This is a genomic window from Roseovarius roseus (assembly GCF_043355935.2).
GTDB lineage: Bacteria > Pseudomonadota > Alphaproteobacteria > Rhodobacterales > Rhodobacteraceae > Roseovarius > Roseovarius roseus.
In genome coordinates this window covers 56233-112483 of the sequence record NZ_JBHFPE020000007.1, presented here as the reverse complement: position 1 = coordinate 112483, position 56251 = coordinate 56233, and the positions used below count along the sequence as shown (strand labels likewise).

At 64.9% G+C, this 56251-nt stretch carries 54 protein-coding genes and 1 tRNA gene (2 of these 55 running past the window's edge); 23 read left to right on the top strand and 32 right to left on the bottom strand.

Annotation, left to right across the window (positions count from 1 at the left end; all coding sequences use genetic code 11):
- Positions 1-30: the 5' end (the start) of a pantoate--beta-alanine ligase gene (gene panC / locus ACEWPL_RS12645; RefSeq protein WP_393928908.1), read on the bottom strand. It extends 819 nt beyond the left edge of the window; only the first 30 of its 849 coding nucleotides appear in the window; its start codon is at positions 28-30; the stop codon falls past the left edge of the window.
- Entirely contained in the window at positions 27-854 is an 828-nt protein-coding gene (gene panB / locus ACEWPL_RS12640; RefSeq protein ID WP_393928906.1) for a 3-methyl-2-oxobutanoate hydroxymethyltransferase, read from the bottom strand. The genes panC and panB overlap by 4 nt, the downstream gene beginning before the upstream one ends.
- A gap of 203 nt (positions 855-1057) precedes the next feature.
- On the opposite strand from panB, the gene ACEWPL_RS12635 reads away from it, so the two are divergent.
- The 6 genes from ACEWPL_RS12635 to ACEWPL_RS12610 all read left to right on the top strand — a co-directional run bounded on the left by ACEWPL_RS12635 (position 1058) and on the right by ACEWPL_RS12610 (position 7267).
- Entirely contained in the window at positions 1058-1876 is an 819-nt protein-coding gene (locus ACEWPL_RS12635) for a hypothetical protein (RefSeq protein WP_393928904.1), read from the top strand.
- 3 nt (positions 1877-1879) lie between these two features.
- On the top strand, positions 1880-3043 hold the full coding sequence (locus ACEWPL_RS12630; RefSeq protein ID WP_393928902.1) for a winged helix-turn-helix domain-containing protein: 1164 nt from the start codon (positions 1880-1882) through the stop codon (positions 3041-3043).
- Between the two features lie 389 nt (positions 3044-3432).
- On the top strand, positions 3433-4524 hold the full coding sequence (locus tag ACEWPL_RS12625) for an MBOAT family O-acyltransferase (RefSeq protein WP_393928900.1): 1092 nt from the start codon (positions 3433-3435) through the stop codon (positions 4522-4524).
- 15 nt (positions 4525-4539) lie between these two features.
- The gene (locus ACEWPL_RS12620; protein ID WP_393928898.1) at positions 4540-5619 is read left to right on the top strand and encodes an alginate O-acetyltransferase AlgX-related protein; all 1080 of its coding nucleotides are present in this window, start codon (positions 4540-4542) and stop codon (positions 5617-5619) included.
- 81 nt (positions 5620-5700) lie between these two features.
- Positions 5701-6432 (top strand): glycosyltransferase family 25 protein, encoded by a 732-nt coding sequence (locus ACEWPL_RS12615; RefSeq protein ID WP_393928896.1) that lies wholly within the window; start codon positions 5701-5703, stop codon positions 6430-6432.
- On the top strand, positions 6425-7267 hold the full coding sequence (locus ACEWPL_RS12610; RefSeq protein WP_393928894.1) for a glycosyltransferase family 2 protein: 843 nt from the start codon (positions 6425-6427) through the stop codon (positions 7265-7267). Before ACEWPL_RS12615 ends, ACEWPL_RS12610 begins: the two co-directional genes overlap by 8 nt.
- An 18-nt stretch (positions 7268-7285) precedes the next feature.
- Here ACEWPL_RS12610 and ACEWPL_RS12605 read toward each other — a convergent pair whose 3' ends face one another.
- The 4 genes from ACEWPL_RS12605 to dsbD all read right to left on the bottom strand — a co-directional run bounded on the left by ACEWPL_RS12605 (position 7286) and on the right by dsbD (position 11365).
- Entirely contained in the window at positions 7286-7984 is a 699-nt protein-coding gene (locus ACEWPL_RS12605; RefSeq protein ID WP_393928892.1) for a L,D-transpeptidase, read from the bottom strand.
- 36 nt (positions 7985-8020) lie between these two features.
- Positions 8021-8653 carry a DsbA family protein gene (locus ACEWPL_RS12600; protein WP_393928890.1) on the bottom strand — a complete coding sequence of 211 codons (633 nt, stop codon included), beginning with the start codon at positions 8651-8653 and terminating at the stop codon, positions 8021-8023.
- A 67-nt stretch (positions 8654-8720) separates the two neighbouring features.
- Positions 8721-9557: a prolipoprotein diacylglyceryl transferase family protein gene (locus tag ACEWPL_RS12595; RefSeq protein WP_393928888.1), complete on the bottom strand. Its 837-nt coding sequence runs from the start codon at positions 9555-9557 to the stop codon at positions 8721-8723.
- Positions 9554-11365, bottom strand: a complete 1812-nt coding sequence (dsbD, locus tag ACEWPL_RS12590) for a protein-disulfide reductase DsbD (protein WP_393928886.1) — start codon at positions 11363-11365, stop codon at positions 9554-9556. The genes ACEWPL_RS12595 and dsbD overlap by 4 nt, the downstream gene beginning before the upstream one ends.
- 83 nt (positions 11366-11448) lie before the next feature.
- On the opposite strand from dsbD, the gene ACEWPL_RS12585 reads away from it, so the two are divergent.
- The gene (locus tag ACEWPL_RS12585; RefSeq protein ID WP_393928884.1) at positions 11449-12114 is read left to right on the top strand and encodes a response regulator; all 666 of its coding nucleotides are present in this window, start codon (positions 11449-11451) and stop codon (positions 12112-12114) included.
- The gene (locus ACEWPL_RS12580) at positions 12111-13451 is read left to right on the top strand and encodes an ATP-binding protein (protein ID WP_393928882.1); all 1341 of its coding nucleotides are present in this window, start codon (positions 12111-12113) and stop codon (positions 13449-13451) included. Before ACEWPL_RS12585 ends, ACEWPL_RS12580 begins: the two co-directional genes overlap by 4 nt.
- A 146-nt stretch (positions 13452-13597) precedes the next feature.
- Here the strand turns inward: ACEWPL_RS12580 and ACEWPL_RS12575 are convergent, their stop codons facing one another.
- Positions 13598-15226, bottom strand: a complete 1629-nt coding sequence (locus tag ACEWPL_RS12575; protein WP_393928880.1) for a tetratricopeptide repeat protein — start codon at positions 15224-15226, stop codon at positions 13598-13600.
- A gap of 169 nt (positions 15227-15395) precedes the next feature.
- Here ACEWPL_RS12575 and ACEWPL_RS12570 point away from each other — a divergent pair, with 169 nt between their 5' ends.
- The gene (locus tag ACEWPL_RS12570; protein ID WP_420744349.1) at positions 15396-15704 is read left to right on the top strand and encodes a hypothetical protein; all 309 of its coding nucleotides are present in this window, start codon (positions 15396-15398) and stop codon (positions 15702-15704) included.
- 99 nt (positions 15705-15803) lie between these two features.
- Entirely contained in the window at positions 15804-16598 is a 795-nt protein-coding gene (locus ACEWPL_RS12565; protein WP_393929622.1) for a Crp/Fnr family transcriptional regulator, read from the top strand.
- A gap of 7 nt (positions 16599-16605) precedes the next feature.
- Here the strand turns inward: ACEWPL_RS12565 and ACEWPL_RS12560 are convergent, their stop codons facing one another.
- The 17 genes from ACEWPL_RS12560 to ACEWPL_RS12480 all read right to left on the bottom strand — a co-directional run bounded on the left by ACEWPL_RS12560 (position 16606) and on the right by ACEWPL_RS12480 (position 33811).
- On the bottom strand, positions 16606-17538 hold the full coding sequence (locus ACEWPL_RS12560; RefSeq protein ID WP_393929624.1) for a F0F1 ATP synthase subunit gamma: 933 nt from the start codon (positions 17536-17538) through the stop codon (positions 16606-16608).
- Complete coding sequence (locus tag ACEWPL_RS12555) at positions 17522-19060, bottom strand: F0F1 ATP synthase subunit alpha (protein WP_393929626.1); 1539 nt, start codon at positions 19058-19060, stop codon at positions 17522-17524. The genes ACEWPL_RS12560 and ACEWPL_RS12555 overlap by 17 nt, the downstream gene beginning before the upstream one ends.
- The gene (locus ACEWPL_RS12550; protein WP_393929628.1) at positions 19053-19823 is read right to left on the bottom strand and encodes a F0F1 ATP synthase subunit delta; all 771 of its coding nucleotides are present in this window, start codon (positions 19821-19823) and stop codon (positions 19053-19055) included. Before ACEWPL_RS12550 ends, ACEWPL_RS12555 begins: the two co-directional genes overlap by 8 nt.
- 3 nt (positions 19824-19826) lie before the next feature.
- Positions 19827-20117: a F0F1 ATP synthase subunit C gene (locus tag ACEWPL_RS12545; protein ID WP_393929630.1), complete on the bottom strand. Its 291-nt coding sequence runs from the start codon at positions 20115-20117 to the stop codon at positions 19827-19829.
- Positions 20114-20809, bottom strand: coding sequence for a F0F1 ATP synthase subunit A (locus ACEWPL_RS12540; protein ID WP_393929632.1), 696 nt, complete (start codon positions 20807-20809; stop codon positions 20114-20116). Before ACEWPL_RS12540 ends, ACEWPL_RS12545 begins: the two co-directional genes overlap by 4 nt.
- The gene (locus tag ACEWPL_RS12535; RefSeq protein WP_393929634.1) at positions 20806-21105 is read right to left on the bottom strand and encodes an N-ATPase subunit AtpR; all 300 of its coding nucleotides are present in this window, start codon (positions 21103-21105) and stop codon (positions 20806-20808) included. The genes ACEWPL_RS12540 and ACEWPL_RS12535 overlap by 4 nt, the downstream gene beginning before the upstream one ends.
- Complete coding sequence (locus ACEWPL_RS12530; RefSeq protein ID WP_393929636.1) at positions 21092-21388, bottom strand: AtpZ/AtpI family protein; 297 nt, start codon at positions 21386-21388, stop codon at positions 21092-21094. Before ACEWPL_RS12530 ends, ACEWPL_RS12535 begins: the two co-directional genes overlap by 14 nt.
- Positions 21385-21795 (bottom strand): ATPase, encoded by a 411-nt coding sequence (locus ACEWPL_RS12525; RefSeq protein ID WP_393929638.1) that lies wholly within the window; start codon positions 21793-21795, stop codon positions 21385-21387. The genes ACEWPL_RS12530 and ACEWPL_RS12525 overlap by 4 nt, the downstream gene beginning before the upstream one ends.
- Positions 21792-23189: a F0F1 ATP synthase subunit beta gene (gene atpD / locus ACEWPL_RS12520; protein ID WP_393929641.1), complete on the bottom strand. Its 1398-nt coding sequence runs from the start codon at positions 23187-23189 to the stop codon at positions 21792-21794. The genes ACEWPL_RS12525 and atpD overlap by 4 nt, the downstream gene beginning before the upstream one ends.
- A 9-nt stretch (positions 23190-23198) precedes the next feature.
- Complete coding sequence (gene arcC, locus ACEWPL_RS12515; RefSeq protein WP_393929643.1) at positions 23199-24110, bottom strand: carbamate kinase; 912 nt, start codon at positions 24108-24110, stop codon at positions 23199-23201.
- Position 24111: 1 nt separating this feature from the next.
- A complete protein-coding gene (gene argF / locus ACEWPL_RS12510) occupies positions 24112-25113 on the bottom strand; it encodes an ornithine carbamoyltransferase (RefSeq protein ID WP_393929645.1) in 1002 nt (333 codons plus the stop codon).
- Positions 25114-25126: 13 nt separating this feature from the next.
- Positions 25127-26149 carry an Acg family FMN-binding oxidoreductase gene (locus ACEWPL_RS12505; protein ID WP_393929647.1) on the bottom strand — a complete coding sequence of 341 codons (1023 nt, stop codon included), beginning with the start codon at positions 26147-26149 and terminating at the stop codon, positions 25127-25129.
- A 15-nt stretch (positions 26150-26164) separates the two neighbouring features.
- Entirely contained in the window at positions 26165-27394 is a 1230-nt protein-coding gene (locus ACEWPL_RS12500) for an arginine deiminase (RefSeq protein WP_393929649.1), read from the bottom strand.
- A gap of 12 nt (positions 27395-27406) precedes the next feature.
- Entirely contained in the window at positions 27407-28852 is a 1446-nt protein-coding gene (locus tag ACEWPL_RS12495) for a YfcC family protein (protein ID WP_393929651.1), read from the bottom strand.
- Positions 28853-28990: 138 nt separating this feature from the next.
- Positions 28991-30118, bottom strand: coding sequence for an ABC transporter permease (locus ACEWPL_RS12490; RefSeq protein WP_393929653.1), 1128 nt, complete (start codon positions 30116-30118; stop codon positions 28991-28993).
- A gap of 1 nt (position 30119) precedes the next feature.
- Positions 30120-32837: a ribosome-associated ATPase/putative transporter RbbA gene (gene rbbA, locus ACEWPL_RS12485; protein ID WP_393929655.1), complete on the bottom strand. Its 2718-nt coding sequence runs from the start codon at positions 32835-32837 to the stop codon at positions 30120-30122.
- Positions 32834-33811 carry an HlyD family secretion protein gene (locus ACEWPL_RS12480; protein WP_393929657.1) on the bottom strand — a complete coding sequence of 326 codons (978 nt, stop codon included), beginning with the start codon at positions 33809-33811 and terminating at the stop codon, positions 32834-32836. The genes rbbA and ACEWPL_RS12480 overlap by 4 nt, the downstream gene beginning before the upstream one ends.
- Before the next feature lie 153 nt (positions 33812-33964).
- Between ACEWPL_RS12480 and ACEWPL_RS12475 the strand changes: the two genes are divergently transcribed.
- The 6 genes from ACEWPL_RS12475 to ACEWPL_RS12450 all read left to right on the top strand — a co-directional run bounded on the left by ACEWPL_RS12475 (position 33965) and on the right by ACEWPL_RS12450 (position 40660).
- Entirely contained in the window at positions 33965-35806 is a 1842-nt protein-coding gene (locus ACEWPL_RS12475) for a PHA/PHB synthase family protein (protein WP_393929659.1), read from the top strand.
- A gap of 19 nt (positions 35807-35825) precedes the next feature.
- Positions 35826-36584 carry an enoyl-ACP reductase FabI gene (gene fabI / locus ACEWPL_RS12470; RefSeq protein WP_393929803.1) on the top strand — a complete coding sequence of 253 codons (759 nt, stop codon included), beginning with the start codon at positions 35826-35828 and terminating at the stop codon, positions 36582-36584.
- 48 nt (positions 36585-36632) lie between these two features.
- Positions 36633-38030, top strand: a complete 1398-nt coding sequence (locus ACEWPL_RS12465) for a bifunctional enoyl-CoA hydratase/phosphate acetyltransferase (protein WP_393929661.1) — start codon at positions 36633-36635, stop codon at positions 38028-38030.
- Positions 38027-39223, top strand: a complete 1197-nt coding sequence (locus tag ACEWPL_RS12460) for an acetate/propionate family kinase (protein ID WP_393929663.1) — start codon at positions 38027-38029, stop codon at positions 39221-39223. The genes ACEWPL_RS12465 and ACEWPL_RS12460 overlap by 4 nt, the downstream gene beginning before the upstream one ends.
- A gap of 87 nt (positions 39224-39310) precedes the next feature.
- Positions 39311-39676: a phasin family protein gene (locus ACEWPL_RS12455; protein ID WP_393929665.1), complete on the top strand. Its 366-nt coding sequence runs from the start codon at positions 39311-39313 to the stop codon at positions 39674-39676.
- A 129-nt stretch (positions 39677-39805) separates the two neighbouring features.
- Positions 39806-40660, top strand: coding sequence for a universal stress protein (locus tag ACEWPL_RS12450; protein WP_393929667.1), 855 nt, complete (start codon positions 39806-39808; stop codon positions 40658-40660).
- Between the two features lie 91 nt (positions 40661-40751).
- Here ACEWPL_RS12450 and ACEWPL_RS12445 read toward each other — a convergent pair whose 3' ends face one another.
- The 3 genes from ACEWPL_RS12445 to ACEWPL_RS12435 form a co-directional block, all read right to left on the bottom strand.
- Positions 40752-41327 (bottom strand): hypothetical protein, encoded by a 576-nt coding sequence (locus ACEWPL_RS12445; protein ID WP_393929669.1) that lies wholly within the window; start codon positions 41325-41327, stop codon positions 40752-40754.
- Positions 41328-41410: 83 nt separating this feature from the next.
- A complete protein-coding gene (locus ACEWPL_RS12440; RefSeq protein ID WP_393929671.1) occupies positions 41411-41755 on the bottom strand; it encodes a chaperone modulator CbpM in 345 nt (114 codons plus the stop codon).
- Between the two features lie 3 nt (positions 41756-41758).
- Positions 41759-42718 (bottom strand): DnaJ C-terminal domain-containing protein, encoded by a 960-nt coding sequence (locus ACEWPL_RS12435; RefSeq protein ID WP_393929673.1) that lies wholly within the window; start codon positions 42716-42718, stop codon positions 41759-41761.
- Between the two features lie 186 nt (positions 42719-42904).
- On the opposite strand from ACEWPL_RS12435, the gene ACEWPL_RS12430 reads away from it, so the two are divergent.
- Positions 42905-45421, top strand: a complete 2517-nt coding sequence (locus ACEWPL_RS12430; protein WP_393929675.1) for a cation:proton antiporter — start codon at positions 42905-42907, stop codon at positions 45419-45421.
- A 129-nt stretch (positions 45422-45550) separates the two neighbouring features.
- Positions 45551-46795, top strand: a complete 1245-nt coding sequence (locus tag ACEWPL_RS12425; protein ID WP_393929677.1) for a DUF3422 family protein — start codon at positions 45551-45553, stop codon at positions 46793-46795.
- Between the two features lie 18 nt (positions 46796-46813).
- Here the strand turns inward: ACEWPL_RS12425 and ACEWPL_RS12420 are convergent.
- From ACEWPL_RS12420 to ACEWPL_RS12410, 3 genes are all read right to left on the bottom strand, one after another.
- Positions 46814-46900: transfer RNA gene (locus ACEWPL_RS12420), tRNA-Leu, on the bottom strand.
- 54 nt (positions 46901-46954) lie between these two features.
- Positions 46955-47503 carry a tetratricopeptide repeat protein gene (locus ACEWPL_RS12415; protein ID WP_393929679.1) on the bottom strand — a complete coding sequence of 183 codons (549 nt, stop codon included), beginning with the start codon at positions 47501-47503 and terminating at the stop codon, positions 46955-46957.
- The gene (locus tag ACEWPL_RS12410; RefSeq protein ID WP_393929681.1) at positions 47500-47967 is read right to left on the bottom strand and encodes an Lrp/AsnC family transcriptional regulator; all 468 of its coding nucleotides are present in this window, start codon (positions 47965-47967) and stop codon (positions 47500-47502) included. Before ACEWPL_RS12410 ends, ACEWPL_RS12415 begins: the two co-directional genes overlap by 4 nt.
- 130 nt (positions 47968-48097) lie before the next feature.
- Here ACEWPL_RS12410 and putA point away from each other — a divergent pair, with 130 nt between their 5' ends.
- The 3 genes from putA to ACEWPL_RS12395 are packed head-to-tail and all read left to right on the top strand — an operon-like array spanning position 48098 to position 52662.
- The gene (gene putA / locus ACEWPL_RS12405; RefSeq protein WP_393929686.1) at positions 48098-51529 is read left to right on the top strand and encodes a bifunctional proline dehydrogenase/L-glutamate gamma-semialdehyde dehydrogenase PutA; all 3432 of its coding nucleotides are present in this window, start codon (positions 48098-48100) and stop codon (positions 51527-51529) included.
- A 36-nt stretch (positions 51530-51565) separates the two neighbouring features.
- Positions 51566-52309 (top strand): rhomboid family intramembrane serine protease, encoded by a 744-nt coding sequence (locus tag ACEWPL_RS12400; protein WP_393929688.1) that lies wholly within the window; start codon positions 51566-51568, stop codon positions 52307-52309.
- Positions 52306-52662, top strand: coding sequence for a GFA family protein (locus ACEWPL_RS12395; RefSeq protein ID WP_393929690.1), 357 nt, complete (start codon positions 52306-52308; stop codon positions 52660-52662). The genes ACEWPL_RS12400 and ACEWPL_RS12395 overlap by 4 nt, the downstream gene beginning before the upstream one ends.
- Positions 52663-52666: 4 nt before the next feature.
- Here ACEWPL_RS12395 and ACEWPL_RS12390 read toward each other — a convergent pair whose 3' ends face one another.
- Positions 52667-53455 carry an inositol monophosphatase family protein gene (locus ACEWPL_RS12390; protein ID WP_393929692.1) on the bottom strand — a complete coding sequence of 263 codons (789 nt, stop codon included), beginning with the start codon at positions 53453-53455 and terminating at the stop codon, positions 52667-52669.
- A gap of 266 nt (positions 53456-53721) precedes the next feature.
- On the opposite strand from ACEWPL_RS12390, the gene ppk2 reads away from it, so the two are divergent.
- A complete protein-coding gene (gene ppk2, locus ACEWPL_RS12385) occupies positions 53722-54612 on the top strand; it encodes a polyphosphate kinase 2 (RefSeq protein ID WP_393929694.1) in 891 nt (296 codons plus the stop codon).
- Between the two features lie 91 nt (positions 54613-54703).
- On the opposite strand, the gene ACEWPL_RS12380 is transcribed toward ppk2, so the two are convergent.
- Positions 54704-55618: a LysR family transcriptional regulator gene (locus tag ACEWPL_RS12380; protein ID WP_393929696.1), complete on the bottom strand. Its 915-nt coding sequence runs from the start codon at positions 55616-55618 to the stop codon at positions 54704-54706.
- 97 nt (positions 55619-55715) lie between these two features.
- On the opposite strand from ACEWPL_RS12380, the gene metF reads away from it, so the two are divergent.
- On the top strand, positions 55716-56251 hold the 5' portion of the coding sequence (gene metF, locus ACEWPL_RS12375) for a methylenetetrahydrofolate reductase [NAD(P)H] (RefSeq protein ID WP_393929698.1). Its footprint extends 331 nt past the window's final position; only the first 536 of its 867 coding nucleotides appear in the window; it begins with the start codon at positions 55716-55718; its stop codon lies off the right edge, out of view.

Sequence of the window (56251 nt, the reverse complement as noted above, 5' to 3'; positions counted from 1 at the left end):
GGCCAGGCTTCGCAAGATCGGCGCGGTCATGTCGAGGGCGTCTCATCGCCAAAGAGATGTTCGGAGGCCGGGAATTTCCGCGCCCGCACGTCGGCGGCATAGGCGGCGATGGCGGCCTCGCCATCCTCGCCCAAGGCTGCGTACCGCTTGACGAATTTCGGCTTGAACGCGGTAAAGAGGCCCAGCATGTCATCGACGACCAGCACCTGACCATCGCAGCCGGCCGAGGCGCCGATGCCAATGGTGGGAATGGCGATATCGGCGGTGATCCTGTCGGCGAGACCTGCAGGCACCTTCTCGATCACGACGGCAAAGGCGCCCGCCTCGGCCACCGCGCGGGCGTCTTCGCTGAGAACGCGCGCGCCATGGCCGCGCCCCTGCACCTTGTAGCCGCCCAGCGTGCCCACCGACTGGGGCGTCAGACCGATATGGGCCATCACCGGCACGCCGCGCGCCGTAAGGAACGCGATGGTTTCGACCATATGCGCGCCGCCCTCCAGCTTGACCGCGGCAGCGCCCGTCTCGCGCATCAGACGCACGGCATTGCGCATCGCTTGGCGCGGGTCTTCCTCATAGCTGCCGAAGGGCATGTCGATAACCATCATCGCCTTGTCCAGCCCGCGCGCGACGGCCTGCCCGTGCAGGATCATCATCTCCATCGTCACGCCGGTGGTCGAGGTGAGGCCATGCAGCACCATGCCGACGCTGTCGCCGACCAAGACGAAATCGCAATGGGCATCCATCATGCGCGCCATCGGCGTCGTGTAGGCCGTCAGGCTGACGATGGGCGTGCGGCCCTTCATGGCGCGGATATCCGCAGGAAGCGGGGCGGTCTTGCGGGCGGTGGCGCTCATCGGCGTACCTCGAAACTACTGCGTCGCCGAAATGCCTAGCAAGGACAGCGGGGAAGTTCCACCGCTCTCTTCAGCACAGTCAAGGCGGCGATCCGCCGGTCCGCTTGCAGATGCGCAGCAAATCTCTAGAGGTGGCACGAGCGTGCGATGCCACCTATATTGCAAGGGCGGGCATAAGGCGTGCGCGCCAAGGGGGGCCCGATTTGAGGCAGATATCAGCCAAGTTCATCGCGATCGCCTTTCTGGCGATGTCCTGCGCAGGCGTCTCTGCGCCCGCTGCCGTGGCCGCGCAAGAGGCCGGCCAGGCGGCGCAATCCGTCAGCCGGGGCGATTTGATCCAGCTTCTGGGGCGGCTCCACGAGGATGGGGAGGTGCGCCGTGATCTGGCTGCGCTCGGCTTTGCCGGGGAAAAGCTGGACCTTGCCACGCAGCACGCCGCGGACATGCTGCGCGATCCGGTGATCGCGGGCTATATCGCCGACCGCGTTCTGGCCGTGCGCGACGGTGCCGCGGTGCCGGTAACCCGTGCCCAAGGGCTGCTTTGGAGCGTGATCGACGAGGGGCTCGGCCACCTGCCGCTGCGCGATCTGCGCTATTACTATCTGGTCGAGCAGGCCGTTCTGGGCGCCATGCCGGTGAACATTTGCGGGCGCGCCGTGCGCGGTGATCTGCCGCCCTATCGCATGGCCGAGGCGACCGCCCGCGCGGCGGCGCGCCTCAATGTCGAGGGGCTGCGCAATTATTACCGCATCCAGTTGCGCGCGGCGCAGCTGGGCGCGCAGCGCGGCGCGCCTGTCCTGCCGCCCAAGCGTGCGGCGCAGGCCGAGGCCGCGATTTTCGGCGTCGTCACCCGCACTATTGCGACGCGCGAGGATGCGCCCCGCGTCATGGCCAGCTTTGCCAATCTGGACCGGGCCAGCAACCGTGACGCCTGCCTTGCGGGCCGGGTGTTCATCCATGCGGTTCTGACGCTTGAGGGGCGCGAGTTGCATGATGCGCTGATACAGCTGAGCACGCCCTGATCCGTGGGCGCGGCGCGGGTTCTGGACAACCGGACGGCGCGGCATCTGTGGCTGCACGCGCATGGGCTTGGCATTTCAGGCACCGGGCGCCCGGACGTGATGGCGCTGATCCGGCAGATCGGCTTTTTGCAGATCGACACGATCCGCAACGTGACGCGCGCGCATAATCACATCCTCTGGTCGCGCAATCCCAATTACCGCGAGGGGATGCTGTGGCCCCTCTTGGGGCGTGACCTGTTCGAGCACTTCACCCATGACGCCTCGCTGATCCCGATGGAGGTCCTGCCCCATTGGCAGCGCCAATTCGCGCGGCTGGGCGCCAAGGCGGCGCAGGCCGAGTGGTTTCAATCCGGCCTCGCCCGCGCCGAGATCGCCGCCATCCGGCACCGGATCGAGGCCGAGGGACCGCTCTCGACCCATGCGTTCGACACCAAGGCCGAGAGCCGCGAGATGTGGGCACGGCCGCCGCACAAGAAGGCGCTGGAACAGATGTGGTATGCGGGCGATTTGGCGACGGCCAAGCGCGAGAATTTCGTAAAGTTCTACGATCTGGGCCACCGCGTCTTTCCCTCGCACCTGTTGGAAGGGCCGGAGGACACGGATGCCATCGACGGGCTTTGCGACATAGCGCTGGACCGGCTGGGTTTTGCCACCTGCGGCGAGGTGCAACGCTTTTGGGCGGCGATGAGCGCGGAGGAGGCGCGCGGCTGGGCCGCACGGCGGCAGCCGGATGAGGTGCAGGTGATCGGCGCGGATGGCATGGCGCGCGCCGCCTATGCCGCGCCGGATCTGGACGCTCGGCTGGCCGAGCTCGCCCCGCCCACCGGGCGGCTGCGCATCCTCAACCCCTTCGATCCGGCCGTACGCGACCGGGCGCGGCTGGCCCGTCTTTTCGGCTTTGAATACGTGAATGAGATGTTCGTGCCCGCCGATCAGCGCCGCTGGGGCTACTATGTCTATCCCCTGCTTGAGGGCGACCGCTTTGTTGGACGGGCCGAACTGAAGGCCGACCGCGCCGCTGGCTGGTTGCGCGTCACCGGACTCTGGCCCGAGCCGGGCACGCGCTGGGGCGCGCCGCGCACCCAGCGCCTTGAGGCCGAGCTGGCGCGACTGGCCCGCATGACCGGCACGCGTGATGTTCAGTGGCAGGTGCGCCCGACCCGATAGCACATGGCTGGCATTCGCCGACCATAGGCAATATGGACTGGAGCGATTCAATCCCGAGTGACGCCCACCCGTGCTTTTCAGTTCTCCCCAGTTCGTCTTTGCGTTCCTGCCTCTCAGCCTATTGGGCTATTTCGCGATCGCGCGGATCGCCGGCGGGCGGGCCAGCCTCGGCTGGCTGGTGCTCTGCTCGCTCTTTTTCTATGGCTATTGGCGGCTTGAGTACCTGCCGCTGCTGATCGGCTCGATCCTTGGGAATTATGTCATCGCCGCAGCAATCCAGGCGCGCCAAGGCATGGGCCGGGCGGGCTTCCCGCTTGTGATGCTGGGGCATCGCGGCCAATCTCGGGCTGCTTGGATACTTCAAATATTTTGGCTTCTTCATCGAGACAGTGAACACCGTTGCAGGCACGGGCATGGAGGTGCCCCGCCTCCTGTTGCCCCTGGCCATTTCCTTCTTCACGTTCCAGCAGATCACCTACCTCGTGGACAGCTATAAGGGGCAGGCCGCGCGCGGCAGCTTGCTGAATTACGCAGTTTTCGTCACCTTCTTTCCTCAGCTCATTGCCGGACCCATCGTCCACCACAAGGAAATGATGCCCCAGTTTGCGCGGGCTGCGTTGCTGCGGCTGCGCTCGAAAAACCTGCTGGCAGGGTTGATCATTTTCGGCCTCGGCCTCTTCAAGAAGATCGGGATCGCCGACACGTTCGCCGTCTATGCCGATGCGGGCTATGCCGATCACACCCAGCTGACGATTCTGGATGCGTGGATCACGACCTTTTCCTACACCTTCCAGCTTTATTTCGATTTCAGCGGCTATAGCGACATGGCCATCGGCGCCGCGCGCATGTTCGGCATCCGCCTGCCGCTGAACTTCCTGTCGCCTTACAAGGCGACCTCGATCCAGGATTTCTGGCGGCGCTGGCACATCACGCTGTCGCGCTTTTTGCGCGATTACCTCTACATCCCGCTTGGCGGCAGCCGCCGCCGCGAGGGCCGCGTGGCGGCCAACCTGATGGTCACCTTCCTGCTCGGCGGGCTGTGGCACGGGGCGGGCTGGACCTTTCTGATATGGGGCGCGATCCACGGCGCGGGTCTGGTCATCGGACGCATGTGCAGCCGCGCCGGACTGCGCCTGCCGCGCATTCTGGCATGGCTGCTGACCTTTGCGGTGGTGCATCTGGCGTGGGTGTTCTTCCGGGCCGAAGATGTGGCGCAGGCGCTCGATATCCTCTCCACGATGTTCGGCCTCAATCCGGCCGCTATGGAGGGGCCGCGCCATGTCGTGATCACCGGGGCCAGCACGGCGGGCAAATACCTGGCTCTGGCGCTGATCGGGGTTCTGGTCTTGCCCAATACCTATCAGTTCACGCGCGACATCCGCCCGCTTTACAAGACGCTGGTCGGCGCTGCGCTTTTCGGCGCGGGCTGCATCATGATGCTGGTATCGCGCAGCGAAGTCTTTCTCTACTTCAACTTCTGACGGGAGCCCCCAGCCATGTATAGCGCCCGCCTGACCGTTTTTGCCGCCGTCGCTGCCGTGATCCTCATGGCCTTGCCTGCGGCCAATATTGCGTCGCGCGCCACTGTCGGCGGCGCGCTCATTCCGCAGGATCTACGCGATCTGTGGTCGCTCGACCGGATCGAGGGGAACCTCAGCTATCTCGCAATGACGCGGCTCCAACGTTCGCTCTTTCCGGACCGCGTGCAGATCGGGCGCGAGGGGTATCTCTTTCTCGGCAACGAAGGCAATCGGGTGATGGCCAAGACGGCGGGCACCTGGCCGGTCCCGGGCGGGCTGATCGAGGCGCAGGCGAGTGCGCTGGCGCGGCTGCAATCGCGCGTCACCGACACTGGCGCGCAATTCACCGCCGTGATCGCGCCCAACAAGCATTCGATATACCCCGAGATGCTGCCCGAGGGCACCCTGCCCGCGCCGCACACCGTTACCGACGATCTGATCGAAGCCGCCGCCGCCAAAGGGGTGCCGGTGCTGGATTTGCGCCCAGTCTTGCGCCGCGCCAAGGACAGGGTACAGGCCTATCTGACGACCGACACCCACTGGACACATGCCGGAGGGGCGGCCGGGTATGACGCGGTCATGGCGCGCCTCGGGGCAGAGGTGGTTTCCTATGATCTGGAGCCTGTCGCCGCGTCCGCGGGCGATCTTACGCATCTGTTGAAGATGCAGAACCTCTACCCGCCGAAGATCGAGCAGGACTACCGCATTGACCTGAGCACGAAACCCGCCACATGTGTCGCGGAAATCAGCCTCATTTCCGGCGACGAGACCGCCTGCGCACCCGTGCAGAATGGCGGGCTGACGCTGATGGACAAGGTCATGCGCGTCACACGCGCCCCGGATGCGCCAAATCCGCAAACCGTGCTGATGCTCTGCGACAGTTTCTGCATCGCTCCGTCCACACTTTACAACGCCAGCTTTGCCGAGGCCTATTACATACACTGGAAGTTCATCGACGACCGCGCGCTTGGGCGGTATCTGCAGCGGCTCTCGCCCGATATCGTGATCCTGCAGATGGTCGAACGGGACTCGCTGTCGCTGGGTCTTGGCCAGTAAGGCGCGCGCATTTCAGGGTGGATTTGCGCGGCCAAGTCTGGCACCAGCCTTGACCAGCCCCCTTGCCTAGCGAGCGTCGACTTGGATCTGGATTGCTTCATCATTCATCTGGCCCGCGCCAAGGAGCGTGCGGCGCAGGTCGCCGCGACGCAGGCCGCGCTACCGCTGCGCTGCCACGTAATGCCCGCAACGGACGGGCAGAGTATGTCCGGGGCCGAGACGCGCGCCTACACCCCCCGCGCGCTGAAACCGCGCTATCCTTTTGCCCTGCGCCCCTCCGAGGTGGCGACATTTCACAGCCACCGCGCCTGCTGGCAGCGGATCGTGGACGAGGATATGGCTGCCGCGCTGATCCTTGAGGATGATCTCGAGATTGATACCGGAGTCTTCCTTCCAGCGCTGGCGCTGGCGATGGCCCATTGCGAGGATGGCGATTTCGTCCGTTTCCCTATTAAACGGCGCGAAGATGCGGGCGAGGATATCGCGACGGACAAGACCATCCGTCTCAGTCGTCACGATGCGGTAGCGCTGGGAATGGTGGCGCAGCTTGTTACGAAAGGCGCGGCGCGCGCATTGCTGGCCGCGACGCAAAGGTTTGACCGCCCCGTGGATACGTTCCTGCAGATGACATGGGTGCACGGCGTGCGCGTTCTGACGGTCTGGCCCACCGGGATCAGGGAGGTCTCGGCGCAGCTCGGCGGCAGTCTCATCAGCCGCAAGGAGGGCGTCTGGCCCAAACTGCGCCGCGAGGTACTGCGCCCGGTCTATCGCCGCCGCATCGCCGCCATGGCACGAAAGCACCCGAATGGCTGATCCCGCCGTCACCATCGTCACCGTCGCCTACAACAGCGCGGCGGTCCTGCCGCGAATGCTGGGCTCGGTGCCAGAGGGCACGCCCGTCATCGTCGTGGACAATGCCTCGCGCGATGTTGCAAAGCTGCGGGCTTTGGCCACCGAGAACGTCACGCTGATCGAAAACGCGGCGAATGAGGGCTTTGGCCGCGCCTGCAATATCGGCGCGGCGGCGGCCCGGACCGAGTTCGTGCTGTTCCTCAACCCCGACACGATGCTCATGCCCGGCGCGCTCGACGCTCTGGTCGCGGCCGCGCGGGCGTATCCCGACACATCCGCGTTCAACCCCATGATCCTAGACGAGGATGGCCACCCCCAGATCAAGCGCCGCAGCGATCTGGTCTCGCGTAGCCAGTGGCTCCCCAAGGGCACGCCCGACGGCGATGCCGTCCTGCCCGTGCTTTCGGGGGCCGCGCTGATGGTGCAAAAGGCGGGTTTCGACAGTATCGGTGGCTTCGATCCCGCCATCTTCCTCTTTTTCGAGGATGACGATCTGAGCGTGCGCCTGGCGCAAAGCTGCGGCCCCCTGATGCTGGCCTCCCGCGCCGAGGTGCGCCATGTCGGCGGCGCCTCGTCACAGCCCAGCCGCGAGGGTGAGCGGATCAAGAATTCCAGCTGGGGCTGGGCGCAGATATATGCGGTGCGCAAGCATCGGGGCCTCGCCGCCTGCGCTGCGCCTTTTGGCAAGTCTCTGCTCCGCGCCCTGTCGCCCGCCACGCTGCTATCGCCCGCGCGGCGGCGCAAATATGCGGCGCGCCTGTCGGGGATGACGCGGGCGCTGCTCGGGTCTCGCTGATCCGGCGAAAGGCCCGCGCTAGTAGACGTTGGCCAGCCCCTCGGGCTGCATTGATGGCAGCACGATCACGTCAGAGCCGTGGATCGCGCGCTGATGCAGATCGATCACGTCATGATTGAGCATCCGGATGCACCCTTGCGAGACGGCTTTGCCCAACTCTTCGGGCGAGGCGCTGCCATGAACGCGGTAGAGCGTGTCCTTGCCATTCTTGAAGAGGTAGAGCGCGCGCGCGCCCATCGGGTTGTCCGGCCCCGGATCCATGCCGCCATTGGCGACCGAATAGGGCTCCAGATCCGGCTGGCGCTCAATCATGGTCAGGGGCACCTTCCAGCGCGGCCATTCGCGGCAGAATTGCAGGCGCGCCTTGCCCTGCCAGGCAAAGCCCGCCTTGCCCACGCTGACCCCGTAGCGCATGGCCTTGTCGGGGCCTTGGACGAAATGCAGCATCGCCGCATCGGGATCGACCACGATGGTGCCGCGGGGGTGCTGGGAAAAGGGGTTGGCGACCTCCTGCCGCCGCAAACGCGGGGCGATGACGCCCTCGCGCACGGCAGGGATCGGGTAGGGCTCGGTCGTGATCGGGCCATAGTGGTCAGGCAGCGGCGGATAGACCGGGGCCGGCGCGGGTGCAGGCGCCACCGGCTGGGCCGGCGGCTGCGCACAAGCGGCAAGGCCCCCTGCCCCCGCCAGAGCGAGAAAGCTGCGTCGGGTAAACATGATTTCATCCTTTACGGGTCAAGTGAGTGGGAAGGGCTAGGACCGGCTGTTCGCGACAGCCTCGTGCAGGGCCGCGCGGTCCATGCTGCCGGGATAGGTCGCCCGGCCCACGATGAAGGCGGGCGTGCCCTGCAGGCCCAGTTGCGTTGCCTGCGCGCTGTTGCGCATCAGCAGCCCGTCCCATTTGTTGCGATTGTCGCGGTAGGCGCTGTCCAGCCTGGCGGGATCAAGGCTGGCCTCTTGCAGCGCCTCATCTATCCCGGCATCGGTCAGGCGCCCTTCCGTGCCCATCAGCGCGTCGCTGGCTGCGCCGTAGACGCCCGCATCGGCCGCGCCAAGCGCCAGCTGGCTGGCCCGAACCGAGGCGGCGCCGAAAATGGGCCAGTCCTTCATCACGAGGCGGATATTGCCGTCCTCCTCGACGACCTCGGTCAGCACCGGATGGTTGGCCTTGCAATAGGGGCATTGGTAATCGAAGAACTCGACAATGGTGACATCGCCCTCGGGGTTTCCAAGCACCGGGTTGACCGGATCATGGAGCACGTCCTCGACGGTCAGGCCCTGCGCTTCAACCCGTTTTGCAGGCGGAATCAGCGTCATGCCAAGCGCCGCGGCGCTCGTGCCCGCGACGCCGCCGACAATCAGGTTTCTTCGGGTGATGAGGGTCATGATGGCTCTCCTTTGTCATGAGGTTCGGGCGCGGTGCCGCGCGGCGGCTCTGCCCGCAGATATCGTGTCACTCTGCATCGCTTGCGGTCTGCAGATCCCTGATCCCGGCCAGCAGGGCGGCGCGGGAAATCTCTCCGGTATGGACGGCTTGCAATGTGCCGTCGGCCGCGAAAAAGAGCGTGCTGGGCAGGCCCATAAGCTTGAACTTCTCCATGAGGGCATTGTTTGGGTCGCGGATCATTCCAGCCTCGGGCAAATCCGTGAGCTGAAGGAACTGGCGGATCGTGCCCACCTGTTCGCCCTGATTGGCAAAGACGATCTCGGCGCCGTCCTGGTTCGAGGACTGCGATTGCGCGACATCCACCATCATCGGCATTTCGCGCCGACAAGGCGGGCACCATGTGGCCCAAAGGTTCAGCACCAGCGGCTGACCGTCACGCTCGTTCAAGGAGACCGGCGCGCCAGACAGATCCGCGAACCCTGCTGCGGGAATCCGGCCGCGCACGTCATCCGGCAGCAGGACGGTCCCGATCTTGAATACCAAAGCGGCGGCTATGGCGCTGATCAACACCGGCAGGCCGGCCCCGCGCTGTCGCAGGAACGCCGCGAACAGAGTGGCACCTGCGCCAAATGTGCCCGCAGCACTGCTGAACCCACCCTGCCAGATCGCAAAGACCGAAAGCGGCGCGGCGGCGAAGGCCTCCCAATGCCCGATGACATAGCCGAGGCGCGCGGCGGCGATCCAGGCGACGAGGGTCGCGCCAGACCAGCGGCGGATGGCCTCGGCGCTGCCGCGTTTGCGCCAGGCGGCGATCTCGGCCACGAGGAGAAAAGCGATGATGGTCACGACCGCGACAAAGCGGTCATTGGCAAAGACAAGCGGGCCGATCGAAATGGAATTCATTGCACCGCCTCCATGGATGTCACGACCGCGCCGGGGCCGGTATCGCCCACGATGCGTGTGCCGCTGGCCTCGGCGCGGCCCCGGTCCAGAAAGACCATGGTCGGCGGGCCGACCGCGCCCAACCGGTCCAGCATCGCCTGCCCCCCGGCGCCGAAATCGGTGACATCCGCCGCGATCACATGCGCCTCCGACAGTGCGGCCTGAACGCCCGCATCGGGCCAGACGTTCCGCTCGGTCACGCGGCAGGTCACGCACCAGTCGGCGGTGACATAGACCATCGCAGGCCGATCCGATTGCGCCATCAGCGCGGCGTCAAGTGATTGAACATCGCTGACCGTGTCGAACTGGATCGGCGCGGCCTCGGGCGTGGCGCCGCCCCCGCCCTGAAGCGCGGCCAGCGGGCGCAGCGGATCGCCCCCGCCCAGCGCGGCGCCGACGGCCATGATCGCACCGGCCAGCATTGACAGGATGCCGGCGGTCTTGGCCCCGCGCCGCGCAGCACCGGCGCCTGCGGGCAGCATGTCCATCGCCCCGGCAAAGATGCCCGCCCCGATCAGCAGGGCCGCCCAGAGCGCGAGGATCGCGGGGCCGGGCACCAGCCGCCCGATCAACCAGATCGCCATGCCGAGGAACACGAAACCGAAGAGACGCTTGACCCCGTCCATCCATCCACCTGCGCGCGGCAGCATCCGCGACCCCAGCGTGCCCGCGATCATCAGAGGGATCCCCTGCCCCAGTCCCAGAGCAAAAAGCGCCCCGGCACCGAGCAATATGTCCCCCGTCCCCGCGATATAGAGCAGCGCGCCCGCCAGCGGCGCTGTCACGCACGGCCCCACGATCAGCGCCGAGGTGAAGCCCAGCATCGCCGCGCCGCCAAACGTGCCGCCGCGCTGTGATCCGGCAGATGAGAGGCGCCGCGTCCAGGCATCCGGCAGGCGCAGCTCGAACAGGCCGAACATCGACAGGGCCAACACGGCAAAGATGCCCGCGACAATGTAGATCGCCACCGGCGATTGCAGCACCACCTGCAGGTTCTGCCCCGACCATGCCGCCGCGACGCCCAAAAGGCCGAAGGCCGAGGCCATCGCCAGAACATAGACGCCGGACAAGGCCGCCCCGCGCCGCGCCGTCAGGTCACGCCCCTCGCCCGAAAGGATACCCGCGAGGATCGGAAACATCGGAAAGACGCAAGGCGTAAAGGCCAAGAGCAGGCCGAAACCCAGAAAACCCACCAGCACCAGCAAGGCCCCGCCGCGCGACTGGAGGCCCTCGATCACGCCGGTTTCTTTGGCCAGCGTGACGCTGCCGGTCGGCGCAGCAGCGGAGATCGCGCCCGAGCCGACAGCAGGCCCGTCATCCAGCGCGGCCAATGTCTCGCTGCTCGGCGGATAGCAGATGCCGCCATCCTGGCAGCCCTGCCATGTCACGGTCACGGGGCCTTCCACCGGCGCCATCAGGGCCTCGGCACCGCCCGTGTAGATCTGCGTGGGTCCGAACGTCGGATCGTCCATCTCGGTGCCCGGCTCGGTCTCCAGCGACACGGGCGCGCCGTCTGGTGTCTCAGCCGACAGTTTGTCGCGGTAGAGATAGTATCCCTCGGCCACCTCCCATGACAGGATGCGGCTTCCATCCGCCTGCTCGGACACACTGAGCTGGAACGCCTCGGCGACCGGAAGCGGAGCGCCGGCCGAGGATGAGAGGGTCTGCGCCATGCCCGGCATGGCGACGATGGCCGTCGCCCAGAGGACGATGACGAAACGCGACAAGTGCCTTGCGACGCGGCGGATGTGAATCGATGGTTTTGTCATGCGGTCCGGATCGTCCTTTGGGCTTAAGCGAGGCTTAAGGTCGGCGGCCTACGCCTGTAACGTGGCGGAAAGGAGTTTGGCCGATGCGCATATTGATTGTCGAGGATGACGCGACGCTGGCCGATGGCCTGTCTGTCGGCCTGCGCCTGTCGGGCTTCACCCCCGAGCTGGTCGAGACGTGCGCCGACGCGGATGAGGCGCTGGAACAGGGCGGTTTTGCCGCCGTGGCGCTGGACATCATGCTACCCGACGGCTCGGGGCTGGATATCCTTTCGGGGATGCGCGCGCGCGGCGACCGCACGCCCGTGCTGCTGCTGACCGCGCTGGACCAGGTGAGTGACCGGATTGCCGGGCTGGATCTGGGGGCCGACGACTACCTTGGCAAACCCTTCGATCTGGACGAGGTGACGGCGCGCCTGCGCTCGATCGTGCGTAGGGCCGAGGGGCGCGCGCAGGCCGAGCTGGAGTGGAACGGGCTGACCGTGGACCCCGCGCGAATGTCGGGACGGCAGGAGGGCCGCGACGTCGTCTTCTCTCCGCGCGAATTCGTCATCCTGCGCGCCTTGCTGGAACGGCCCGGCGCGATCCTGTCCAAAGCCGCGCTCGAGGATCGGCTCTATGGCTGGCAGGAAGGGATCGAGAGCAACGCGGTCGAGGTCCATATCCACCGGCTGCGCGCCAAGCTGGGCGCGGAATTCATCCAGACGGTGCGTGGCGCGGGATACAAGCTGGCCAAGGAGGACGCATGAATTCGATCCGCATCCGGCTGTTCGCTGTGCTGATGCTGGCAACGGGGGCCGTTTGGCTGTCGGCCTTCGTCTGGATTCAGCAATCAACCCGCGCCGAGGTCGAGCGCGTTCTGGACGCGCGGCTGGCCGAAGCGGGGCAGATGGTATCGTCGCTGATCTCGGACCGGCGGATCGACGTGGCCGGCGCCGCCACCATCGCCGAGGAGATGACCGGGCTGGAGAGCCCAGGCGCCGCGTATTCGCACAAGCTGTCCTGCCAGATCTGGTCGCTGGACGGTACGCTTGTCGGGCGCTCGGGCAGCGCGCCCGAGGGGCAGCTGTCGGCGCAGGATACAGGCTTTGCCGACAGCATCGTCGATGGCGAGGAATGGCGCGTCTATTCGGTCGTGAACGAGGAGTTGGGCGTGCGCGTCATGGTGGGCGACAGCCATACCGTGCGCGATGGCCTCGTGCGTGACGTGACGACCGGCCTGATCGTGCCCGCGCTCTTGATCCTGCCGATCCTGGCGGGTCTGATCTGGCTCAGCCTGCGGCGCGGGCTCTTGCCGCTGGACCGGCTGGCGCGGGGGCTGGCGCAGCGCGGCGCGGCCGATCTGGACCCCGTCGCCGCCAGCGCATTGCCGCGCGAAATCCGGCCCGTCGGCACGGCGCTCAACGGTCTTTTCAGCCGGGTCAGTGCGGCGCGCGAGCGTGAAAAGGCGTTTACCTCCTTTGCCGCGCACGAGTTGAAAACGCCGCTGGCCGGGATCAAGACGCAGGCGCAGGTCGCGGCCATGGCCTCGGACGACGCCACCCGCGCCGGGGCGCTTGCACGCATCCAGCAGGGGGTGGACCGGACCGACAGGATGGTGCGCCAGCTCTTGTCGCTGGCTTCGGTGGACAGCAGCGAGGGCGGCGAGCGAACGCCGGTCGATGTGGCCGCGGTCCTGCGCGACGTGGTCGAGGATCTGTCACGGCAGGCCGCCGCCAAAGAGGTGGCAGTCGAGATCGAGGCCGAGGGCAGAGACACGATCCAGAGCGATCCGGTCCTGCTGACCGCCGCGCTGCGCAACGTGATCGAAAATGCCATCGCCATGACACCGCGGGGGAGCCGCGTCGACATCACGCTGGGCGCCGCTGGCGACGGGCTGCGCATCCAAGTCATGGATGGCGGGCCGGGCATTGCCGAGGCCGATCGGGCCCACGTGACCGACAGGTTCTTTCGCGGCAGCGGCGCCCGCGCCAATGGCAGCGGGCTAGGCCTCGCCATCGCGCGCACAGCGGTCGAGCGGCTGGGCGGCCACCTTCGCTTCGCGCCCCGCGAGGGCGGCGGCGAGATGGTCACGCTGGAGTTCTAAGAACGCGCGTTTTGGAGGGCGCCGCGCCGTCCAGCCACGGCATCCGACAGCGGATGCGCAGATCAGGGCATCTCGGCCAATGAGGGGCAAGCGCCGTCGGCCGCATGGGCGAAAAGGGACAGGAGTAGATCCGGCAGCGCGAGGTTTCAGGACGACTTGTCGCCTGCCGCCTCGCCAGTCTCCTCCGGAAAGGTGAGACCCACCTTCTCCCAAGCCGCCATGGCCCGGCTGGTGATCGCCGGATCCAAATGCCACGCGCGAGCATGCCTGACCATGAAGCACTCGAAATCCGGCTCCAACTCAAGCACACGCGCCTTTTCGTCCATCGCGCGCTCCATTTCGCCCAACTCGGCCAGAAACCAGGTCAGGTAGGCATGGTAGAAAAAGGTGTTGGGGATCGGCGCGCTTTCGATTTCGGTCTTTGCCTCGGCAGGGCCCTTGGTCATGGCAACGGCAATCGCCTTGATCGTGTGAAACCATCCGGCATGCACAGGGTTGAGGGCAATGGCCTGATCCAGCAGGTCCACCGCGACATCCCATTTCGCCAATGCCGCATAGCAGGTGCCCAGCTTTGCCATCAGCTCGCCATAGCCGGGATTGAGGCTGATCGCCAACTGGGCCGAGCGATCGAACCCCTCGAGATCCCCTGCAAAGAACCTCGCCACGGCCAGCGCCTTGTGCGCAACCGCGTTTTGCGGATCGCAGGAAACGGCCATCATGGCCTGCTCCATCATCTGGGTCAGCAGGTCGTCGCCCCCGGCGGGCGGCATGTGATACTCATCCGCCAGGACCAGCGCCAGCACCGCATGGGCATCGGACGAGCCGCCATCCTCCTCCAGCACGGCCAAGAGCCCGTCGCGGATCTCCTCGCGCTCGGCTGGGCTCAGCTCGAACGAGAGCTGGTGATAGCGCGAAATCCAGTTGTAGGTCTCCCATTTCTGGCTGAGGCCCGCCGCCGCCGCGCGCTGTGCATAGAGGCCCAGAGGGCCGAACCTGTCGGTGATCCGCGCCGCGATGCGCATCGCCATCCGGTCTTGCATTTCGTAGAAGGCGGGCAGCTCCATCCGGTCGCAGAAGTGGTCGACCAGCACGATGGAATCCGCCGCTGCATCGACAAGGTTAATCGAAACGTCGATCCGCCCATCGCGCATCATCAGGCTGCCCTCCAGCACGAAATCCGCGCCCAGCACCTCCTGGATCTGTGGAATCGTCATCTTGTTCTGCTTGACCGTTTCCATTGTCGAGCGGGAAAAGACGGATATCTCCTTGAAGCGCGACAGGTTGGCAATCGTCTCCTCGGTCAGCCCGTGCGAGATGAAGTCGTCCGCCCCGCCCGGGCTGTAATTATCGAAGGGCAGCACGGCGATGGAGGGCTTGTCCAGGCTTGTGCCAAGGGCGCCGGGCCGGACGGCCGTTGGCCTTTTGCCGTCCCATGACAGGAAAAACGACGGCTCGTACGAGCCTTTCTCGATGGCGATGTGAATGGGGTCGTCCTGGCCGTCCTGCACATAGAACTGCTCCAGCTTCTGGCGCAGGGCCCGCGCCTGCACGCGCACGATGGTATCTGTCTGGGGGTCGAAATCCTTGGGCCGGTCAAACACGTCGATACCGATGGTGTAGCCCTTGAGCCGATCGGCGCGACCGGCCAGCGCCTCTTCGACGAGGTAGGTCAAAAAGCGTGACAGGCGCGGCGCGTTGCAGAACTGGCGGCTCTCGATGATCCGGGCCAGCTGTGTGCGAACCACGTCCGTGGGCAATGATGTTGTCAGTTTCATGGCCCCGGCCCCTTGAATTCAGGCGTCGAACAAACGCGTTTGCTGATCTCCCCCACGCATAGACTCACCGTGATTCACTTAGATGTCAGGCCTCTTGGCATAGACTGAAAATGATAGCGGGATCACATGCCACACTGGGCATCAATACCACGCATATCCTGAAGGTGCCATGATGAACGCACAGGATGAAAGTCTGAAATCGGCAATGAGCTGCCTGAAGAAATTCGGTGCTGAACTGGAGGATATGGTAGAACTTGTGAAGGGTGGAAAATCGCCGGACACCACATGGATGGCGCCCCCTTTGGCCGAGTTGAACGCGCAGGTCCGCACCACGTTGCAGATGTTTCAAAGTGCGGCTTTCGACCGGGCGCACGGCGCCGAGGCGCAATCGGCCAAGGGTTATGACGACTGGGATGCGCTGCGCAGGGCCATCCTGACCTATCGCACCCTCGCGAGGCAGCGCGCAAAGAGACACTAGCAGGATCAAGGCAAGGGCCGCAGCCACGCTGCGCACCCGCGCACCAACAGGTTTCGATGCGCAGAATGCCGCCGATGCCACATGAACGGGGATAGCGCCATGACAATATCCATCGCAGAGACCACCACACGACCCGGCACGCCCATCGCGCGTGCCCGGCCTATAGCCTTGGCGCGCATCGCCGGCCCCTCCCGGTCAAAGCCGGCCATTGTGGCACCGGTGGCTCGTAGCCAGGCCATCGCGGCACCGCGCCGCCCCGAGGTTGAGGCGGATTGCAGCCCGCTGGTATCACTCTTCGAGCGGAAATCGTTTCGCAAGCAGTTCCAGCCTGACGCCACCATCCTGCTGCATGACGAGCCTGCGGAAGCGATGTACATGGTCACATCCGGGATCGTGCGCTGCTGCACCATCGATTCCAGAGGTCGGCGGCAGATATTCTCCTTTGCCACAAAGGGCGATCTCGTCGGGATTTCCGATGTCGATCGTTGGCACTTTACCGCCGAGGCCGTCGATCATGTGACCCTGCGCGCCCTGCCCCGCACAACCATCGAGCACGAGCTTGGCGTCAGCGACGCGCTGCGGCAGGACATGCACAAGCGCATGCGGATACTGTTGGCCCGCCGCGAACAACAGCTGCTTGCGCTGCTCAACAACAAGGCGCATGAGCGCCTGTTCGACTTCCTCAAGGCCTTTGCAGCGACACGGTCCAGCATGGGGCACATCGCCCTGCCCATGCCGCGCCGCGATATCGCGGATCATCTGGGCCTGTCGGTCGAGACCGTCAGCCGCGCTTTCAGCGACCTCAAGACCAAGGGCCTGATCGACCTTGCCAGCCACGAGAAATACAGGATCCTGCAAAGGGATGAGGATCAGCCGCGCGCCCTCGCCTGCTGAACGGCCATCACTGAGCGGCGACCTCGTCCCCGCTTGTCTCCACGCTTTTTTCCCGCTTCTTGTCCTTCTTGAGCGCTTCGAAGCCCATGATGACGTCCAGAAGCTCGGTCGTGATCTCGGTCTGGCGCAGCCCCCGCGTTTCGGATTGCAGCTCCAATAGCCTGTCATCCACCGATTGCTCGGCCTGCTGCATCAATGCCATGCGGGCCGCGTTCTCGGTCACCAGCGCCTCGGCGGCGGCGCGGAACAGGCTGGCAAAGAGGTGCCCCCGGATCAGCGCGACGAAGAGATCATCGGGCTTCATCGAGAAACAGGGCAGGCTGCGCGACGGCCACGGCGTGCTTTGCATCTCTGCCACCATGGCGGGATCCAGCGGAAGCAGGGCGGCAATCCGGGGGGATTGCACTCCCCCTTCGTCCCGCGCCGCATAGGCAAGGGACACCGCCAGACCGCGCGGCAGGCTTTCGCGCCGGATCGTATCCAGCCGCTGCGTCAGAAGATTTGCAAGGCGGCCGATCCCGTCGACCGAGGCCGGCGGCGATAGCGGCTTTTCCGCGACAAGGCCCTGATCGGACAGCGCATCGGCCATCTGCGCCCCGATTGAGAGCAAGGTCACGGCATCACCCCCGCTGGCGGTGATATGCTGCGCCACCTGCGCCGCGACCCCCTCGTTGTAATTGCCGCAAAGCCCGTGATCCGAGCCGAAGACGATGATGACGCGTGCATCCCCCTCCGCGCCCGCTGCGCCGACCGGCCCGGATTGCGACAAGAAGGCATGCAGACCCTCCAGAACTGTGCGGTGATAGGCCTCGATCGCGCTGGCCGCATGCTCGTACGGGGCCGAATTGATGACCGAGAGGGTCTTCATCGTGTGCACCACGCTGCGGATGCCCTGCATGCTGGTCGTGCGCCGGGTCAATTGCTCAAGCGTCTGGGCCATTCTGCGCCTCCAATGCCGCGCGCGCCTGCTGTCCGAGCGCAGACATGCGGGCGCGGTCCTCGTCGCTCAGAGCGCGGTTTTGCGCGATCTGTTCGCTGAGATCCTTCAGATCGCTTGCGGCCGCAGTCCTCACCTTGGCCATGACGGCCACCACGGCGGCCTCGTCCAGCCCGTCGAACTGACCGTCCATCGCCGAGACGAGGACGGCAAGCTGCTCGATCGCGGGCATCGGGTCACGCTCGGCCTGCCGCAGCGAGGCGCGCACCGCCGCGCCGCGCGTCAGACGCGCCCGCGTGGCATCGTCCAGCCTTGTGCCGAAACGCGCGAAATCCTCCAGCTCTTCGAATTGCGACAGGGTCACGCGTAGGTTGCCCGACACGGCGCGGAAAGCACGGCTTTGCGCCTTGCCGCCCACCCGGCTGACCGAGACGCCCAGATCAACCGCCGGAAACTGGTTTTTTCGCACTAGGCGCGGCGAGAGGTAGACCTGCCCGTCGGTGATGGAAATCAGGTTGGTCGGGATATAGGCCGAAAGGTTCTCGGCCTGCGTCTCGACCACCGGCAAGACGGTGATCGACCCGCCGCCAGCATCCTCGGTGAATTGCCCGGCCCGCTCCAGCAGGCGGGCATGGATGTAGAAGATATCGCCGGGAAACGCCTCGCGCCCCGGTGGGCGGCGGAGGAGCAGCGACAGCTCGCGGTACGAGCGCGCGTGATGCGTCAGGTCATCCAGCACCACCAGCACATCGCGGCCCTCACCGGCAAAATGCTCGGCCATGGTCAGGGCGGCATAGGGCGCCACATAGGCAAGGCCTGCCGCATCCTCGTCGCCCGCCGCAAGGATGATGGTGCGGTCCGCCATGCCGCCCTCGCGGATCGCGCCGATCACCTTGGCCACCGCATCGCCGCGCTGCCCGATGGCGCAATAGATGCAGACCACATCCGTGCGTTTCTGATTGAGGATCGCGTCGACGGCCAGCGAGGTCTTGCCGGTCTGCCGGTCGCCGATCACCAGTTGCCGCTGCCCAAGGCCGATGGGCACCGCCGCATCGACCGCCTTGATCCCGGTGGCGAGGGGGCGCGAAATGGCCTTGCGCTGCAGGATCTCGGGCGCCTCCGCCTCGACCGGGCGGCGCGCCCCGGCCTTGATCGCACCCATGCCATCCTGCGGCTGGCCCAGCGCGTTGACGACGCGGCCCAGAAGGGCGTCGCCGACCTGTGTGCTGACGACCGAATGGGTCCGCGTGACGTTCGTGCCCACGCCGATATGGTCGGACGGACCGAGAAGGACGACGCCCAGCCGCCCCGGCTCCAGATCGAGGACGAGGCCCATGAGGCCGCCATCGAATTGGAGCAATTCCTCCGCGAGCGCCCGCTCCAGCCCGGTCACGACGGCGATGCCATCCGCCACCTCGGCCACCTGCCCGATCTCGCTCAGGCGCGGCGGGGGCGCGGGGCTGCCCAGCAGCGCCTTGACCATGCCTTCGGGCTCGGGGCCGATCGTGTCTGCGGGGTCAGTCATGGGTGTGCGCCTTGTGATCCGTATCCGCCGCAAGGCGCGCGGTGATCTGCGCGCCCAAGCCCTCCACGTAGGACTCCACGGTCCAGTCCAGCTGCGCGCCGCCGATGCGCAGCACGAGGCCCGGTGATTGATCGGCATTCGTATGGAACGTGACATCGGCCTTCGGAAAGATGGCTTTCAATTCGGCGCTCATGGCCTTGGCGACCTTGGCGGGCAGCGGATCGCGGCTGCTGACCATGGCGGTGGGGGGCGCCCCACCCGCAGCGCGCTTGAGCTCGTCGGTCATCGGCCGGATCTGTTGCACGAGGCGCTGCGCCATCAGTGCCTCCAGCGTCTCATCGGCCAGATCGCTCAGCGCCTTGCGCGTCAGCGACAGCAGGGCCTCCGCCCCGGCGCGGTGCATCCTGGCCGAATACTTCCGCGTCTCGCCATCCATCTGCGCCTTCCAGCTTGCGTATTCGCGGTCCACGCGCTCCTGCGCGGCGGCCAGCATGGCATCGCGATCGGCCTCGGCGGCCTCGCGCGCGGCCTCGGCGGCCTCGTCCCTTGCAGCGGCCAGCTCGTGCAGCTTGCCGCGATAGTCCGCCTCGGTCTGGGCCGCCTCATCCTTGGCCACGGCAGCCTCCTGCATCCGCGCTGAAATCTCGGCCTCACGCGCGTCGATGCCGTCCAAGATCGGCCGGTAGAGGAACCGCTTGAGCAGCCAGACGAGCACCAGGAAATTGGCGATCTGAGCCGCGACCGTGATCCAGTCGATGGACATGGGTCAGTTACCCGCCGCCTGCTGCGCGGCCTCCAAGGCCACGGTCCAGAACGGATTGGCGAAGAGCAGGATCATCGCGACGACGAAACAGTAGATCGCGGTGGATTCGATCATCGCAAGGCTGACGAAAAGCGTGCGCGAGATGGTCGGCGCCGCGTCGGGCTGCTGCGCGATGGCGCTCAGCGCGGTGGCCGCCGCGCGCCCTTCGCCCAAGGCCGGGCCGATGGCCCCGAAGGACACGGTCAGGCCCGCGGTAAAGATCGAGATTGCGGCGATGATGGCCAAATCAGTCATATAGTGTCCTTTTCAGGCTGCGAAGAGCTGGGTTGAGCCGTGGCGCCGGCGATGTAGACGGTCGCCAGGATGGCAAAGATGTAGGCTTGGATCATGCCGGTCAGCAGGCCCAGCACATCCATCACCACGGGGAAAAAGAAGGGCGCGACGGTCAGCAGGATGGCCGCGATGACCGCACCGCTCATGATGTTGCCGTAAAGGCGGATGGCCAGCGAGATGCCGCGCGAGAACTCGGAAATGATGTTGAAGGGCAGCATGATGAACGAGGGCTGCAGATATGTCTTGAGATAGCCGCCGACGCCCCGGCTGGTGACGCCAAAGAGCGGCACCGCGATCAGCACCGACAGCGCCAGCGCCGTGGTGGTCGAGAGCGAGGATGTCGGCGGATCGAAGCCCGGGATGACCAGCAAGAGGTTTGACACCGCAACAAACAAAAAGAGCGTGCCCGCGAAATAGAGCAGATGACGCGAGGGGCCGGGCGCGATCTCGTGGATCTGGCCCTGAATGCCTTGCACGATGACCTCCAGCGTGGTGCGCCAGCGACCCGGCGGTACATCCGCGCGCAGATTGCGCGTGATCAGCATCGACGCGCCCACCAGCAGAGCCATCACGACCCAGGTGAAGAAGATGGTGGCATTGATGGGGATGCCCCAGAGGTGGAACATCAGGGTCTGATCGGGCGACAGGGTCATGGCGCGCGCTCCGGCGCCGTGCCGAGCCGCGCGGCGGTGGTCGCGACAAACCGCGCGGCAAGGAATGCCGCCGCATAGCCCAGCGCCGCCCATGGCCCGCCCTGCACAGTCACCGCCCAGCCTACCGCCAACAGAAGCGCAATGCGTATCACCGCGCTCAGCGCCAGCAGCGCGACCGGGTTTTGCGCCCTGAGCGCGCGGCGCATGCCAAGGGCCAGCCCCACGAAGAAAAGTGTGCTGACCGCCGCGCCCATAGCGCCGCCCAGCATCAGGGCTGTCCAATCAATCGGTGTCATCGGGGCGTCCTTCCTTGTTGATCCAGGCGATGGCGATGAAAATGCCCACGACCACGCCGCCGAGGATCAGCGCAATCGTCCAGTTGAAGCTTTGCGGCGCTACCCGGTCCAGCCAGAGGCCCAGAAACGCCCCGCCGACCGTCGGCACGGCAATGGACCACCCGATCATCCCGAAGGTGCCGATGCCACGCAGCGGGCTTGGCCCCGGATGCTCGCGCCGCGATTTCATCCGCTGGGCCTGCCGCGCGATGTCTTCGGCCGGTTTATCTTGCTTGCGGGTCATGGCTGCGGCCTTTGCAACTCGGCAAAACGGCGCACGATATTCGCCTCCAGCCGCGACAGGGCCGAGCGGGCCTGCCGCTCTTCCTCGTCCATCTGGACAAAGCGCGCCTCGACCGTTTGCTTGAGCGTGCCCAGATCGTCGCCGCGCACACCGCGCAGGGCCGCGACCGAAACCTCCGGCCCCTTCTTGACAAGCAGCCCTTCGTCCAGGCCGAAAATCGCCTCCGAGCCGTCGACGAGGCGCAGGGTCAGAACCGACGGCACGAGGGCGGTGACGAAATCGACATGGTTGGGATAGATGCCGAACCCTCCGTTCGGAGCCACCCCCGTGAGCCGGCTGGCCTGCCCCTGAAAAAGCGTGCCGGCCGGCAGGCGCAGGGTAACCGTCATTTTGGTGGCCATACTCATGCGGCGGCCTCCCCCAGATCGGAGAGGCCGCCGATCATGTAATAGGCGCTTTCGGGCAGGTCGAACTCGGTTTGGCCCAGGATCGTCTCGCACCCGTCCAGCGTCTCGGCGATGGGCACCAGCCTGCCCTTGGTGCCGCTGAACGCCTCGGTGGTGACGAAAGGTTGCGTCAGGAACCGCTCGAGCCGCCGGGCGCGGGCCACGGTGGCGCGGTCGGCCGAGGACAGCTCCTCAAGGCCTAGCATCGCGATGATGTCGCGCAACTCCTCATACTCGGCCAGTGTGCGGCGCACGGCGCGGGCGATGTCGTAGTGCCGCTGACCCACGACCGAGGGGGTCAGCATGACCGAGGCCGAGGCCAGCGGATCGACCGCCGGATAGAGCCCTTCGCTCGCCCGTTTGCGCGACAGCACGACGGAGGCGGAAAGATGCGAAAAGATATGCGCCGCCGCCGGATCGGTGAAATCGTCGGCGGGCACATAGACCGCCTGGATAGAGGTGATCGCCCCCCGCTTGGTCGAGGTGATGCGCTCTTCCAGCGCGGCAAGCTCGGTGGCCAGCGTCGGCTGATAGCCCACGCGCGAGGGCATCCGCCCCATCAGGCCTGAAACCTCGGAGCCCGCCTGTACGAAGCGAAAGATATTGTCGATCAGCAGCAAGACGTCTTGCCCCTTGTCGTCGCGGAAATACTCGGCCATCGTCAGCGCGGTCTTGCCCACCAGAAACCGCACGCCCGGCGCCTCGTTCATCTGGCCAAAGAGCATCACGGTCTTGTCGCGCACACCCGCCTCCCCCATCTCGCGGTAAAGCTCCTCGGCCTCGCGCGACCGCTCGCCGATGCCGCAAAAGAGGCTGACGCCCTTGTGATGCTGGACGGTGTTATTGATCAACTCGGTGATCAGAACGGTCTTGCCCACGCCCGCGCCGCCAAAGAGCCCCGCCTTGCCGCCCCGCTCGATGGGCGACAGCAGGTCGATGGCTTTGATCCCGGTCTCTAGGATCTGCGAATGCAGGACACGCTCGCTCAGGGGCGGTGGCGGGCGGTGGATCGAGCGACGTTCGCTCGCAACTGGCGCTGGCCGTCCATCAATCGGCGCGCCGAAGACGTCCAGCATGCGGCCCAGAACGGCCTCGCCCACAGGCACCCGGATCGGGCCGCCCGTCGCCTTCACGCTCTGGCCCAGGCCCAGCCCGCGCACGGGCGCCATTGCCATCGTGCGCACCAACCCGTCCCCGATGAGGCTTGATACCTCGAGCGCCACGTCACCGGCATAAAGCAGATCATGGATGCGCGGGGGCGGTCCGGCAAAGGCCACGTCGACCACCCCGCCACGAATGGCCGCGATGCGGCCTTCGGTGGTGTCGGAAATCTCTGCGGAGGGTTCTGCGCTCACCGTGTCACCTCAGCCGTCCTGCGACACGCGGGTGCCCGCAGTGCCGCCAAGGATATCCAGCGCATCGGCCAGCCGGCCAATGCCCGCGACACCGCCCCGATCGACAAAATCGCAGGCCGCGGTCAATTTCGGCCCCATCGAGCCTTTGGGCATGTCCAGCGAACGGCCCTCCTTGGGCGTCACATGGCGCAGCGGCTGCGCGTCATCGGTGCCGAAGCCCTGATATACTGCATCGACATCGGTCAGCAGCAGCAGCGCATCCGCACCGATATCGGCAGCCAGAAGCGCGCTGGCCGCATCCTTGTCGATCACTGCCTCGATGCCGACCATGCTGTCATCGGCGCGGCGCATGACCGGGATGCCGCCCCCGCCCGCGCAGATGACGATCACGCCTTGATCCAGCAGCAGGCGCAGCACCCGCAGATCGGGGATTTCGACGGGTTTGGGCGACGGCACAACACGGCGCCAGTGATCGCCGTCCTGCGCTATGGTCCAGTCTGCGGCCTTGGCGCGCGCCTCGGCCTCCTCCTTGGAATAGACCGGCCCGACGAACTTGGTCGGGCTGCGAAAGGCGGGATCCTTCGGGTCTACCACGACCTGCGTCAAAAGGGTGGCGACCGCGTGATCATGGCCCAGCGCATTTTCCAGCTCCTGTTCGATCAGGTAGCCGATCATGCCCTCTGTCTCGGCCCCCAGAACGTCCAGCGGATAGGCCTCGTCCGGTTTGTAGGCCGCGCCCTGAAGGGCCAGCAGCCCCACTTGCGGGCCGTTCCCGTGCGTCACGATCAGGCGGTGCCCGGCGCGCACGATCCGCGCCAGCGCCTCGGCGGCGACCTTGACATTGGCGCGCTGCGCCTCGGCTGTCAGCGGCTCACCCCGCTGTAAGAGAGCGTTGCCCCCCACGGCTGCGACGACCAGCATGTCAGGCCCCCAATGTGGCGACGAGGACCGCCTTGATCGTGTGCATTCGGTTTTCAGCCTGATCGAACACGATCGACGCGGCGCTCTCGAACACTTCCTCGGTCACTTCCATCGCATCGAGACCGAACTCCTCCTTCATCTGCTTGCCCACCGTCGTCTCGGTGTTGTGAAACGCGGGCAGGCAATGCATGAAGCAGGCGCGCGGATTGCCGGTCTTTTTCATCACCTCCGCCGTCACCTGGTAGGGTTTCAGCAGCTTGATCCGCTCGGCCCATTTCTCCTTGGGCTCGCCCATCGAGACCCAGACATCGGTATAGATAAAATCGGCGTCCTTCACGGCAGCATCCACATCCTCGGTGATCGTCACCTTTGCGCCGGTCTCGGCGGCGATTGCCTTGGCCTCGTCGATGATGGCCTGATCCGGCCAGCAGGCCTTGGGCGCGCACAGACGCACATCCATGCCCATCTTGGACGCGCCGATCAGCAGGCTGTCGCCCATGTTGTTGCCCGCATCCCCCAGAAAGGCGAAGGCGACGCGGTGCAGCGGCTTCTCCACATGCTCCTGCATGGTCAGGAAATCCGCGAGGATCTGGGTCGGGTGAAACTCGTTCGTGAGGCCGTTATAGACGGGCACGCCGGAATACTCGGCCAGCTCATCAACCACTTCCTGACCAAAGCCGCGATATTCGATCGCGTCATAGATCCGGCCCAGCACCCGCGCGGTGTCCTTGACCGATTCCTTGTGCCCGATATGCGAGCCTGTCGGCCCCAGATAGGTGACGCGCGCGCCTTGATCATAGGCCGCCACCTCGAACCCCACGCGGGTGCGCGTGCTGTCCTTCTCAAAGATCAGCGCGATGTCCTTGCCTTGCAGCTTGGGCACCTCGGTGCCGGTGTATTTCGCCACCTTCAGATCGGCGGCGAGTTTCAGCAGAAAGGCGATTTCGCGCGGACTGTAGTCGCGCAGGGTCAGGAAATGCCGGTTCTTCAGATTGTAAGCCATTGTGCTATCTCCATTATTCAGCTGCCATGATGACGTCATCCACGTCGCGTCGGTATGAGTAGGGCAGACGCGCGCCGCGCCCGATCCGCACCACCAAGGACGGGCGGCCCTCGGTCATGCCGATCAGGCGCGCGACGTGGGTGCGCTGCGCCGGTACCTCGACCGCCTGATTGACATGCGCCATCACTAGCCCCAGTGAGGTCGCCGCCAAGGCAAACCTTTGGAACGCACGGCCCGTCTCGATCCAGTTTTCCGGCGTATCGGCATGGCTGACGAAAATCATCAGGGCAGAGGCGCTGGCGATATGGTCGCGGATCTTTCCGGTCTCGGAACGGACGCCGTAGACCAGCGGGAATACCAGCCGGCCCATCCATTCCGGCAAACCCGGATTGCCAAGGCATCGCCCAAAGAGCCCATCGCGCCGCGTGCGGGCCTCTTGCGGGCTGAACCGTATCCAATGCATCAGTTCACTGACAAAGGCCGGGTCTGCCATCTGGTCCGCGTTACCGGCCACAACCGCCTCGCAGAGCGACGCGATCTCTTCAGGCGCGTCCACAAGGCGGACTGTCACGCGCGGGGACTTGGCCGCCTCGCTCAACGCATCTTTTTCGGCATCGGTCAGCGGGCGCGCATCGTATCTGTTTCGCGTCGACTGGCGCAGGGGAATGGCGGCGATAAGCGGCGAGGGTTCGTCAGGGCCTGTCTTCAAATCAATCTCGATGGCCGTGCCTCCCTCGGTGATGCGCGGCACCGCAACTAGGCCGAATCCAGTTGCGGCAATCACGATGTTCTCCGCCGCGCAGCCAAGGCTGACATAGAGATGGTGATCGTCAGGATCGACGGCAGGACATCTGCGACGATGGTCGGCGCGCAGCACGATGCGATCCGGGCTGACCTCGAAACGCCATGGCTGCGTGTTGTGGCTGTTCGCGGCCAGAACCGCGAGGCGCACCAGTTCCCTGCTCCGGCCATCGGGTGACCGGATCTGGGTATCCATCGGAGCGCGGAAAGCGCCCAGGGGTGCGTGATCGTTCATCTGGCCGACCCCGCCTTATACGGGGTCGCGCATGGTCGGGCAGCTCATACAATGGCCGCCGCCGCGCCCGCGGCCCAGCTCGGCGCCGGGGATGGGCAACACCTCGATGCCCGCGGCCTTTAGCGCGGCATTGGTGTCATCGTTGCGATCATAGCCGATGACCACGCCGGGCCGGAGCGCCAGCACGTTGTTGCCATCGTTCCACTGCTCGCGCGCGCGCTCTTCGGGGGTGTCGCCACCGGTCGCCACGATCTGCAGCTTCTTGTAGCCCAGCACCTCGGCCACGATGTCGAAGATCGGGCGCGGGTCCTTGCGGAATTGCAGCGGAGCGGGACCGTCACCGGGGCGGATGTCATAGCAGACCAGCTCGTCCGCGACTTCCTTGAAGGTGGTAACCACGTCGCCGCCGCAGAGGGTGAAGACGGTATCCAGATGCATCGCCGCGCGCGATTTCGGGATGGCGAAGGCCAGCACACGCTGCGCCGCGCCGGTATCAAAAAGCGCCTCGGCCAGTTGGCCCACGCCTTGCGGGGACGACCGCTCGCCCATGCCGACGAGAACGGTGCCGTTCCCCACGGGCATGATATCGCCGCCCTCGACGGTGGCCAGCCCGTGATCCTCGGTGGGATCGCCCCAATGGATCGTCGTCTTGCCCGCGAACTTCGGGTGAAACTTGTAGATGGCCGTGTTCAGCAGCGTCTCGGGCCGCCGCGCGGGCCAATACATCGGGTTGACCGACACGCCGCCGAAGATCCAGGCCGAGTTGTCGCGGGTGAAAAGCGCATTGGGCAGCGGCGGCAGGATGAAACCGTGCGGGCCCAGGTAGCTGCCGAAAAGGCCGGTCAGCTCAAATGGCACATCGTCAACCGCCAGACCGCCCAAGAGATGCTCGGCCAGCTCGGCACTCGGCAGCTCGTCCATCCAGGCGCGCAACTCCAACATCATGCCGACGCCGATCTGGTCGGGCACGATGCGGTGGTCCAGCACCCAGTTGCGCCCCTTGGCAATGTCCAGCGTCTCGGCCAATAGGGTGTTGACGTCCAGAACCTCGACGCCTTCGCCGCGCATCGTTTCGGCAAAGACATCATGATCCTTTTGCGCCTGCTTGACCCAAAAGACGTCGTCAAAAAGCAGGTCCTGGCAGTTTTCCGGCGTCAGCCTGCGATGGGCCCGGCCGGGGCGGCAAATGATGACCTGCCGCAACTTGCCGGTTTCAGAATAAACGCCCAGAGGTTCGTTTGACATGTCTTGCCTCCTTCAGATGATGGCGGCGATGCTGAGCGCCGCTGAGATGAAAACGACCAGGATCAGAAGCAGAGGCCAGATGAAGACCAGCCAGCGGTCATAGGACACCCGCCCGATGGCGAGGCCGCCGATCACGACCGCAAAGGTCGGATTGATCAGGTTCACCAACCCGTTGGCCGATTGATACGCCGTGACGACCAGACTGCGCGCAACACCGGCAAAATCCGCAAGGGGCGCCATGATGGGCATCGACAGCACGGCCAGACCGGATGACGACGGAACGAAGAAGCTCATGCCGACCTCGATCCAGAACATCAGATTGATGAAAGCCAGATCGCCCAGCCCGGCAAGGGACTGCTCGGCACTGTGCAGAATGGTGTCTGCGATCAGGCCGTTCTCCATGATCACGACGATGCCGCGCGCAAGGCCCACCACCAGCGCCACGCCCAGAAGGTCACGCGCGCCATCGACAAAATTGCCGGTGATCTGCTTCTCTCCCATACGCGAGACGAGGCCGATCAGGATAGCCGAGCCGAGGAAGAGCGCGCCCATGCGGGCCATCCACCAGCCTTGACTGGAGACGCCCCAGATCATGGCCGCGAATGTCAGACCGAAGATGATCAGCACAATCGACTGCGTGCCGGTCAGATTGGGTGCCTCGGCGCTATCCGGCTGATCCTTGAGAAAAATACGGCGATGTGCATCGGCCTGCTTGGCCACAACCGAGCGCGACGGATCCTCCTTCACCCGGGATGCGTATCGCATGACATAGGCAGCGCAAACGATCAGCCCGCCGATCAGCAGAATGAAACGCAGGATAATGCCATCAGTGAACGGAATGCCCGATGCGTTGGCCGCGATGACCGTCGCGAATGGATTGATCGTTGATCCGAGCACGCCGATACCCGCGCCGATCAGAATTATCGCGACACCGGTGACCGCATCGTAACCCGCGGCGATCATGATGGGGATCAGAATGGCATAGAAGGCCAGCGTCTCTTCGGCCATCCCGTAGGTCGTGCCGCCCAAGGCGAACAATGTCATCAGGATCGGAATCATCCAGATTTCGCGGCCCTGTAGCCGGCGCATCACCGTCCGGATGCCGGTATCAATCGCACCGGTCGCGTTCACAATGCCCAGAAAGCCGCCCAGAAACAGGACGAAAAGCGCGACATCGATGGCATTGGCGGCATAACTGTCGGGATCATAGAAACCCGCGGTCGGCGCCAGAAGCACATCCCAGAAGCCCTGAGGGTTCGGGTCCACCTGCTGATAGGTCCCCGCAACGGCGATTTCCCGGCCCACTGCGTCGTCCATGACGCGGTCATAGCTGCCCGCAGGTATGATCCAAGTCAGCACCGCCACCAGAATGATGAGAAGGAAAAGAATTGTGTAAGCCGTCGGAAAGCGTGACTGTGTCTGCGCTTCCGGGCTGTCAGTGGTTGGCGTTTCCGGCATGATTTCTCTCCCTGCAAAATGGCTTGCCCTTCGCCATCAATCGACGATCGGAAAACGTGACGTTCATCTGGCACATTGACCGCGGGCACAGTTTCAGGATTGACGTTCGTCAATAAGCTAGCAGGTTGAGGCCGTGTTTTACTGTGCCGAAGCCATCGTCTGCCGGAACCGCAGGAGGGCGATCACGAAGAAAATCGCGCTCAGCGCCACCATGATCACCATGTCGGGCCAAACCGTCGCCAGCCCCGCGCCGCGATAGAGAATGGCCTGCGAAAACGCCACGAAATGCGTCGAGGGCGCGATCTGCATCACGTTTTGCAGCCAGGTTGGGATGCTCTCCATCGGTGTGGTGCTGCCCGAAAGCAGGTTCATCACCACCAGAACCGGCAGGGCCAGCAGGCCGAATTGCGGCATCGAGGTGGTGAAGGTCGCCAGAAGTATCCCCAGCCCGGTAACCGAGATCAGGTAGAAGACCGCGCCCGCCACGAAAAGCGTGATCGACCCTGCGACAGGCACGGACAATATCCCCTGCACCACGATCCACAGCGACAGCACAGCGGCGATGATGATGATCAGTCCATTGGCCCAGATCTTGGCCAGCATGATCTCGGCCGGGGTGACGGGCATGACCAGAAGATGCTCGATCGTGCCGCGTTCGCGCTCGCGGATCAGGGCCGCGCCGGTCAGCAGCACCGCCAGAATCGTGACGTTGTTGATCACCTGCATGACCGATGAGAACCACGTCGATTGCAGGTTGGGGTTGAACTGCGCGGTGACGATCAGGTCGATGGGCAGGCTGGTCTCGCCCTCGGTGCCGGTGACGAATTTCGATAGCTCGGTGGCAATGATTTCCTGCAGGAAAACCGAGCCGTTCCCCGCCTGCACCATCGCGGTGGCATCGACATTCAGCTGGATCGAGGGCTGAAGCCCGGCAAGCACATCCGCCTCGAACCGGGGCGGGAAGGAGAGCACGAAGACGTAGTCGCCGCTGTTCATGACGCGGTCCAGCTCGCCCAGGGATATTTCCTGCGGCGTGTCGAACTCGGGCGGCAGGACCGCCCCGATGATGCGCCCCGTGAGGTCGCTGCGATCCAGGTCGACATAGGCGACCGATGCGTTGATCACCTCCAGCTTGGCCCCCGTCGCGACGGCGTAGACGGCAAAGCTGAACAGGTAGATGATCAGGAAGAGCAGCGCTGGATCGGTCCAGAGGCTGCGCAATTCCTTGCGCCCCAGCCGATAGATGTTGGACAGCCACTGAAACATCTCAGCGTTCCTGCTTGTTGAGGGCCGCGATCGACACCGCGGCAAAGAAGATCGCAAAGCCCGCCAGCGCCAGATGATTTCGCCACAATTCAGCAAAGCCGAGATCCTTGGTGAATACTCCGACGCTGATTTGCTGATACCATCCCGACGGAAAGCTCAGCCCGATCACCTGCCCGCTGCCCGACAGCGACGATACCGGCACCAGCAGCCCCGAGAAGTTCACTGCCGGAATGATCGAGATCACCGCCGCGGCAAAGGTGGCTGCCACTTGCGTCCTGGTGAAGGTCGAGATCAGGACGCCAAAGCCGGTTGTCGCCATGACATAGAACAGCGTGCCCGTGACCAGCGCCGCGACCGAGCCCTTGATCGGCACGTTGAAGACCCCGTAGGCGACGATCAGCAGCGTCACGAAACTGAGCATCGCGATGACGACATAGGGCAATTGCTTGCCCAAGAGGAACTCGGCCCGCGTCACCGGGGTCGAGCGGAAATTGGCGATCGAGCCGGTTTCCTTTTCCCGCACGACACCCATGGCCGACATCATGGACGGGATCAGAACCAGCATCAGCATGATCACCGAAGGCACCATGGCGACGACGCTTTTGAAGGCCTGATTGTAGCGAAACCGGGTTTCGACACCCGCCGCGCTGGTGTCGATGATCTCGCCATAGGTCCGCTCGGTTTGGGTCTGCGTGTAGGCGGCGGCCAACCCGGCAAGATATCCGCGCGTCGTCTCGGCCCGGAAGGGCATGGCGGCGTCCAGCGCAACGCGCACCTCCGGCCGGTCGCCGCGCAGGAGCGCCTTGCCGAACTCGGGCGGAATCTGAACGGCGATGGCGATTTCGCCATCGCGCAGCCGAGCCTCAAGCTCGTCCGCGCTGGCGGCGGTGGGCTGTTCCTCGAAATAGCGCGAGCCGGAAAACGCCTCGAGCAGCTCGCGGCTTTCGGCGCTGCGGTCCTCGTCCAGCACGGCATAGGGCAGGTCCGTCACGTCGAAGGAGATGCCATAGCCGAAGGTCAGCATCAGAATGACGGGCCCCATGAAGGCAAATGTCAGACGCAGCGGATCGCGCAGGATCTCCATCGTCTCGCGCCGTGCAAAGGCCCACATGCGCGAGGCGCCGCCGCGCTGGCGGGCCGCGCCCTTGCGATGTTGGACAGGGGCCGCACGCGGCGGGGCATCGGCCTCACCGGCCGCTTCGCGCAGATAGCTGACGAAGGCGTCATTGAGGCTGTCCGCGCCTTTGGCGTTGGCAATCTCGTCCGGCTTGCCCACGGCCAGAACGCGGCCCGCATGCATCAGCGAGATGCGATCACAGCGCTCGGCCTCGTTCATGAAATGGGTCGAGACGAAGATCGTCACACCGTCCTTGCGCGACAGGTCGATCAGGTGCCGCCAGAACGCATCTCGCGCGATGGGATCGACGCCCGATGTCGGCTCGTCCAGGATCAGAACGTCGGGCGAATGGATCACCGCGACGGCCAGTTGCAGGCGCTGCCGGATGCCCAGTGGCAAGGCGTCGGGCCGCTCGTCAGCCTCATCCACCAGCTCGAAAGTTGCCATCGTCTCGGCGACCCGCCCGGCCCGCTTGGCCGCGGGCAGCTGGTAGAGCTCGGCATGCAGTTCGAGGTTCTGGCGCACGGTCAGCTCGCTATAGAGCGAAAAGGATTGCGACATGTAGCCGACCCGCTGGCGTGTGCGCATGTCGCCCGCATTCAGCGTTTCGCCAAACAGCAGCGCTTCGCCCGCGCTGGCGGGCAGCAGCCCGGTCAGCATCTTCATCGTCGTCGTCTTGCCGCAGCCGTTGGAGCCCAGAAAGCCGAATATCTCGCCGCGCTCGATCTCGAAATTGACCGAGTCGACGGCGGTAAAATCACCGAATTTGCGCGTCAGCTCCTTGGCCTGAATGGCGGGCGGTCCGTCGAATGCACGGCGCGGCGGCACGGTGACGGCAGTGTGGCCCCGGCGCGTCGCCTCAGGCAGCAATGCGATGAACGCCTCTTCAAGCGTCGCCTCGCCGCTGCGCTTTAGCATCTCGGATGGCATGCCGGTGGCGATGACCCTGCCGTCCGACATCGCCGCCAGCCAGTCAAAGCGCTCGGCCTCTTCCATGTAGGCGGTGGCGACGATCACGCTCATCTGCGGGCGCTGCTGGCGCATCCGGTCGATCAGATCCCAGAACTGCTGACGCGACAGCGGATCGACGCCTGTTGTCGGCTCGTCTAGGATCAGAAGATCGGGATCATGGATCAACGCCGAGCAGAGCGACAGCTTCTGCTTCATCCCGCCCGAGAGCTTGCCTGCGGGCCGGTTCGGAAAGGGATCAAGGCCTGTGGCCTGCAGCAGATCGGCAATCCTCTCGCGCCGCTCGGCCTCGCCCTGCCCGAAAAGGCGGCCAAAGAAATCGAGGTTCTCGGTCACCGTCAGCGTGGGATAGAGGTTTCGCCCCAACCCCTGCGGCATATAAGCGATGCGCCGGTTGCAGGCCCGCAGATGCGCGCAGCTGCGGATATCGCCGTTCAGCACATGCACGTCCCCGGTCTGGATCTGGCGGACACCGGCCAGCAGGGCCAGCAGCGTCGACTTGCCCACGCCGTCCGGCCCGATCAGCCCGGCCATGCACCCGGCGGGCACCGTTAGCGAGACATCGTCGAGTGCCGCAGTCTGCCCGTAGCGATGCGTGACCGCCGACAGTACCGCGACCGGCGGCGGGGTCATCGCGGCAGTCTCACCGCGAGCTCATCGGGCCACTCCACGGTGTCATCTACCCGGACATATCCCACCCCCGGCACGCCCGTACGCGCGCGGTCCTGATACTGGGTTAGAAGCTTGGGCGAGATGGTCAGCTTGACGCGGAACACCAGCTGGTCGCGCTCTTCGTCGGTCTCGACGGATTTGGGCGTGAACTGGGCCGTGCTGGCCACGAAGGACACTGTGGCCGGGATGACGTAATCGGGGATCGCATCAAGGATGATCCGACCCTCGGCGCCGATGGCAAGGCGGCCCGCGTCGCGGGAGGGCAGGAAGACGGTCATATACATGTCCGACAGGTCGGTCAGCGTCGCGATGCTGGTTCCGGCCGCAACGACCTCGCCCTCGTGCTCCAGCACGTATTGCACTCGCCCGGCGCGCGGGGCGCGCAGTGTAGCATCGTTGATGTTGCTCTGGATGCCCTCGACCGCGGCCTCGGCGGCGACGATGGTCGCCTTGGCCAGAGGGATGCCCGCCTCGGCGGCGGCAAGCGCGGCCTCGGCGGTGTCCAGCGCGGTGCGCTGCGTGTCCAGCTGCGCCTGACTGTTGAAGCCGTCGGCGGCCAGTTTCTCGACCCGGTCATAGGCTGCCCTGGCGGTCGTCAGCTCGGATTTGCGCTGACGCAGCAGCGCATCTGCCTGCAATTGCTGCTGCTCGGCCTGCTGCACGGCGGCCTTGGCCTGCCGCAGATTAGCCTCGAGCGCCGTTGTCTCAAGCCGGGCGATAATCTGCCCCTGCTCGGCCCAATCCCCCTCGGATACCAGCACTTCTGCCACCTTGCCCCCGGTCTTGGCCGCGACGGCGAGGCGCTCGGCCTCGATCCGCCCGTTCGAGCGGCTGATGCCATCGGGCAGCGAGGATTGCTGCGAAATCTGCCACCAGACTGCCGCGCCGATCACGCAGGCAAGAAGGACCAGTCCGGCCAAGAGGGTTTTCTTCATTATCCATATCCCCTTCATGCTCTGCGACGCTGCAATGCAGGTGCAGCATCCTTAATTCGGCCCCTCGGCCCGGGGATTGACCAAGGTCAATTCCAGAAAATTCCCTTTCGGATAGGTCTGGGCCGAATTTGTCCGCTCGTGAAAGGGTCGAGAATGGCGCAGGTCTCCTCGGATCAGAAGAAACAGGCACCGGCGCAGACGCCCCCGCCGCGAAAACTGCCCTACATCCCTCCGCCCGGACTGTTCAAGGAGCGGGCCGAGCAGGTGGCGCACACGCATGTCACGATGGACCGCGCCCTCGACAAGGGTGTGAAGGCCGCTCAGGCACGGTTCACCGCGGGTCTCTCGCCCATTGCGCTTGCCATGGCCTATTCGGACTGGGCGCTTCACCTTGCCTCTGCCCCCGGCAAGCAGTTGGAACTGGTCGAGAAGGCGGGCCGCAAGATCTGGCGCTTTGCCAATTACGCCGCGCTCTGCGCGCATGATCCGGACACCCACGAGACCTGCATCACCCCCCTGCCCCAGGACAAGCGCTTCCGGGGCGAGGCCTGGCAGAAATGGCCCTTCAACGCGATGTCGCAGGCGTTTTTGCTGAACCAGCAATGGTGGCACAATGCCACCACCGATGTCGAAGGCGTGACCGCACGGCATAGCGAAGTCGTCACCTTTGCGGCGCGTCAGATGCTCGACGTCTTTTCGCCGTCGAACTACCCCGCCACCAACCCCGAGGTTCTGGCCCGGACGGTGCATGAGGGCGGCATGAACCTGGTGCGGGGCTGGCAGAATTTCGTCGAGGATCTGTCACGCGTCCAGGCGGGCAAGAAGCCCGTCGGCGCCGACGCCTTCCAGGTGGGCCGCAACATGGCCATCACACCCGGCAAGGTCGTCTATCGCAACCATCTGATCGAGCTGATCCAATACGCGCCCGCCACGGACAAGGTGCGCCCCGAGCCGATCCTGATCGTGCCCGCATGGATCATGAAATACTACATCCTCGACCTCAGCGAGACCAACTCTCTGGTGCGCTACCTGACCGAGCAGGGTTTCACCGTCTTCATGGTGTCGTGGAAAAATCCGGACGCCGAAGACCGCGATCTGGGCATGGATGATTACCAGTCACTTGGCATCATGGACGCGCTGGATGTAGTCGAAACCATCTGCAAGGGTCAGAAGGTGCATGGCATCGGCTACTGCCTTGGCGGCACCCTCCTGTCGATTGCCGAGGCGGCGATGGTCCGCGATGGCGACGAGCGGCTGCGGAGCCTCACCCTGCTGGCCGCGCAGGTGGATTTCACCGAAGCGGGCGAGCTGACGCTGTTCATCGATGAAAGCCAACTGACCTTCCTTGAGGACATGATGTGGGACAAGGGGTATCTGGACACCACGCAAATGGCCGGCGCGTTCCAGCTCTTGCGCTCGAACGACCTGATCTGGTCGCGGGTCATCCACGATTACATGATGGGCGAGCGATCGGGCATGAATGACCTCATGGCTTGGAATGCCGATGCGACGCGGATGCCCTACCGGATGCATTCCCAGTATCTGCGGCGGCTATTCCTCAACAACGATCTGGCCGAGGGGCGCTATCACGTGGGCGAGCGGCCCATCACCGTCTCGGATATCCGCGCGCCCGTCTTCATGGTGGGCACCGAACGCGACCATGTCGCGCCGTGGCACTCGGTCTATAAATTCCACATCTTGTCGGATACCGAAGTGACCTTCGCACTGACCAGCGGCGGGCATAATGCGGGCATCGTCTCCGAGCCGGGGCATCCGCGCCGCCATTACCGGATCCGGACCAAGGCCAAGGACGCGCCCTATACCGATCCGGACCGCTGGATGAATGAGACACCCGCGCAGGAGGGCTCGTGGTGGCCCGCCCTGGCCGAGTGGCTGGGCGAGCGGTCGGGCGATCTGGTGGCGCCGCCCGAGATGGGCACCAAGGCCCGTCCGCCGCTCTGCGACGCGCCCGGCACCTATGTCTATCAGGAGTGACCCCTTGATGCTGGAGTATCTGCTGAAGGGTAAGCGCGGCCTTGTCGTGGGGATCGCCAATGAGCATTCGATCGCCGCGGGCTGCGCCACCGCCTTTCACGCGGCGGGCGCAGAGATTGCCATAACTTACGCCAACGAGAAATCCCGCCCCTTCGTCGCCCCGGTCGCGGCTCAGCTGGAGGCGCCCCTGTTCCTGCCGATGGACGTCGAACTGCCCGGCCAGATGGAGGCCGTCTTTGCCGAGATCGAGCGTCTCTGGGGCAAGCTGGATTTCGTCCTGCACTCCATCGCCTTCTGCCCGCGCGACGATCTGCACGGGCCAGTCAGCGAATGCTCGCAGGAGGGGTTCGCACAGGCGATGGATGTCTCGGTGCATTCGCTGATCCGCATGACCCGGCTTGCCGTTCCCCTGATGCCGCAGGGCGGCAGCATCCTGACCATGAGCTATTACGGCGCCGAGAAGGTGGTCGAGCACTACAACATCATGGGGCCGGTCAAATCGGCACTTGAAGGCACAGTGCGCTACCTTGCCGCCGAGCTGGGGCCGAAACAGATCCGCGTCAACGCCATTTCGCCCGGCCCGCTGCAAACGCGGGCGGGATCGGGCATCGCCCATTTCGACGAGCTGATCGACGCCGCCCGGCGCCGCGCGCCCGAACGAGAGCTTGTCAGTATCCACGATGTCGGCAACATGGCCGCCGGGCTGGTCAGTGACCTCTCGGCCAAGGTCACCGGAAACACCGCCTATGTCGATGGCGGATATCACGTGCTGGCCTGACGCCGCGCCCACGCCGCCACGCCTTTTCGCCCGAGCACAGGACACGCCATGCAGTTTATCGAAAACAGAACCTTTGACGAGATAGAGATCGGCGAGACGGCCGAGCTGACGCGGACGCTGGCCCCGAAGGATATCGAGCTTTTCGCCGTCATGTCCGGCGACGTGAATCCGGCACATGTGGATGCGGAATATGCCAGCTCGGATATGTTTCACAAGGTCATCGCGCATGGCATGTGGGGCGGCGCGCTGATCTCGGCGGTGCTCGGCACGGAGCTGCCGGGGCCCGGGACGATCTACCTGAACCAGAGCTTCAGTTTTCGCCGCCCTGTCGGGCTGGGCGACACGATCACCATCCGCGTGACCGTGGCCGAGAAGAAGCCCGAGCATCACCATGTCACGCTGGACTGCGTCTGCACCAATCAGGACGGCGAGGTCGTCATCGAGGGCCAGGCGCTGGTGGTGGCCCCAACCGAGAAGGTCCGGCGGCCCCGCGTCGCCCTGCCCGAGGTGCACCTGCACGAGCGCGGCGCGCGCTTTGACGAGCTGATGCGCGCGACTGCCGACCTTGCGCCGGTGCGCACCGCCGTCGTGCATCCTTGCGACGCGCTGTCGCTGGAAGGCGCGCTGGAAGCCGAGAAGGAGGGCATGATCATCCCGGTGTTGATCGGCCCCAGGGACAAGATCCAAGCCGCCGCCACTGAGATCGGCCGCGATTTGATGAACGTCGAGATCGTCGATGTACCCCACAGCCACGCCGCAGCCGAGACCGCTGTGGCGCTGGCGCGCGCGGGCGAGGTCGCCATGCTGATGAAGGGCAAGATCCACACCGATGAGTTGCTGGAGCCTGTCGTGCACAAGGAGACCGGCCTGCGCACCGAGCGCCGGATGAGCCATGTTTTTGCGCTGGATGTGCCGAATTATCCCCGCCCATTGCTGATCACGGACGCCGCCATCAACATCTTTCCCGATCTGCAGACCAAGGCCGACATCGTGCAGAACGCGATCGAGCTGGCCCATGCGCTGGGCATTGATCTTCCCCGCGTCGCCATTCTCTCGGCCGTCGAGAGCGTGACGCCCAGCATCCCCTCGACCATTGACGCGGCGGGCCTGTGCAAGATGGCCGAGCGCGGCCAGATCACCGGCGGTCTGCTGGACGGCCCGCTGGCCTTCGACAACGCGGTCTCGGAGGCCGCCGCCGCCGCCAAGGGGATCGTGTCGCAGGTGGCCGGGCGCGCCGATATCCTGATCGCGCCCGATCTGGAGGCTGGCAACATGATCGCCAAGCAGTTGATCTATCTGGCCGGGGCGGATGCCGCCGGGATCGTGCTGGGCGCGCGCATCCCCATTGTGCTGACCAGCCGCGCGGACGGTGTGCTCTCGCGCCTCGCCTCGGCCGCGATTGCGCAACTCTACGTTCATCATCAGGCAAAGGTCCACCCGGTATGAGCGGCGATATCCTGACCCTGAACGCCGGATCGTCCAGCGTGAAATTTGCGGTCTTCGCCAGCGATGATCCGTCGCCCAAGCCCCGGATGCGCGGCATGATCGCAGGCATTGGCACCGCGCCTGTCTTTACCGCCCGCGGCGCGGATGGCGCGGCGCTGGAGGCGGGCGATCTGGCCGCGCTCGACGCGTCAGCGGATCACGATGCGGCGATTGCCCTCCTGTTGAACTGGCTGGCCGCCCATCGCGGCGACGCGCATCTGGACGCGGTCGGCCACCGGGTGGTGCATGGCGGCCAGCACTACACGCAGCCCACCGAGCTGACCGAGAGCGATATCGAGCAGCTTGAAACATACGTGCCCCTTGCTCCACTTCACCAGCCGCATAACATCGCCGCCATCCGCGCCGTCGCCAAATGGCAGCCGGACGTGCCGCAGATCGCCTGTTTCGACACCAGCTTTCACCGCAGCCAAATCCCGCTGGCCCAGATGTTCGCCCTGCCCCGCGCCCTGACCGATGAGGGCGTCATCCGCTACGGGTTTCACGGGCTGTCCTATGACTACATCGCCAGCATCCTGCCGCAGCATCTGGGGGATATGGCAAACGGCAGGGTGGTCGTCGCGCATCTGGGCAACGGGTCCAGCATGTGCGCGATGAAGGACCGCCAGAGCGCGGCAACCAGCATGGGCTTTACCGCGCTGGACGGGCTGATGATGGGGCGCCGCTGCGGCGCACTGGATCCGGGCGTCGTCCTCTACCTGATGCAAGCCAAGGGGATGCGGGCCGCCGAGATCGAGAGGCTGCTCTACAAGCAATCGGGCCTCTTGGGCGTGTCGGGCATGACCAATGACATGCAGGTTTTGCAGGACAGCGACGCGCCCGAGGCGCGCCAGGCCATTGAGCTTTTCTGCTATCGCGCCGCCGTCAGCCTCGGGGGGCTTCTGCCCGCGATTGGCGGGCTTGATGCCCTGGTCTTTACCGCCGGGATCGGCGAGAATTCGGCGCTGATCCGCACCCTGATCTGCCAGCATCTGGGATGGCTGGGCATTTCGCTGGACGAAACGGCAAACAGCTGCCACGCTGAGACAATCAGCGCGGCGGACGCGCCGGTCATGGTTTGCGTCCTGCCCACCAACGAGGAAACGGTCGTCGCCGATGCCTGCCGTAGCCTCCTGATGAACGGCCCCACGCCCTGATCTGCGGGGGATTGACCCATGTCAATCATGCGGGCCGCAACCTTGGTTAGCGTCATCGGGACATTGGACCGAATCAGAGAGGCTGCGATGACCAAGAATGACAAGACGGAAAAGATTGAGACCCCAGCCACGGCCATGACGGATCTGCTGAAAAACATGCAGACCTCCGGTATGCAGGCCATGCCCGGTGTCGGGACCAACTGGATGGAAGCCATGTCGGATCTCGGCAGCGAGATGCTGAGCTTTACGGCCGAGCGCATCCGGCAGGATGTGCAGATGCAGCATGACTTGCTGCACGCCAAGGGCATTTCCGAAATTCAGCACATCCACGCCCAGTTCTTTCAGAAGGCCATGGATGACTACGTGGCGGAAACAGCCAAGCTGATGCAGATGGGCCAGGCCTTCGCCCCCAAGACGGACAAGGGGGATGATGGCGACAAGGGCGGCAAGTAACCTTTCCGCCACCCACACGATCCGGCCCGGCGCAGCCCCAGAAAACGGCAGGCGCCCGATTGACTTGAGTCAATCATTTGCCTCGGGTCTGCGGCTAGAATGCGGGCGACCAACCCAAGGACTCAGGACATGAAAAACAGCACGATTCTGATCGCAATGGGCCAGAACGCCTCGAATGGCGAAGTGGCGCGAAAACTCGAGGCCATACGCGCGCTGGAGGCGCGGGCGGTCATCATGATCGTCGGCGAACTGCCCACCTTTCCCTATTACGCGATCGGCGTTCCGGCCTATGGCACGTCGGACATCCCGATCAGCTGGCAGGAAGAGATGGCCGCCCACAAGGACGCGATGAAGGCCAAGGAAGACGAAATGGAGGCCCTGCTGGCGCAGCATGATGTCTCGGGCGACGTCACCGGCATATCCTGCGAGCCCGCCATGGTGGCGGATGCCGTCGGGCGCCGTGCCATGCTTTGCGACATGATGCTGGTCACCGAGGATCTGCGCAAACCGGACACGTTGTTCCGGCAGGTGGTCTACGGCGTTCTCTTCCAATCGCCGATCGCGGTGCTACTGAACGATCACGACGCCGCGGCGCTGAACGCGCCCAAGCGGATTTTCGTGGCGTGGAACACTGATCTGCATTCCGCAAGGGCCGTGCACCTGGCCTTGCCCTTCTTGCGCATGGCCGAAAGTGTCACCATCGCCACCGTCGATCCGGTCAAGACTGAGTATGGCGAGGGTGAAGATCCGGGTGTGGATGTCGCGCGCTGGCTGACGCATCACGGCTGCAACGTGACGGTGCAGCAATATCCCAGCGGCGGTCAGACCGTTGGCCAGTGCATCCTGGACCGCGCCGAAGAGGTCGGGGCCGATCTGGTCGTCATGGGGTCCTACGGCCATTCGCGCACCCGCCAGGCGTTCTTTGGCGGCACAACCCGGACGATGGTCGATCAGACGGATCAGGCGGTCCTCTTGGCCCACTGACGGTGGGCCAAGGCTGCTATTTGCAACAAAGCGCCCGGCTGCATCGAGCGGCCGGGCGTTTCGCTGTTCGGCATTCGGTGCGAAGGGTGCGTCATTCGCTCCAGTCATGCACATGCACGTCGCGGCCCGAATGCCCTTTGAGGATCTTGACGGCCACTTCCTCCTTGGCCTTGTCGGCGGTGCGCACCCAGAGCAGGATGCCGCCCTGCCGGATCTGGTCGGCATAGTAATCCTTGTGATGCTTGTCCGCGCGGCGCGCCAGCAGGGTTCCGATCACTGCGGCAGGCCCGCCGCCGATCGCAATCGCCGCGATCGAGGCGGCCAGCGTGCTGACCGGCGTCAGCATGGCCGCCATCGCGATGTAGGAGCCGAGAAAAAAGAAGCCGCCCGCAATCGCGCCTTCCAACTCGCCCATCGCCTCTTCGGAGACGAAGGCGGCGCGGGGTGCGTCCGGGTTGTCCTCCAGATCCTCCGACCGCCAATAGGAGGAGCCGAGCGTTTCCTCCATCGCCTTCTTGTCGCCAAGAAGGCTGAGGTCGTAGCGACTGAACCCGGCCATGCGCAGATCATAGACTGCGGCCTGCAGCGTCTCGAAACTGTCGAAGACACCCACGGCTTCGGGGATGTTGATATAGGACGAATGATGCTCTTGCGTCTTGGCGGTCATGGCGGCTCTCCCGGTAAAATCCGGCCCACGCTAGACCAGCACACGCGCTGCCGATTGACCGACGTCAATTGACGCTCGCGCGTTCAGTCATCCGGCCCAGGCATCGGAATCGCGTATTGGCCAACCGCCTCGAGCACCTGCAAGCGCCGCCGCAGCGCCGCGTTCTCGTCCACCAGCGACAGCACGGCGGCGATGCCGGGCACGTTCAGGCGCAAATCGGTCTGAAGCCGCTGCACCTTGCGCACCACCGTGATGCTGGTGCTTTCAAAGCGCCAGGTGGGCCTGCCCTGCCCCTCGGGTTCAAGGATGCCCTCCTCGACCAGTTCCACCACCCATTCCGCCGACGATCCGCAAATACGGCACAGATCCACCAGCGTCAGCTGATCGACCACCTCGCTCATCGGCACCAAATCGTGTGAGTTTGCCATGATTTACGTCCCCATGCTTGCGCGCGGATCGTAATCCGTCTCGCGGGCCAGTTGCTGATAGAGATCGCGCGCCTTCTCGCTTTCGATCGGCGGGATGACGATCTTGATCACCGCGTAAAGGTCGCCCGGCTTCTTGCCCGGAATTCCGCGCCCCTTGAGGCGCAGCTTCTTGCCCGACTGGCAGTGCCTGGGCACCGTCAGCTCGACCCGGCCACTGGGCGTCGGCGCGTTGATCCGCGCGCCCAGCGCCGCCTCCCACGGGGTGACGGGCAGCTCGACATAAACGTCGCGGCCCTCGACGCGGTAGGCCGGGTCTTCGCGGATCGCCACCTCCAGGTAGAGATCGCCCGCCTTGCCCTGCCCGATCCCCGGCGATCCCTTGCCGGCGATGCGGATATGCTGGCCCTCGGCCACGCCCTTGGGGATGGTGACCCGGATCGTGCGCTCACGCATCACCAGATGGCCGCTCGGGTCCAGTTCGGGCGCGCGCAGACTGAAATCGCGCGTGCCCCCCGAATAGGCCTCGGCCAGATCAATGACGATCTTGGCGTGATGATCCTGCCCCGGCGCGTTGAACTGATGGGCCGAGCGCGGGCCCGCGGACTGGCGTCCCCGCCGCGCGAACAGCTCTTCGAAGAAATCGCCAAAGCCGCTGGGGTCGGCCTCGGTATAGCCCCCGCCGGAAAACTCGAAACCCTCGTCCCAGTCGGGCGGCGGGCGGAAGGATTGCCCCTCTTTCCAGTTGGCGCCCAGCTGATCATAGGCCGCGCGCTTTTCGGGATCCTGCAGGACCTCGTAGGCCTCGCCAAGCTCTTTGAACTTGCGCTCGGCCTCGGCGGCGCCCGCGCCGGGATTCATGTCGGGGTGATACTTGCGCGCCAGCTTGCGATAGGCGCGCTTGATCTCGTCTTGGGGCGCGTCCCGCGCGACGCCCAGAACCTTGTAATAATCTTTGTATTCCATCGATCATCTCATTCCCGTGCGGCGGCAGGCGCGCCGCCGATCCAGATTAACTAAAAATCCGCCAGCGCAATTGATCAACCGCAATTCGCTCGTTTTTTCGCCGCTCCGGCGGACCTGCGAGGGCGCGGGCGCCATCAAAGGGTGTTTTCCCGGTGCGCTCGGTGTTCCTTGTGATAAATCAAGCCTATGGACATCGTTATCCTCACCACGATCATTTCTGCGCTTTTCGTCGTCATCGGCGTGGCCGAGCCGTTGGCGGCGCGTTTGCGCCTGCCCTACAGCGTTATTCTGGCAATCGTCGGTATCCTCATCGGCGCGGGTGCGATCTTTTTCCTGCGAACCGAACTGACCGACGCGCTGAACCCCGTGGCCGAGGCGATCCTGGGTCTGCCGATCCGGTCCAACGTCTTCCTCTACGTCTTCCTGCCAACACTGCTGTTTCAGGCGACGCTGGGCATGAACCTGCGGAGGATGCTGGACGATTGGGTGCCCATCCTGATGCTGGCCGTGGTGGCGGTGGTCGTGGCGACGGTGGCCGTGGGCTATGCCCTCTTCTGGGCCAGCGCCCTGCCTCTGGCCGCCTGTCTGCTGATTGGCGCCATCGTTTCGACCACGGACCCGTCGGCTGTCGTGACGATCTTCCGCTCGATTTCGGCGCCGCGCAGGCTGGCCCGGATCATCGAGGGTGAAAGCCTGCTGAACGACGCCGCCGCTATCGCGCTTTTCGGCCTCTTCATGGGGTTCGTGATGCTGGGCATGCCCGATCCGACCCTGACAGATGCGCTGGCACAATTCCCGATGCTGATCGCGGGCGGTGCCGCCGTCGGCTGGCTGGCCGCGCGCATCGCGGTCTGGATGATGTCCGCCTTTGCGCGCTACGAGCTGGCACAGATCACCATTTCCGTGGCGCTGCCTTACCTTGCCTATATCTGCGCCGAGCAACTGGTCGGCGCATCGGGCGTCATTGCGGTGGTCGCGGCGGGCCTGACGCTGAACCTGACCGGGCCGGGGCGGCTCTCGCCACAGACATGGGCCAATCTGGGCGAGCTTTGGAGCGTCCTTGCCCATTGGGCCGGCGCGCTGATCTTTATTCTTGCCGCGCTGCTAATCCCCCGCCTACTGGAAGAGGTGCGGGTCAGCGATTTCGCCCTGATCGGCGTCGTTATCCTCGCTGCCATCGCGGCGCGGCTGGTCATCCTCTTTGGCCTCTTGCCAACGCTGACCTTGCTGCGCCTGTCGCCCCCGGTCGAGCGGCCCTACCGCGTCGCGATCCTCTGGGGCGGGCTGCGCGGCGCGGTCACGCTGGCGTTGGCCATGGCCGTCACCGAGAGCTTCCGCATCCCCGTCGAGATCAAGCGCGTGGTCGGCATCCTCGCCACCGGCTTCACCCTCTTCACGCTGATCGTGCAGGGCACCACGCTGCGCACGGTCATCGGCTGGCTGGGTCTGGACCGCCTGTCACCCGTCGATGAGGCCTTGTCGCGGCAGGTGGTCGCCGTCGCCCTGCAGACGGTGCGCGAAGACGTGGCCCGCACCACCGAGAATTACGAGCTGACCCATGACATCGTGCGCTCGGAGGCCAAACGATTTGGCGAACGGCTGGAAGGGGCGGTCAGATCGGCGGAGGACAGCATCGACATCCTTGACCGTGACAGGGTGGCGCTGGGTCTGATCGCGCTGGCAGGTCAGGAGCGGGAAACGATCCTGGTTCGCGTGCGCGAACGCACGATTTCCGCCCGGATGGCCGAGAAGGTGCTGTCCGACGCGGACCGGCTGATCGAGGGCGCGCGCACCGGCGGGCGTAGTGGCTATCAGCGCGCCGCCCGGCGCAGCGTCGCCTATGGGCGCGGGTTTCGCGCGGCGGTCTGGCTGCACAGCCGCCTCGGTCTCTCGCGCCCCCTTGTGCTGATGACAGCCGACCGGTTCGAGCTGCTTTTGTCGCAGCGGCTGGTGCTGCGCGATCTGGGCGCATTCATCGACGGCCGCATCCGGCGCATCCATGGCCGGCGGCTGGCCGATCTGCTTCAGGAATTGCTGTCGCGGCGGATCGAGGCGGTCGAGACGGCGCTGGAGGGCCTGCGCCTGCAATATCCCGGCTATGCCGAAGAGCTCGAGCGCCGCTTCATCCGCCGCACCGCCCTGCGACTGGAAGAACGCGAATATACAGCAATGCGCGAGGACGGTCTGATCGGAGCCGAAGTCCATACAAAGCTGATTGAGGATCTGGCCGCCCGCCGCGCCGCCGCCGAGGAGCGTCCGCGCCTAGATATCGCGCTGCAGCGGATCGAGCTGGTGCGGCAGTTCTCTCTCTTTGCCGATCTCGATGAAGCGGCACTCAAGAGGCTGGGCGCCGCGTTCAAGACACGCTACGCGAATGCAGGCGATATCATTACCCGCAAGGATTCCACCGCCACGGGCGTTTTCTTCATCGCTTCGGGTGCGGTTGAGCTCGAGACCGCCGGACAATCCTGGCGGCTGGGGCGGGGCGAGATGTTCGGCCAGATGGCCCTGTTGCTGCAAAAGGCGCGCGTGGCCGAGGTGCGCGCCATCGCACCATCCACCCTTCTGGTGCTGAACGAGGCGCGGTTCCGGCGTCTGCTGAAACGCAGCAAGACTTTGCAGGAGGCCGTGCGCCTCAGCGCGGAAAAACGCGGCATTGACCCTCAGCTGCTCATGGCGACCGATGCGAAAAAGCCAGCCTAGACGGGGTGCGCGGTCAGGCCATGTTGCGCATCCCGCGCGGGCGCCGCTAAGCTTGCTACAGGGCCATGCCAGACCACTTTTTTACAGCGCGGATTGGCCTTCGACCGCGCCGGAAAGGGCCAGACCATCGTGACTTCATCCGATCCCGGCATGCCGACCTGGACCTATCACGCCGACCGCGACACCATCGTCTCCGAGCCGCATGCGCGCCCGTCCATCCCCATCGGCGGGCAGGACGAGGTGTTCCATCTGGGCCTGACTTGCGGCCGCGAGGCGCGCGCAGCGCTGCTGGATATCCTCGGCATCGCATCCGACGAGCAAAGCGCGCGGCACTGGATGGCCCAGCGAGACGGCTACCGGCTGAAACTTGAGCAGCATACCGAATTCGTCTCGATTACGCTGGTCTGTGCGCAAGGCGCGCCAGGTGGGGTCTGCTCCGATCTGCTGGCCCGGATTGCGGCAACGCCGAATATCGAGGTGCTGAGCCTGACCCGAGTCGTGATGAATGCCCCGTCCGACGGGGCCAAGGCGCCACCGCAGACCCGCCTTTTCGGGGGCATCATGCGCGGCGGGATGGAGGTCCGCTCGTCCCTCGCGCCCGACGCCTCGGGGTTCATCACTTATGACGTGCGCGCACCGGACGGATCGCCGGGCGAGGTCGGGCGGCGCGTGCAGCGGTTGATCGAGATGGAGACCTATCGGACACTATCGCTGCTGGGCCTTCCGATGGCCCGGCGGACCGGAGAGGATCTGGCGCGCTATGAAAGCGGGCTGATCGACATCGTCAACGGCATGAGCTCGGACCAACCCGGAAATGACGAAAAACTGTTCGAAGGCCTGTCGCGGCTGCTGCAGGACAGCAACGCCCTACGCGCCTCGACCCGGTTCCGCTTTGCGGCCAGCCGGGCCTATTACAATCTTGTCCTGCAACGGCTCGACTCGCTGGAAGAGGCCAAGCTGGACGATCTGCAGACGCTCAACGGCTTTGTCCGCTCGCGGCTGGACCCCAGCATGGCCACGATCGAAAGCGTCGCGACTCGCCAGAAGACCCTGATCGACGATCTGTCGCAGGCCCTGTCCCTTTTGCGAACGCGGATTGATCTGGCGGTGAACCGCGACAATCAGGCGTCGCTGAAGTCGCTGGATGCGCGCAACCGCCAGCAGGTCATGATCGCGCAGACGGTCGAGGGGCTGTCGGCGGTGGCGATCACCTATTACGCCGTGGGCCTGTTGTCCTATGTGCTGAAATCGGTGTCGTCGAACCTGCCCGTCCCCGTCTCGCACACGACGCTTGTCGCCATATCGGTGCCCGTCGTCCTGATCGCAGTCTGGACATCGCTGCACCGCATGCGCGCGAAGTGGCACAAGGACTAGCGCAAGGCCTGGAACGAATGGTGCGGGCGGCGGGACTCGAACCCGCACGGGGACAAGCCCCAACAGATTTTAAGTCTGGTATGTCTACCATTCCATCACGCCCGCATCGCGCCGGACCATAGCCGCATCGGGCGCGGTGTAAAGCGTCTTGGCTCCGCGTCAGAGCGCGTCTTCGCCCTGCTCCAGCACCGGCAGGAGGGCACGTTCGGAAAGCCAGGGGTTCATGTCCAGCGCAGCGCGCAGGGCCAGCGCCGCCTCGCCCTTGCGGCCCAGCGCCACCAGCGTCAGCGCCTTGCCCGTCAGGGCCGCCACATGGCGCGGGCTGCGCGCCAGCGCGGCGTCCAGATCCGGCAGCGCTGCGGCGTAATCCTCGCGCAGGTATTTGATGAAGGCGCGCTGGTTGTAGCCCTCGGCATAGTCCGGGCAATAGGCCACCAGCGCCTCGAAGGCGGTCATGGCGCCGTCGTAGTCATAGGATTGCCGCCGCTCCATCCCCTCATCCAGCAACTCCTGCGCGCGCGCATCGGGCGCATCGGCCCAAAACGCCCACATCCTTTCCGACACTGCCATCCCCGCCATCTGGTCGGGCGCGCCCTGCGCCTCGGCCACCAACTCGGCGAGGGCGGCAGAGTGATCGGGCGCGGTCGGGCAGGTCTCGGCGGCGAGCGGCGCGGCAAGCAGGTAAAGCGAGATGGCAATCCGTTTCATAGCGCGTCCTCCGGTGCGTTCTCCTTGACCGCCTGCATGGCGACATAAGTGCTGGTGCTAGCGACATGCGGCAGGGTCGAGATTCGGTCGGCCAGCATCTGGCGGTAATCGTTCATGCTGCGTGTGCGGATCTTCATAAGGTAGTCGAAATTGCCGGCGATCAAGTGCACCTGCTCGATCTCGGGAATCTGGCGCACCGCGGCATTGAACTCGGCCAGCGCGGCCTCGCGCGTGTCCGTCAGGCGCACCTCCACAAAGCTGACATGATCGAGGCCGAGGCGGATGGGGTCGATCATCGCACGGTAGCCGGAAATGACACCGCCTGTTTCCAGTCGCCGCAGGCGCTGCTGCGTGGGCGATTTCGACAGACCGATTCGGTGCGCCAGATCGGTGATACTGATGCGTCCATCGGTTGCCAGGACCCGAAGGATCGCCTTGTCGAACTTATCCAATTCGCTTTGCATCATCATCGCCCTAAATTACATGCAATCGTCCTGTAAAATCCTAGTCAACAGGAAAAACACCTTAGCCTTACATGCTAAGCTAGATCAATTCGCCATCGCCCTTCGGCCCTAGCCTCCAAAGGATGTCCTCATGCCGTATGATACTGAATCGCGCCGCGCCATCGATTTGCAGACCTATGCGAATGAAGCTGCGACCGTTGAACGGCTAAAGGCCGAGGCGGGCCTCAGCCCCGAGGACCGCGCCCGCATCTGCGCCCGCGGCGCCGACTTGGTCCGCGACATTCGCGGTCAGTCCGATCCCGGCCTGATGGAGGTGTTTCTGGCCGAATACGGCCTCTCGACCGATGAGGGCATCGCGCTGATGTGCCTTGCCGAGGCTTTGCTGCGCGTGCCCGATGCCGAGACGATCGACGCGCTGATCGAGGACAAGATCGCCCCCAGCGACTGGGGCAAGCATATGGGGCACTCCACCTCGCCGCTGGTCAACGCCTCGACATGGGCGCTCATGCTCACCGGCAAGGTTCTGAAAGAGGACAAGAAGGGCCCCGTAGGCCATCTGCGCAGCGCGATCAAGCGCATGGGCGAGCCGGTGATCCGTACCGCCGTCGCCCGCGCGATGAAGGAAATGGGCCGTAACTTCGTGCTGGGCGAGAACATCCAGAACGCGATGGAACGCGCCGCCAAGATGGAGAAGAAGGGCTTTACCTACTCCTACGACATGCTGGGCGAGGCCGCGCGCACCGACCGCGACGCGACGCGCTATCACCTCAGCTATTCTCGCGCCATCAGCGCCATCGCGCAGGCCTGCGTGCATGACGACATCCGCAAGAATCCCGGCATCTCAGTCAAGCTTTCGGCGCTGCATCCGCGCTACGAGGTTGCCCAGCGCGAGCAGGTGATGGACATCCTCGTGCCGCGTCTGCGCAGCCTTGCGCTGCTTGCCAAATCCGCCGGTATGGGCCTCAACATCGACGCCGAGGAGGCTGACCGCCTCGCGCTCTCGCTCGATGTGATCGAGACGGTGATGGCCGAGCCTGCGCTGGCAGGTTGGGACGGCTTTGGCGTCGTCGTGCAGGCTTACGGCCAGCGTGCGGGCCATGTGCTGGATTTCCTTTACGATTTGGCACAGCGGCTTGACCGCCGCATCATGGTGCGCCTCGTCAAGGGGGCCTACTGGGATACCGAGATCAAGCAGGCGCAAGTCGAGGGCATCGATGGCTTTCCGGTCTTTACCTCCAAGGCCGCGACCGATGTCAGCTATATCGCGAACGCGCGCAAGCTCTTGTCGATGACGGATCGCATCTATCCGCAATTCGCCACGCATAACGCGCATACCGTTGCCGCCGTGCTGGACATGGCGACCGATACCGAGGCGTTCGAATTCCAGCGCCTGCACGGCATGGGCGAGGCGCTGCACAAGATCGTCATGGAAAAGCACGGCACCCGCTGCCGCATCTATGCCCCCGTCGGCGCGCATCGCGACCTTCTGGCCTATCTGGTCCGCCGCCTTCTGGAGAACGGTGCGAATTCCAGCTTCGTCAACCAGATCGTGGATGAGGAGGTCGCACCCGAGATCGTCGCCGCCGACCCGTTCCACATGGTCGAGCAGGAGCGCGTTCCGCTGGCCACCGGCCCCGAGCTTTTCCTGCCCGAACGGGTGAATTCCAAGGGCTTCGATCTCAAGCACCAGCCGACGCTGGAAGCGATCGAGGCCGCGCGCGCGCCGTTTGCTACCCATGAGTGGAAGGCTGCGCCCCTTCTGGCCGACAAGGTCCAGCCCGAGGAGGCCGTCCGCGTCGAGAACCCCGCCGATCCGGCGGACACCCCCGGCACAGTCGCCCATGCCAGCGCCAAGGATATCGAGACGGCGCTGAGCAAAGCCGCCAAATGGGATGCCTCAGCCGCCGAGCGCGGCGAGATCCTCGGCAAAGTCGCCGATCTCTATGAGGAAAACTTCGGCGAGATTTTCGCGATCCTGCACCGCGAGGCCGGCAAGTCGCAGCCCGATGCCGTGGCCGAATTGCGCGAGGCGGTGGATTTCCTGCGCTATTACGGCGCCAATGCGCCGGATACCGGCGCGGTCGGCACCTTCACCTGCATCAGCCCCTGGAACTTCCCGTTGGCCATCTTTACCGGCCAGATCGCCGCGGCGCTGGCCGCTGGCAACGCGGTGTTGTCCAAACCGGCCGAACAGACCCCCCTGATCGCGCATTTCGCAGTTGGCCTCATGCACAAGGCGGGCGTACCCAAGGCGGCGCTGCAACTGCTGCCCGGCGGCGGCGAGGTGGGCGCGGCCCTGACATCTGACAGCCGCGTCGACGGCGTGGCCTTCACCGGCTCGACCGCGACGGCGATGAAGATCCGTTCGGCCATGGCCAAGAACCTCGCCCCCGGCGCGCCGCTGATCGCCGAGACGGGCGGCATGAATGCGATGATCGTCGACAGTACGGCGCTGCCTGAACAGGCGGTCGCGGCCATCGTCGAAAGCGCGTTCCAGTCGGCGGGCCAGCGCTGCTCGGCCCTGCGCTGCCTCTATGTGCAGGAGGACATCGTCGAGGAGTTCTCCAAGATGCTGATCGGCGCGATGGAGGCGCTGAACATCGGCAGGCCTTGGGATCTCAGCACCGATTGCGGACCCGTCATCGACGAGACGGCCCGCGCCGGCATCGCCGAGCATATCCAGCAGGCCCGCGCCGAGGGCCGCCTGATCCACGAGCTCAAGACGCCAAATTCGGGCACCTACATCGCCCCCACGCTGATCCGCGTGAACAAGATCGGCGATCTGGAGCGCGAGATTTTCGGCCCCGTCCTGCATATGGCGACCTTCGGTGCGACCGAGCTCGACACCGTGATCGACGAGATCAACGGCACCGGATATGGCCTGACCTTCGGCCTGATGACGCGCATCGACGACCGCGTGCAATATGTGACCGAGCGGGTGCAGGCGGGCAACATCTACGTCAACCGCAACCAGATCGGCGCGATCGTGGGCAGTCAGCCCTTCGGCGGCGAGGGCCTGTCGGGCACCGGCCCCAAGGCAGGCGGGCCGCATTACCTGCCGCGCTTTACCGCGCATCCCGCGCCCTTGGCGGGTGACGATTGGGAAGGCGTGATGAAGCCCAAGGAGATTCAGGCCGTGCTCGACAAGGCCAGGGGCCTTGAGATGACGCCGCGCGAGGATCAGCTGATGCCCGGGCCGACGGGCGAATCGAACCGCCTGACCAGCCACGCGCGCAAGCCGTTGCTTTGCATGGGTCCGGGGCGCGAGGCGGCGCAGGCACAGGCCCGCGCGGTGATCGGCCTTGGCGGCCTTGCCGTCGAGGCGACGGGCACCGTCCCGCCCGAGGCGCTGACATCGCTCGACGGCTTTTCCGGCGCGCTCTACTGGGGCGATGCCGAGACGGCGCGCCCCTATGCGCAGGCGCTCAGCCAGCGGACCGGGCCGATCCTGCCGCTGATCACCGGCCTGCCGGATTCGGGCTATGTCCTGAACGAGCGTCACGTCTGCGTCGATACCACCGCGGCGGGCGGTAATGCCGCGCTTCTGGGCGGCACAAGCTGACTTGACCACACCCGGACATGGGGCCAATTTGGCCCCATGTTCCCGATCCGCGACCATAACCCCTCGGGGCGCACGCCCTATGTGACCTATGCGCTGATGGTCGCGAATATCGGCATATTCCTCAGCTACTGGCCCCTCTTCAACGACCCGCAAGCGCTCAACGGCTTTTACGTGGCCTGGGCGATGATCCCCGCTAAAGTGATGCAGGCAGGCAGCTACGAGACGCTGGTCAGCTCCATGTTCCTGCATGGCGGATGGATGCACCTGGCCGGCAACATGCTGTTCCTGTGGATCTTCGGCGATAACCTGGAGGATGAGATGGGGCACGCCCCCTTTCTAGGCTTCTACCTGGCCTGCGGCATCGGCGCCGGGCTGGTGCAGTTGGTGTCCGAGCCCATGTCGCCGGTGCCGATGGTGGGCGCCTCGGGCGCCATCGCGGGGGTGATGGGCGGCTACCTTCTGCTTTTCCCAAAGGCCAAGGTGGATATCCTCATCATCATCGTCTTCATTTTCAGGATCCTGCCCATCCCGGCATGGCTGATGCTGGGCCTCTGGTTCGCCTTCCAGATATTTGGCGGCCTCTCGACGCCTACGGGCGCGGGCGGCGTGGCCTATTGGGCGCATGCGGGCGGCTTCGTTATCGGCACGCTGCTGACCGTGCCGCTTCTGATCCGGCTGGGCGGTGTACGCTTCTGGGCGCGCACCCACGGCCACCCACCCCATCCCGAGGCGCGCTATGCCCATAGCCGCACGCGTATTCCGAAAGTGAGGCGAAAATGAAAGCGACATGCCATTGCGGCGCAGTGGAACTGCGCGTGAGTTTGACAGACGGGCTGAACACCGCCCGCCGCTGCGATTGCAGCTTTTGCGCCCGGCGCGGCGCCGCGGCAGTCAGCGCGCCTCTCGACGGGGTGGAGGTGGTGCGCGGCGCGGACAAGCTGACGCTCTATACCTGGGGCACCGGCACGGCGCAGCATTATTTCTGCTCGATCTGCGGGATCTACACGCATCACCGCCGCCGGTCAGATCCTAACAGTTACGGGATCAACCTGGGCACGCTGGAGGGGGTGAACCCCCGCGATCTGGGCGAGATCGGCTGGATCGACGGGATCAATCACCCGGCGGACCGATAGGCGCTTACTGGTTGCGGATGATCTTGGCGAATTTGCCGAAAATGGCATTGTTGGCGCAGATCACCGCGCCCTCGTCCAGAATTTCGCGCCCTTCGGTCATCGGCTCGACCAGCGCGCCCGCCTCCTTGGCAATCAAGAGGCCCGCGGCCATATCCCACGGCTTCAAACGACGCTCCCAAAAGCCGTCATATCGGCCAGCGGCGACATAGGCGAGGTCCAGCGACGCCGCGCCGAACCGGCGCACACCCGCAGTGGCGGGCAAAAGCCGCGCCAGATCCTGCAGCGTGTGCGGCAGGTCCGAACGGCCGCCAAAAGGCAGGCCCGTGGCGAAAATGCTCTCGATCAGCTTGTCACGGCCCGATACGCGCAGGCGCGATTCGTTCATCCACGCGCCCTCGCCCTTTTCGGCAAAGAAAAGCTCGTCCTTGGAGGCGTCATAGACCACGCCCGCGACCACCTGCCCCTTATGCTCCAGCGCGATGGACACCGCCCAATGCGCAAGGCCGTGCAGAAAGTTGGTGGTGCCGTCCAGCGGATCGACGATCCAGCGGCGGGTGGGGTCGGTGCCCGGCTCTTCGCCGCCCTCCTCGGCCAGCCAGCCATAGGTGGGACGCGCGTTCATCAGCTCGGACTTGATGATCTGCTCGGCCTGGATATCCGCGCGGCTGACAAAATCACCCGCACCCTTCATGCTGACCTGCAGGTTCTCGACCTCGCGAAAATCCTTGGCCAGCGCCCGCCCCGCCTTGCGGGCGGCCTTCATCATCACGTTGAGATTTGCGCTGAGTGCCATCGGGGTCGTCCTATCCTCGGGTTCAAGTCGCGCGTATAGGGGTGAAAGGGGGGCGGGGGCAAGGGGGCGGGGGCGCGCATTCCCTGCGGTGAAGTGGTCTGGCGGCCTTCCGCGATGATCTTGCTCGCCGTGCCCGACGGTCAGCATGGCCGCGCTTTGGTGAGCGAAGTTCCGGCCAGCGCATGTCAAAGGCAGCACTTCTGATCCAGATCAAGGCAGAAAACAGCAATCTGGCGCAACTTGGAGACAAAAGTAGGAGCGCCAAGATGCCGAAGTCCGAGACTACAGCAGAATCAGAGACCCGGAGAGATCGCAAGGACGCCATCATCGGGTTCGAGCAGGGCGAATACCCCTATGCCGAGCGGATCAGCCGGGCTGACTACGAAAAGGAAAAGGCGGCGCTTCAGGTCGAGTTGCTGAAGGTCCAGCATTGGGTTCAGGAGACGGATCAGAAATTCGTGCTGCTGTTCGAAGGGCGCGATGCCGCCGGCAAGGGTGGCACGATCAAGCGGTTCACCGAGCATCTCAATCCGCGAACCGCGCGGGTCGTTGCACTCAACAAGCCGACCGACGAAGAACGGGGACAGTGGTTCTTTCAACGGTACATAAAACACCTTCCGACGTTCGGTGAGATCGTCTTGTATGACAGATCTTGGTACAACCGTGCCGGTGTCGAACGGGTCATGAATTTCTGTGCGCCGCAGGACTATCTGGAATTCATGCGTCAAACGCCGGAATTCGAACGCATGCTCGTGCGGAGCGGCACCAAGCTCTTCAAATACTGGTTCTCCGTAACTCAGGAGGAACAGAAACGCCGTTTCGCAGCGCGCGAGACCGATCCGCTGAAGCGGTGGAAATTGTCCCCGATCGATCGCGCAAGTCTCAGCAAGTGGGACGATTACACCGAGGCGAAAGAGGCGATGTTCTTCTACACCGATACGGCCGACGCGCCTTGGACCGTGATCCGATCAAACGACAAGAAACGCGCACGCCTCAACTGCATGAAGCATTTTCTATCGCAGCTCGACTATACCGACAAGGATGAGACGGTCGCCGTGCCTTTCGATCCGAAAATCGTGCATCACGCCGACGTCGTCCTGAACGAAGCAGATCACATTCTGGCCTCATCGCTGCATCCGAAGACCCGCAAGACCTGACAACAGTCAGCCCCCGCTCAATATCCGAACTGGCGTGGCGGGGGGCGTCGGCGCTGTCAGTGGGCTTTGGTCATATCGACTTGAAGCAATCCTACACGCTTTCCCGCCGTTGCAACCGCACAGGGATCTCGCGCGCCAGTTTCAGAAGATGCGCCATGAAGGGCTTGGCCGCATCATCATCGCGGATCGCCGCATAGAGCCGCTTGGTCAGGCCGTTTTCGGTGATGGGCCGCACCACGTAATCGGTGCTGGTGCGCAGCTCGCGCACAACCCAGTCGGGCAAAACCGCAACGCCGCGATTGCTGGCGACCAGAAGCAGGATGACCGCCGTCAGCTCCACCTGGCGGATCGCCGCAGGCTCGACCTTGGCGGGGGTCAGAAGCTCGGTAAAGACATCGAGGCGCGAGCGGTCCACCGGGTAGGTGATCAGCGTCTCGCCGCGGAAATCCTCGGCCTCGACATAGGGCTTTTGCGCCAGCGGGTGCAGGGCGGAGGCCAGGAACACCGGCTCGTAATCGAAAAGCGGTTTGAAGCCGATACCGCGCAGCGCCTCGGGGTCCGAAGAGACCACCAGGTCCACCTCCTCCTTTTGCAGCGCGGGCAGCGCGTCGAAGGCCAGGCCGGGGCGAATATCCACATCGACCTCGGGCCAGGTTTTGCGAAACGCCTCCAGCACCGGGAAAAGCCATTCGAAACAGGCGTGGCACTCGATCGCGATATGCAGCCGCCCCGAACTGCCGTCGCGCACGCCGGAAAACTCGGCCTCCAGCGCCTCGATCTCGGGCAGCACCTTGTTGGCGACGCGCAGGAGGCGTAGCCCCGCCGCGGACAGCGTCATGGGGCGCGAGCGGCGCACGAACAGCTCGACCCCCGCCTGATCCTCCAGCCCCTTGATCTGATGGCTCAGCGCGCTTTGGGTGATGTTCAGCTGGTCCGCCGCCTTGGCCAGCCCGCCGCAGGCATGGATGGCGCGGATCGTGCGCAGATGCCGGAACTCGATATGCATCCTGTAGCTCGCCTCATGTTGATCGTGAATATTATGAATTTGCGTAATCTACGCCTAATTGCGACAAAGGCTCAACACCTTAGACAGGAAATCAGCCATGACCGCACCCAATGTCTCCTTCGAGTTCTTCCCGCCGAAATCGCTTGAGGCGTCGTTTCGCCTTTGGGATACCGTGCACACGCTGGCCCCGCTGCAGCCGCGCTTTGTTTCGGTCACCTATGGCGCCGGCGGCACCACCCGCACGCTGACGCGCGAGGCGGTCAGCACCCTGCACGGCGCGACCGGCCTCAATGTCGCGGCACATCTGACCTGCGTCAACGCCTCCAAGGATGAGACGATGGGGATTGCCGATGAATTCCACGCCGCCGGGGTGCGCGAGATCGTGGCGCTGCGCGGTGATGCCCCCAAGGACAGCGGCGGTTTCAAGCCGCATGAGGATGGCTTCAAGGACAGTTGCGAGCTGATCAGCGCGCTCAAGGAGCGGGGCCAGTTCACCATCCGGGTTGGCGCCTACCCCGAGATCCATCCCGAGGCCGCAGATGCGGGCGCGGATGTCGAATATCTCAAGCGCAAGTTCGAGGCGGGCGCGGACGAGGCGATCACGCAGTTCTTCTTCAGCGCGGACACCTTCCT

Bases quoted from the DNA above. Each gene is read 5' to 3' on its own strand.
- ACEWPL_RS12500 (WP_393929649.1), bottom strand. From the start codon at position 27,394: ATGTCAAACGAACCTCTGGGCGTTTATTCTGAAACCGGCAAGTTGCGG.
- ACEWPL_RS12400 (WP_393929688.1), top strand. From the start codon at position 51,566: ATGTTCCCGATCCGCGACCATAACCCCTCGGGGCGCACGCCCTATGTG.
- ACEWPL_RS12410 (WP_393929681.1), bottom strand. From the start codon at position 47,967: ATGCAAAGCGAATTGGATAAGTTCGACAAGGCGATCCTTCGGGTCCTG.
- ACEWPL_RS12445 (WP_393929669.1), bottom strand. From the start codon at position 41,327: ATGACCGCCAAGACGCAAGAGCATCATTCGTCCTATATCAACATCCCC.
- ACEWPL_RS12395 (WP_393929690.1), top strand. From the start codon at position 52,306: ATGAAAGCGACATGCCATTGCGGCGCAGTGGAACTGCGCGTGAGTTTG.
- ACEWPL_RS12475 (WP_393929659.1), top strand. From the start codon at position 33,965: ATGGCGCAGGTCTCCTCGGATCAGAAGAAACAGGCACCGGCGCAGACG.
- putA (WP_393929686.1), top strand. From the start codon at position 48,098: ATGCCGTATGATACTGAATCGCGCCGCGCCATCGATTTGCAGACCTAT.
- ACEWPL_RS12605 (WP_393928892.1), bottom strand. From the start codon at position 7,984: ATGTTTACCCGACGCAGCTTTCTCGCTCTGGCGGGGGCAGGGGGCCTT.
- argF (WP_393929645.1), bottom strand. From the start codon at position 25,113: ATGGCTTACAATCTGAAGAACCGGCATTTCCTGACCCTGCGCGACTAC.
- panB (WP_393928906.1), bottom strand. From the start codon at position 854: ATGAGCGCCACCGCCCGCAAGACCGCCCCGCTTCCTGCGGATATCCGC.
- dsbD (WP_393928886.1), bottom strand. From the start codon at position 11,365: ATGACAAAACCATCGATTCACATCCGCCGCGTCGCAAGGCACTTGTCG.
- ACEWPL_RS12460 (WP_393929663.1), top strand. From the start codon at position 38,027: ATGAGCGGCGATATCCTGACCCTGAACGCCGGATCGTCCAGCGTGAAA.
- ACEWPL_RS12380 (WP_393929696.1), bottom strand. From the start codon at position 55,618: ATGCATATCGAGTTCCGGCATCTGCGCACGATCCGCGCCATCCATGCC.
- ACEWPL_RS12505 (WP_393929647.1), bottom strand. From the start codon at position 26,149: ATGAACGATCACGCACCCCTGGGCGCTTTCCGCGCTCCGATGGATACC.
- ppk2 (WP_393929694.1), top strand. From the start codon at position 53,722: ATGCCGAAGTCCGAGACTACAGCAGAATCAGAGACCCGGAGAGATCGC.
- ACEWPL_RS12580 (WP_393928882.1), top strand. From the start codon at position 12,111: ATGAATTCGATCCGCATCCGGCTGTTCGCTGTGCTGATGCTGGCAACG.
- arcC (WP_393929643.1), bottom strand. From the start codon at position 24,110: ATGCTGGTCGTCGCAGCCGTGGGGGGCAACGCTCTCTTACAGCGGGGT.
- ACEWPL_RS12415 (WP_393929679.1), bottom strand. From the start codon at position 47,503: ATGAAACGGATTGCCATCTCGCTTTACCTGCTTGCCGCGCCGCTCGCC.
- ACEWPL_RS12550 (WP_393929628.1), bottom strand. From the start codon at position 19,823: ATGTCCATCGACTGGATCACGGTCGCGGCTCAGATCGCCAATTTCCTG.
- ACEWPL_RS12610 (WP_393928894.1), top strand. From the start codon at position 6,425: ATGGCTGATCCCGCCGTCACCATCGTCACCGTCGCCTACAACAGCGCG.
- ACEWPL_RS12530 (WP_393929636.1), bottom strand. From the start codon at position 21,388: ATGACCCGCAAGCAAGATAAACCGGCCGAAGACATCGCGCGGCAGGCC.
- ACEWPL_RS12560 (WP_393929624.1), bottom strand. From the start codon at position 17,538: ATGGCCCAGACGCTTGAGCAATTGACCCGGCGCACGACCAGCATGCAG.
- ACEWPL_RS12430 (WP_393929675.1), top strand. From the start codon at position 42,905: ATGGACATCGTTATCCTCACCACGATCATTTCTGCGCTTTTCGTCGTC.
- ACEWPL_RS12490 (WP_393929653.1), bottom strand. From the start codon at position 30,118: ATGTTTCAGTGGCTGTCCAACATCTATCGGCTGGGGCGCAAGGAATTG.
- ACEWPL_RS12495 (WP_393929651.1), bottom strand. From the start codon at position 28,852: ATGCCGGAAACGCCAACCACTGACAGCCCGGAAGCGCAGACACAGTCA.
- ACEWPL_RS12535 (WP_393929634.1), bottom strand. From the start codon at position 21,105: ATGACACCGATTGATTGGACAGCCCTGATGCTGGGCGGCGCTATGGGC.
- ACEWPL_RS12390 (WP_393929692.1), bottom strand. From the start codon at position 53,455: ATGGCACTCAGCGCAAATCTCAACGTGATGATGAAGGCCGCCCGCAAG.
- ACEWPL_RS12595 (WP_393928888.1), bottom strand. From the start codon at position 9,557: ATGAATTCCATTTCGATCGGCCCGCTTGTCTTTGCCAATGACCGCTTT.
- ACEWPL_RS12450 (WP_393929667.1), top strand. From the start codon at position 39,806: ATGAAAAACAGCACGATTCTGATCGCAATGGGCCAGAACGCCTCGAAT.
- ACEWPL_RS12480 (WP_393929657.1), bottom strand. From the start codon at position 33,811: ATGAAGAAAACCCTCTTGGCCGGACTGGTCCTTCTTGCCTGCGTGATC.
- ACEWPL_RS12540 (WP_393929632.1), bottom strand. From the start codon at position 20,809: ATGACCCTGTCGCCCGATCAGACCCTGATGTTCCACCTCTGGGGCATC.
- ACEWPL_RS12570 (WP_420744349.1), top strand. From the start codon at position 15,396: ATGATGAACGCACAGGATGAAAGTCTGAAATCGGCAATGAGCTGCCTG.
- ACEWPL_RS12585 (WP_393928884.1), top strand. From the start codon at position 11,449: ATGCGCATATTGATTGTCGAGGATGACGCGACGCTGGCCGATGGCCTG.
- ACEWPL_RS12545 (WP_393929630.1), bottom strand. From the start codon at position 20,117: ATGACTGATTTGGCCATCATCGCCGCAATCTCGATCTTTACCGCGGGC.
- ACEWPL_RS12600 (WP_393928890.1), bottom strand. From the start codon at position 8,653: ATGACCCTCATCACCCGAAGAAACCTGATTGTCGGCGGCGTCGCGGGC.
- ACEWPL_RS12575 (WP_393928880.1), bottom strand. From the start codon at position 15,226: ATGAAACTGACAACATCATTGCCCACGGACGTGGTTCGCACACAGCTG.
- ACEWPL_RS12435 (WP_393929673.1), bottom strand. From the start codon at position 42,718: ATGGAATACAAAGATTATTACAAGGTTCTGGGCGTCGCGCGGGACGCG.
- ACEWPL_RS12455 (WP_393929665.1), top strand. From the start codon at position 39,311: ATGACCAAGAATGACAAGACGGAAAAGATTGAGACCCCAGCCACGGCC.
- ACEWPL_RS12620 (WP_393928898.1), top strand. From the start codon at position 4,540: ATGTATAGCGCCCGCCTGACCGTTTTTGCCGCCGTCGCTGCCGTGATC.
- ACEWPL_RS12555 (WP_393929626.1), bottom strand. From the start codon at position 19,060: ATGACTGACCCCGCAGACACGATCGGCCCCGAGCCCGAAGGCATGGTC.
- rbbA (WP_393929655.1), bottom strand. From the start codon at position 32,837: ATGACCCCGCCGCCGGTCGCGGTACTGTCGGCGGTCACGCATCGCTAC.
- ACEWPL_RS12465 (WP_393929661.1), top strand. From the start codon at position 36,633: ATGCAGTTTATCGAAAACAGAACCTTTGACGAGATAGAGATCGGCGAG.
- ACEWPL_RS12440 (WP_393929671.1), bottom strand. From the start codon at position 41,755: ATGGCAAACTCACACGATTTGGTGCCGATGAGCGAGGTGGTCGATCAG.
- ACEWPL_RS12525 (WP_393929638.1), bottom strand. From the start codon at position 21,795: ATGAGTATGGCCACCAAAATGACGGTTACCCTGCGCCTGCCGGCCGGC.
- ACEWPL_RS12565 (WP_393929622.1), top strand. From the start codon at position 15,804: ATGACAATATCCATCGCAGAGACCACCACACGACCCGGCACGCCCATC.